Annotated in this window: 57 protein-coding genes and 1 pseudogene (2 of these 58 only partly in view); 25 read left to right on the top strand and 33 right to left on the bottom strand. The window is 62.8% G+C overall.

The features are described from left to right. From AACY42_RS16480 to AACY42_RS16460, 5 genes are all read left to right on the top strand, one after another. Positions 1-549, top strand: partial view of an ATP-NAD kinase family protein gene (locus AACY42_RS16480; protein ID WP_339480944.1) — the 3' portion only. Its footprint begins 525 nt before the window's first position; 549 of the gene's 1,074 nt are visible here — the last part of the coding sequence; its start codon lies off the left edge, out of view; it ends in the stop codon at positions 547-549. Between the two features lie 2 nt (positions 550-551). Next, positions 552-1,529, top strand: a complete 978-nt coding sequence (locus tag AACY42_RS16475) for a thiamine pyrophosphate-dependent dehydrogenase E1 component subunit alpha (protein ID WP_339480942.1) — start codon at positions 552-554, stop codon at positions 1,527-1,529. 36 nt (positions 1,530-1,565) lie between these two features. Continuing rightward, complete coding sequence (locus AACY42_RS16470; RefSeq protein ID WP_339480940.1) at positions 1,566-2,582, top strand: alpha-ketoacid dehydrogenase subunit beta; 1,017 nt, start codon at positions 1,566-1,568, stop codon at positions 2,580-2,582. After that, positions 2,582-3,694 (top strand): acetoin dehydrogenase dihydrolipoyllysine-residue acetyltransferase subunit, encoded by a 1,113-nt coding sequence (locus tag AACY42_RS16465; RefSeq protein ID WP_339480938.1) that lies wholly within the window; start codon positions 2,582-2,584, stop codon positions 3,692-3,694. Before AACY42_RS16470 ends, AACY42_RS16465 begins: the two co-directional genes overlap by 1 nt. An 84-nt stretch (positions 3,695-3,778) precedes the next feature. Next, complete coding sequence (locus AACY42_RS16460) at positions 3,779-4,843, top strand: 2,3-butanediol dehydrogenase (RefSeq protein ID WP_339480993.1); 1,065 nt, start codon at positions 3,779-3,781, stop codon at positions 4,841-4,843. 69 nt (positions 4,844-4,912) lie between these two features. Here the strand turns inward: AACY42_RS16460 and AACY42_RS16455 are convergent, their stop codons facing one another. The 14 genes from AACY42_RS16455 to AACY42_RS16390 all read right to left on the bottom strand — a co-directional run bounded on the left by AACY42_RS16455 (position 4,913) and on the right by AACY42_RS16390 (position 18,704). After that, complete coding sequence (locus AACY42_RS16455) at positions 4,913-5,467, bottom strand: DinB family protein (RefSeq protein WP_339480936.1); 555 nt, start codon at positions 5,465-5,467, stop codon at positions 4,913-4,915. Between the two features lie 193 nt (positions 5,468-5,660). Further along, positions 5,661-6,578 (bottom strand): dihydrodipicolinate synthase family protein, encoded by a 918-nt coding sequence (locus AACY42_RS16450; RefSeq protein WP_339480934.1) that lies wholly within the window; start codon positions 6,576-6,578, stop codon positions 5,661-5,663. A 281-nt stretch (positions 6,579-6,859) separates the two neighbouring features. Next, the gene (locus tag AACY42_RS16445) at positions 6,860-7,582 is read right to left on the bottom strand and encodes an amino acid ABC transporter ATP-binding protein (RefSeq protein ID WP_339480933.1); all 723 of its coding nucleotides are present in this window, start codon (positions 7,580-7,582) and stop codon (positions 6,860-6,862) included. Next, entirely contained in the window at positions 7,575-8,225 is a 651-nt protein-coding gene (locus AACY42_RS16440; RefSeq protein WP_339480931.1) for an amino acid ABC transporter permease, read from the bottom strand. The genes AACY42_RS16445 and AACY42_RS16440 overlap by 8 nt, the downstream gene beginning before the upstream one ends. 12 nt (positions 8,226-8,237) lie before the next feature. Beyond that, on the bottom strand, positions 8,238-8,903 hold the full coding sequence (locus tag AACY42_RS16435) for an amino acid ABC transporter permease (protein ID WP_339480929.1): 666 nt from the start codon (positions 8,901-8,903) through the stop codon (positions 8,238-8,240). Next, positions 8,896-10,674 carry a cis-3-hydroxy-L-proline dehydratase gene (gene lhpI, locus AACY42_RS16430; protein ID WP_339480927.1) on the bottom strand — a complete coding sequence of 593 codons (1,779 nt, stop codon included), beginning with the start codon at positions 10,672-10,674 and terminating at the stop codon, positions 8,896-8,898. The genes AACY42_RS16435 and lhpI overlap by 8 nt, the downstream gene beginning before the upstream one ends. 10 nt (positions 10,675-10,684) lie before the next feature. Further along, the gene (locus AACY42_RS16425; protein ID WP_339480925.1) at positions 10,685-11,503 is read right to left on the bottom strand and encodes an ABC transporter substrate-binding protein; all 819 of its coding nucleotides are present in this window, start codon (positions 11,501-11,503) and stop codon (positions 10,685-10,687) included. Positions 11,504-11,737: 234 nt separating this feature from the next. Next, positions 11,738-12,487, bottom strand: coding sequence for an AraC family transcriptional regulator (locus AACY42_RS16420; protein ID WP_339480923.1), 750 nt, complete (start codon positions 12,485-12,487; stop codon positions 11,738-11,740). 275 nt (positions 12,488-12,762) lie between these two features. After that, entirely contained in the window at positions 12,763-14,019 is a 1,257-nt protein-coding gene (locus AACY42_RS16415; protein WP_339480921.1) for an FAD/NAD(P)-binding oxidoreductase, read from the bottom strand. Beyond that, a complete protein-coding gene (locus tag AACY42_RS16410) occupies positions 14,016-14,252 on the bottom strand; it encodes a 2Fe-2S iron-sulfur cluster-binding protein (RefSeq protein WP_003202550.1) in 237 nt (78 codons plus the stop codon). Before AACY42_RS16410 ends, AACY42_RS16415 begins: the two co-directional genes overlap by 4 nt. A 227-nt stretch (positions 14,253-14,479) precedes the next feature. Then, positions 14,480-15,595, bottom strand: a complete 1,116-nt coding sequence (locus tag AACY42_RS16405; RefSeq protein WP_339480920.1) for an NAD(P)/FAD-dependent oxidoreductase — start codon at positions 15,593-15,595, stop codon at positions 14,480-14,482. Then, on the bottom strand, positions 15,592-16,524 hold the full coding sequence (locus tag AACY42_RS16400) for a 4-hydroxyproline epimerase (protein ID WP_339480918.1): 933 nt from the start codon (positions 16,522-16,524) through the stop codon (positions 15,592-15,594). Before AACY42_RS16400 ends, AACY42_RS16405 begins: the two co-directional genes overlap by 4 nt. A gap of 112 nt (positions 16,525-16,636) precedes the next feature. Continuing rightward, on the bottom strand, positions 16,637-17,308 hold the full coding sequence (locus AACY42_RS16395; RefSeq protein ID WP_339480917.1) for a GntR family transcriptional regulator: 672 nt from the start codon (positions 17,306-17,308) through the stop codon (positions 16,637-16,639). A gap of 229 nt (positions 17,309-17,537) precedes the next feature. Beyond that, positions 17,538-18,704, bottom strand: a complete 1,167-nt coding sequence (locus tag AACY42_RS16390) for an MFS transporter (RefSeq protein ID WP_339480915.1) — start codon at positions 18,702-18,704, stop codon at positions 17,538-17,540. A gap of 135 nt (positions 18,705-18,839) precedes the next feature. On the opposite strand from AACY42_RS16390, the gene AACY42_RS16385 reads away from it, so the two are divergent. Next, complete coding sequence (locus AACY42_RS16385) at positions 18,840-20,228, top strand: aminotransferase-like domain-containing protein (RefSeq protein ID WP_339480913.1); 1,389 nt, start codon at positions 18,840-18,842, stop codon at positions 20,226-20,228. Positions 20,229-20,761: 533 nt separating this feature from the next. Then, the gene (locus AACY42_RS16380) at positions 20,762-22,891 is read left to right on the top strand and encodes a TonB-dependent siderophore receptor (protein ID WP_339480911.1); all 2,130 of its coding nucleotides are present in this window, start codon (positions 20,762-20,764) and stop codon (positions 22,889-22,891) included. A 51-nt stretch (positions 22,892-22,942) separates the two neighbouring features. Here AACY42_RS16380 and AACY42_RS16375 read toward each other — a convergent pair whose 3' ends face one another. Next, positions 22,943-23,677, bottom strand: coding sequence for an SDR family NAD(P)-dependent oxidoreductase (locus tag AACY42_RS16375; RefSeq protein ID WP_339480909.1), 735 nt, complete (start codon positions 23,675-23,677; stop codon positions 22,943-22,945). A gap of 305 nt (positions 23,678-23,982) precedes the next feature. Beyond that, positions 23,983-24,189 carry a tautomerase family protein gene (locus tag AACY42_RS16370; protein ID WP_003202537.1) on the bottom strand — a complete coding sequence of 69 codons (207 nt, stop codon included), beginning with the start codon at positions 24,187-24,189 and terminating at the stop codon, positions 23,983-23,985. Between the two features lie 128 nt (positions 24,190-24,317). Here AACY42_RS16370 and AACY42_RS16365 point away from each other — a divergent pair, with 128 nt between their 5' ends. From AACY42_RS16365 to AACY42_RS16350, 4 genes are all read left to right on the top strand, one after another. After that, positions 24,318-25,247 (top strand): LysR family transcriptional regulator, encoded by a 930-nt coding sequence (locus AACY42_RS16365; RefSeq protein ID WP_339480904.1) that lies wholly within the window; start codon positions 24,318-24,320, stop codon positions 25,245-25,247. Positions 25,248-25,375: 128 nt separating this feature from the next. Next, positions 25,376-26,074, top strand: coding sequence for an AzlC family ABC transporter permease (locus tag AACY42_RS16360; protein ID WP_339480992.1), 699 nt, complete (start codon positions 25,376-25,378; stop codon positions 26,072-26,074). Continuing rightward, positions 26,071-26,382: an AzlD domain-containing protein gene (locus tag AACY42_RS16355; RefSeq protein ID WP_339480902.1), complete on the top strand. Its 312-nt coding sequence runs from the start codon at positions 26,071-26,073 to the stop codon at positions 26,380-26,382. The genes AACY42_RS16360 and AACY42_RS16355 overlap by 4 nt, the downstream gene beginning before the upstream one ends. Continuing rightward, positions 26,379-27,218: a helix-turn-helix transcriptional regulator gene (locus tag AACY42_RS16350; RefSeq protein ID WP_339480900.1), complete on the top strand. Its 840-nt coding sequence runs from the start codon at positions 26,379-26,381 to the stop codon at positions 27,216-27,218. Before AACY42_RS16355 ends, AACY42_RS16350 begins: the two co-directional genes overlap by 4 nt. An 80-nt stretch (positions 27,219-27,298) precedes the next feature. On the opposite strand, the gene AACY42_RS16345 is transcribed toward AACY42_RS16350, so the two are convergent. Both AACY42_RS16345 and AACY42_RS16340 read right to left on the bottom strand, forming a co-directional pair. Continuing rightward, positions 27,299-27,733 (bottom strand): nuclear transport factor 2 family protein, encoded by a 435-nt coding sequence (locus tag AACY42_RS16345; RefSeq protein ID WP_339480991.1) that lies wholly within the window; start codon positions 27,731-27,733, stop codon positions 27,299-27,301. A gap of 332 nt (positions 27,734-28,065) precedes the next feature. After that, positions 28,066-28,962, bottom strand: a complete 897-nt coding sequence (locus tag AACY42_RS16340; protein ID WP_339480898.1) for a LysR substrate-binding domain-containing protein — start codon at positions 28,960-28,962, stop codon at positions 28,066-28,068. Between the two features lie 178 nt (positions 28,963-29,140). On the opposite strand from AACY42_RS16340, the gene AACY42_RS16335 reads away from it, so the two are divergent. Both AACY42_RS16335 and AACY42_RS16330 read left to right on the top strand, forming a co-directional pair. Then, positions 29,141-30,415, top strand: a complete 1,275-nt coding sequence (locus AACY42_RS16335) for a glucarate dehydratase family protein (protein WP_339480896.1) — start codon at positions 29,141-29,143, stop codon at positions 30,413-30,415. A 279-nt stretch (positions 30,416-30,694) separates the two neighbouring features. Then, entirely contained in the window at positions 30,695-31,879 is a 1,185-nt protein-coding gene (locus tag AACY42_RS16330; RefSeq protein WP_339480894.1) for a porin, read from the top strand. 198 nt (positions 31,880-32,077) lie between these two features. On the opposite strand, the gene AACY42_RS16325 is transcribed toward AACY42_RS16330, so the two are convergent. The 12 genes and pseudogenes from AACY42_RS16325 to AACY42_RS16270 form a co-directional block, all read right to left on the bottom strand. After that, positions 32,078-33,574 carry a cytochrome D1 domain-containing protein gene (locus tag AACY42_RS16325; protein ID WP_339480892.1) on the bottom strand — a complete coding sequence of 499 codons (1,497 nt, stop codon included), beginning with the start codon at positions 33,572-33,574 and terminating at the stop codon, positions 32,078-32,080. Next, on the bottom strand, positions 33,571-34,413 hold the full coding sequence (gene cobA / locus AACY42_RS16320; RefSeq protein ID WP_339480889.1) for a uroporphyrinogen-III C-methyltransferase: 843 nt from the start codon (positions 34,411-34,413) through the stop codon (positions 33,571-33,573). The genes AACY42_RS16325 and cobA overlap by 4 nt, the downstream gene beginning before the upstream one ends. 40 nt (positions 34,414-34,453) lie before the next feature. Continuing rightward, the gene (gene nirJ, locus AACY42_RS16315) at positions 34,454-35,632 is read right to left on the bottom strand and encodes a heme d1 biosynthesis radical SAM protein NirJ (RefSeq protein WP_339480887.1); all 1,179 of its coding nucleotides are present in this window, start codon (positions 35,630-35,632) and stop codon (positions 34,454-34,456) included. Positions 35,633-35,784: 152 nt separating this feature from the next. After that, positions 35,785-36,309, bottom strand: a pseudogene (gene ahbB, locus AACY42_RS16310) (siroheme decarboxylase subunit beta); the annotation flags it as partial. Continuing rightward, positions 36,284-36,727: an Lrp/AsnC family transcriptional regulator gene (locus AACY42_RS16305; RefSeq protein ID WP_058546342.1), complete on the bottom strand. Its 444-nt coding sequence runs from the start codon at positions 36,725-36,727 to the stop codon at positions 36,284-36,286. The pseudogene ahbB (AACY42_RS16310) and the gene AACY42_RS16305, both read right to left, overlap by 26 nt. Continuing rightward, positions 36,720-37,232 (bottom strand): siroheme decarboxylase subunit beta, encoded by a 513-nt coding sequence (gene ahbB / locus AACY42_RS16300; protein ID WP_339480879.1) that lies wholly within the window; start codon positions 37,230-37,232, stop codon positions 36,720-36,722. The genes AACY42_RS16305 and ahbB (AACY42_RS16300) overlap by 8 nt, the downstream gene beginning before the upstream one ends. Then, a complete protein-coding gene (locus tag AACY42_RS16295; protein WP_339480878.1) occupies positions 37,229-37,687 on the bottom strand; it encodes an Lrp/AsnC family transcriptional regulator in 459 nt (152 codons plus the stop codon). The genes ahbB (AACY42_RS16300) and AACY42_RS16295 overlap by 4 nt, the downstream gene beginning before the upstream one ends. A 2-nt stretch (positions 37,688-37,689) precedes the next feature. Beyond that, positions 37,690-38,868, bottom strand: a complete 1,179-nt coding sequence (locus AACY42_RS16290) for a cytochrome D1 domain-containing protein (protein WP_339480876.1) — start codon at positions 38,866-38,868, stop codon at positions 37,690-37,692. Next, positions 38,865-39,194 (bottom strand): c-type cytochrome, encoded by a 330-nt coding sequence (locus AACY42_RS16285; RefSeq protein ID WP_339480874.1) that lies wholly within the window; start codon positions 39,192-39,194, stop codon positions 38,865-38,867. Before AACY42_RS16285 ends, AACY42_RS16290 begins: the two co-directional genes overlap by 4 nt. A 202-nt stretch (positions 39,195-39,396) precedes the next feature. After that, positions 39,397-39,705, bottom strand: a complete 309-nt coding sequence (locus tag AACY42_RS16280; RefSeq protein WP_339480872.1) for a c-type cytochrome — start codon at positions 39,703-39,705, stop codon at positions 39,397-39,399. 24 nt (positions 39,706-39,729) lie between these two features. After that, positions 39,730-41,409 (bottom strand): cytochrome D1 domain-containing protein, encoded by a 1,680-nt coding sequence (locus AACY42_RS16275; protein ID WP_339480870.1) that lies wholly within the window; start codon positions 41,407-41,409, stop codon positions 39,730-39,732. Between the two features lie 11 nt (positions 41,410-41,420). Then, positions 41,421-41,609, bottom strand: a complete 189-nt coding sequence (locus tag AACY42_RS16270) for a hypothetical protein (RefSeq protein WP_339480868.1) — start codon at positions 41,607-41,609, stop codon at positions 41,421-41,423. Between the two features lie 67 nt (positions 41,610-41,676). Between AACY42_RS16270 and AACY42_RS16265 the strand changes: the two genes are divergently transcribed. From AACY42_RS16265 to AACY42_RS16240, 6 genes are all read left to right on the top strand, one after another. Next, positions 41,677-42,411 (top strand): CbbQ/NirQ/NorQ/GpvN family protein, encoded by a 735-nt coding sequence (locus tag AACY42_RS16265; RefSeq protein WP_445261558.1) that lies wholly within the window; start codon positions 41,677-41,679, stop codon positions 42,409-42,411. Continuing rightward, complete coding sequence (locus tag AACY42_RS16260; RefSeq protein WP_339480864.1) at positions 42,395-42,979, top strand: cytochrome c oxidase subunit 3 family protein; 585 nt, start codon at positions 42,395-42,397, stop codon at positions 42,977-42,979. Before AACY42_RS16265 ends, AACY42_RS16260 begins: the two co-directional genes overlap by 17 nt. 12 nt (positions 42,980-42,991) lie before the next feature. Next, positions 42,992-43,249 (top strand): cytochrome C oxidase subunit IV family protein, encoded by a 258-nt coding sequence (locus tag AACY42_RS16255; protein WP_339480862.1) that lies wholly within the window; start codon positions 42,992-42,994, stop codon positions 43,247-43,249. Positions 43,250-43,477: 228 nt separating this feature from the next. Continuing rightward, the gene (locus AACY42_RS16250) at positions 43,478-43,918 is read left to right on the top strand and encodes a c-type cytochrome (RefSeq protein WP_339480860.1); all 441 of its coding nucleotides are present in this window, start codon (positions 43,478-43,480) and stop codon (positions 43,916-43,918) included. A gap of 3 nt (positions 43,919-43,921) precedes the next feature. Beyond that, a complete protein-coding gene (locus AACY42_RS16245) occupies positions 43,922-45,349 on the top strand; it encodes a cbb3-type cytochrome c oxidase subunit I (RefSeq protein WP_339480858.1) in 1,428 nt (475 codons plus the stop codon). 153 nt (positions 45,350-45,502) lie between these two features. After that, on the top strand, positions 45,503-47,341 hold the full coding sequence (locus tag AACY42_RS16240) for a nitric oxide reductase activation protein NorD (RefSeq protein WP_339480855.1): 1,839 nt from the start codon (positions 45,503-45,505) through the stop codon (positions 47,339-47,341). 4 nt (positions 47,342-47,345) lie between these two features. Here the strand turns inward: AACY42_RS16240 and AACY42_RS16235 are convergent, their stop codons facing one another. Both AACY42_RS16235 and AACY42_RS16230 read right to left on the bottom strand, forming a co-directional pair. Beyond that, entirely contained in the window at positions 47,346-47,546 is a 201-nt protein-coding gene (locus AACY42_RS16235; protein WP_339480854.1) for a protein DnrP, read from the bottom strand. After that, complete coding sequence (locus AACY42_RS16230; RefSeq protein WP_339480852.1) at positions 47,543-48,226, bottom strand: Crp/Fnr family transcriptional regulator; 684 nt, start codon at positions 48,224-48,226, stop codon at positions 47,543-47,545. The genes AACY42_RS16235 and AACY42_RS16230 overlap by 4 nt, the downstream gene beginning before the upstream one ends. 554 nt (positions 48,227-48,780) lie before the next feature. On the opposite strand from AACY42_RS16230, the gene AACY42_RS16225 reads away from it, so the two are divergent. Both AACY42_RS16225 and AACY42_RS16220 read left to right on the top strand, forming a co-directional pair. Then, positions 48,781-49,971 carry an NnrS family protein gene (locus AACY42_RS16225; protein WP_339480850.1) on the top strand — a complete coding sequence of 397 codons (1,191 nt, stop codon included), beginning with the start codon at positions 48,781-48,783 and terminating at the stop codon, positions 49,969-49,971. A 25-nt stretch (positions 49,972-49,996) separates the two neighbouring features. After that, positions 49,997-50,434 (top strand): hypothetical protein, encoded by a 438-nt coding sequence (locus tag AACY42_RS16220; RefSeq protein ID WP_339480848.1) that lies wholly within the window; start codon positions 49,997-49,999, stop codon positions 50,432-50,434. Positions 50,435-50,510: 76 nt separating this feature from the next. On the opposite strand, the gene ytfE is transcribed toward AACY42_RS16220, so the two are convergent. Further along, positions 50,511-51,185 carry an iron-sulfur cluster repair protein YtfE gene (ytfE, locus tag AACY42_RS16215; RefSeq protein WP_339480845.1) on the bottom strand — a complete coding sequence of 225 codons (675 nt, stop codon included), beginning with the start codon at positions 51,183-51,185 and terminating at the stop codon, positions 50,511-50,513. 166 nt (positions 51,186-51,351) lie between these two features. Between ytfE and norR the strand changes: the two genes are divergently transcribed. The 4 genes from norR to AACY42_RS16195 all read left to right on the top strand — a co-directional run. Beyond that, positions 51,352-52,884 carry a nitric oxide reductase transcriptional regulator NorR gene (norR, locus tag AACY42_RS16210; RefSeq protein WP_339480842.1) on the top strand — a complete coding sequence of 511 codons (1,533 nt, stop codon included), beginning with the start codon at positions 51,352-51,354 and terminating at the stop codon, positions 52,882-52,884. A 215-nt stretch (positions 52,885-53,099) separates the two neighbouring features. Continuing rightward, on the top strand, positions 53,100-53,747 hold the full coding sequence (gene pdxH / locus AACY42_RS16205) for a pyridoxamine 5'-phosphate oxidase (protein ID WP_339480840.1): 648 nt from the start codon (positions 53,100-53,102) through the stop codon (positions 53,745-53,747). Positions 53,748-53,835: 88 nt separating this feature from the next. Then, positions 53,836-54,390, top strand: a complete 555-nt coding sequence (gene moaB, locus AACY42_RS16200; protein ID WP_122566488.1) for a molybdenum cofactor biosynthesis protein B — start codon at positions 53,836-53,838, stop codon at positions 54,388-54,390. Then, positions 54,387-54,652, top strand: partial view of a molybdopterin molybdotransferase MoeA gene (locus AACY42_RS16195; RefSeq protein ID WP_339480989.1) — the 5' portion only. The gene runs 970 nt beyond the window's last position; the window shows 266 of its 1,236 coding nt (coding positions 1-266); the start codon lies at positions 54,387-54,389; the stop codon falls past the right edge of the window. Before moaB ends, AACY42_RS16195 begins: the two co-directional genes overlap by 4 nt.

The following is a 54,652-nucleotide window of genomic DNA, read 5'->3' as shown; positions in this document are numbered from 1 at the left end:
AAACGCTTGTTGGTCTGCGATGCCGGACGTGGCTTGCGCGAAGTCGCCCTGGTGGACGTCGCCGTGTCGCCGCTGCGGTTTGTCGGCGCCCGGGCGATCAGTCGCGCACAGGACCTGGCCGAAGTCTTCGTGACCTTCGCCGAACCGCAATCCATTGGCCTGTCGGCGCTGTGCGGCTTGTGGTTTGCGGTGTCACGCCAGGCACCGGGTGGCGCCTGGATGCGCCTGGACCCGCAATCACCCGAAGCGCTGCTGGTGCCGCTTGCGCCAGGGCTGCTGCAAGGCTGTGGCGTGCTCGCCGCCGGGCCCCTGGAACCTGGCATCGCCCACGGCCTGTCCCTTTCCTGCGGCACCCTGGCCCTGGATGGCGAACGGGAAATCGAATTCAACGCGCAGGACCGGCCCACGGTCACCCTTGATGCCGGGGGGCCGCTGAGCATCGACGTCAACGCGGTGCTGGCCTACGCCGCGCAACACCGTTTGCTGGCCATCGGCCGCGAACACCCGCAACACCCTCTGAATCTTCAAGAAGACACCCCAGGAGAATAAAAATGTCGACACCGCTCACCCACGATCAACTGCTGCACGCCTACCAGGTGATGCGCACCATCCGCGCCTTTGAAGAGCGCCTGCACGTGGAATTCGCCACCGGCGAAATTCCCGGTTTCGTCCACCTGTATGCCGGCGAAGAAGCCTCGGCCGCCGGCGTCATGGCCCACCTGGGCGATGACGATTGCATCGCGTCCAACCACCGTGGTCACGGCCATTGCATCGCCAAGGGCGTGGATGTCTACGGGATGATGGCCGAGATCTACGGCAAGAAAACCGGTGTCTGCCAAGGCAAGGGCGGTTCGATGCACATCGCCGACTTCGAGAAGGGCATGCTCGGCGCCAATGGCATTGTCGGTGCCGGCGCGCCGCTGGTGGTGGGCGCCGCGCTGGCGGCCCGGCTCAAGGGCACCGACAGCGTCGCCGTGGTGTTTTTCGGCGACGGCGGCTCCAACGAGGGCGCGGTGTTCGAGGCCATGAACATGGCGTCGGTGTGGAACCTGCCGTGCCTGTTCATCGCCGAAAACAATGGCTACGCCGAAGCCACCGCCTCCAATTGGTCGGTGGCCTGCGATCACATCGCCGACCGCGCGGCCGGGTTCGGCATGCCCGGGGTGACGGTGGATGGCTTTGACTTCTTTGCTGTGCATGAGGCCGCCGGAGCCGCCGTCGAACGCGCCCGTGCCGGGGAAGGGCCGTCGCTGATCGAGGTCAAGCTGACCCGCTACTACGGCCACTTCGAGGGCGACGCCCAAACCTATCGGGCGCCCGACGAGGTCAAGCATTTTCGCGAGAACCAGGATTGCCTGATGCAGTTCCGTGAGCGCACCACCCGGGCCGGTTTACTCACCGCCGAGCAGTTGGACCAGATCGACAAGGACGTGGACATGCTGATTGAAAACGCCGTGTACAAGGCCAAATCCGATCCCAAGCCCTCCGCGGCGGACCTGCTGACCGACGTCTACGTCAGCTATCCCTGAACGCCCCCCTGAATAACAACAATAGAGACTTCCATCATGGCGAGAAAAATCAGCTATCAGCAGGCAATCAACGAGGCCCTGGCCCAGGAAATGCGCCGCGACACCAGCGTCTTCATCATGGGTGAGGACGTGGCCGGTGGTGCCGGCGCGCCCGGTGAAAACGACGCCTGGGGCGGCGTGCTCGGCGTTACCAAGGGGCTTTACGACCAGTTCCCCGGACGCGTGCTGGACACGCCGCTGTCGGAAATCGGTTATGTCGGCGCGGCGGTCGGAGCCGCCACCTGCGGCGTGCGTCCGGTGTGCGAACTGATGTTCGTCGACTTTGCCGGGTGTTGCCTGGACCAGATCCTCAACCAGGCGGCGAAATTTCGCTACATGTTCGGCGGCAAGGCCTCCACGCCCCTGGTGATCCGCACCATGGTCGGCGCCGGCCTGCGCGCCGCCGCCCAGCATTCGCAGATGCTCACGTCCTTGTGGACGCACATTCCGGGGCTCAAAGTGGTGTGCCCGTCATCGCCTTACGACGCCAAGGGCCTGCTGATCCAGGCGATCCGCGACAACGACCCGGTGATCTTCTGCGAGCACAAGTTGCTTTACAGCATGCAGGGCGAGGTGCCGGAAGAGCTCTATACCATTCCCTTTGGCGAGGCCAACTTCCTGCGCGACGGCAAGGACGTGACCCTGGTCTCGTACGGGCGCATGGTCAACACCGCGATGGACGCGGCGCGCAACCTGGCTGGGCGGGGCATCGACTGCGAGGTCATCGACCTGCGCACCACCAGCCCGCTGGACGAGGACAGCATCCTGGAAAGTGTCGAGAAGACCGGACGCCTGGTGGTGATCGACGAGGCCAACCCACGCTGTTCCATGGCCACCGATATTTCCGCGCTGGTGGCGCAGAAAGCCTTTGGCGCACTCAAGGCGCCGATTGAAATGGTCACCGCGCCGCACACCCCGGTGCCGTTTTCCGATGCCCTGGAAGACCTGTACATCCCTGACGCGGCGAAGATCGAACAAGCCGTGCTCAACGTGATCGAGTGGAGCAAGCGCTGATGAGCCAGATTCATACCCTGACCATGCCCAAGTGGGGCTTGTCGATGACCGAGGGCCGGGTCGATGCCTGGCTCAAGGAGGAGGGCCAGGCCATCACCAAGGGCGATGAAGTGATGGATGTAGAGACCGACAAAATCTCCAGCAGCGTCGAAGCGCCGTTTTCCGGAATCCTGCGCCGCCAGATTGCCCGCCAGGACGAAACCCTGGCGGTCGGCGCCTTGCTCGGGATTGTCGTCGACGGTGAAGCCAGCGATGCCGAGATCGATGCGGTCATTGAGCAGTTTCAGTCGACGTTCGTGCCCGGCGATGCGGCCGATGAAGACAGCGGGCCGAAACCGCAGAAAGTCGAGTTGGACGGCCGGGTGATCCGCTATTTCGAGCGGGGTGAGGGCGGCACGCCACTGTTGCTGGTGCATGGTTTCGGCGGCGACCTGAACAACTGGCTCTTCAACCATGAGGCGTTGGCCGCCGGGCGTCGGGTGATTGCGCTGGATCTGCCGGGCCACGGCGAATCTTCGAAAAGCCTGCAACGCGGCGACCTGGAAGAACTGAGCGGCGTGGTGTTGGCCTTGCTCGATCATCTGGACATCAACGCTGTGCATCTGGTGGGGCATTCCATGGGGGGGGCGGTATCGCTGAATGTCGCACGCCTGATGCCGCAGCGGGTCCGGTCGCTGACCTTGATCGGCAGCGCTGGGCTGGGCGCGCAGATCAACGGCAGCTACCTGCAAGGTTTTGTCGAAGCGGCCAACCGCAACGCCCTCAAGCCGCAACTGGTGCAACTGTTTTCCAATGCCGAATTGGTCAACCGCCAGATGCTCGACGACATGCTCAAGTACAAGCGCCTGGAGGGCGTGGACGTGGCGCTGCTGCAACTGTCAGCGACGCTGTTCGCCGACGGCCGCCAACAGGTGGATTTGCGCGAGGTGGTGCAGACCGGCCACGTACCGACTCTGGTGATCTGGGGCAGCGATGACGCGATCATCCCGGCGGTCCACAGCGACGGGCTGAGTGCCCAGGTCGAGGTGCTGTCCGGCCAGGGCCACATGGTGCAGATGGAAGCGGCCGAGCAGGTCAACCGGCTGATCCTCGGGTTCATTGAGCAGCACTGATCAAGCGGACGGCGACATGCGTCGTCGTCCCTACAAACTTCTGGAGACAACGTTATGAACGTTTCAATCACGCCGACCCGCAGTATGCGCGCCGCCGTCTGGCATGGCCGCAACGATATCCGCGTCGAAGACGTGCCACTGCCGGTTTCGCCGCCCGCCGGTTGGGTGCAGATCCGCGTGCAATGGTGCGGCATCTGCGGCTCCGACCTGCATGAATACGTGGCCGGGCCGGTGTTCATCCCGGTGGACGCGCCACACCCGCTGACCGGGATCAAGGGCCAGTGCATCCTCGGCCATGAGTTCTGCGGCGAGATCGTCGAACTGGGCGCCGGCGTCGAAGGCTTCACTGTCGGTGAGCCAGTGGCGGCGGACGCCTGCCAGCACTGCGGCACCTGCTATTACTGCACCCACGGGCTCTACAACATTTGCGAGAACCTGGCCTTCACCGGGCTGATGAACAACGGTGCGTTCGCCGAACTGGTCAACGTCCCCGCCAACCTGCTTTACAAACTGCCCGCCGATTTCCCGGCCGAGGCCGGTGCGTTGATCGAGCCCTTGGCGGTGGGCATGCATGCGGTGAAAAAGGCCGGGAGCCTGCTGGGCCAGAACGTGGTGGTGGTCGGCGCCGGCACCATCGGCCTGTGCACCATCATGTGCGCCAAGGCCGCCGGAGCGGCCCAGGTGATTGCCTTGGAAATGTCCGGTGCGCGCAAGGCCAAGGCCCTGGAAGTCGGGGCCAGCCATGTGATCGACCCGAACGAATGCGACGCCCTGGCCGAAGTTCGGCGCCTGACCGCTGGCCTGGGGGCCGATGTCAGTTTCGAATGCATCGGTAACAAGCACACCGCGAAACTGGCCATCGACCTGATCCGCAAGGCGGGCAAGTGTGTGTTGGTGGGCATTTTCGAGGAACCGAGTGAGTTCAACTTCTTTGAGCTGGTCTCCACGGAGAAGCAAGTGCTGGGCGCGCTGGCCTACAACGGTGAGTTCGCCGATGTGATTGCCTTCATCGCCGACGGACGCCTGGACATCTCCCCACTGGTGACCGGACGCATCCAGCTGGAGCAGATTGTCGGCCAGGGCTTCGAGGAGTTGGTCAATAACAAGGAGCACAACGTGAAAATCATTGTGTCTCCCGCACGGATCTGAGAGCGCCTGATGTGGGCGATTGGCGATGGCCGGCAGCGGCCATCGCATTTTTTCGGCCAGGGGAGACGTTCAGTCCGGCCGATAGTCTTGCCAGACGGTCCTTTCGTTGAGTTGCAGTTGCTGCTCTTCTTCCTGCCGAAACGTACGGTCGCAGTCGAGGAAGAACTCATCGAGCTGCGGTGGCTTGATGCTGGCGCCACTGAGCATCGAGTGCACCTGGCCGCGGTGATGGACCTGATGTTCGAACAGGTGCAACAGCAGCCGGTCGATTCGTTCGCGCACCACACCGTCGACACGCACCAGCTCCACGGAGCGGGCGAGGTTTTTCTCCCGCAGGGCTTGGCAGAACGCCACCAGCCGTTGATCGGTTTGGGTTTGGCTTTGCTTCAGTTGGGCAAAGGCCAGGGTTTCAGAAAAGTCCTTTATCTGCCCGTCGCGGTCGCCTTCCAGGGCGCAGAGGTAATAGCGGTCCACTTCCAGGATGTGGCAAAGCGTGGCTTGTATGGACGGGAAGAACCCCGTACGCGGCGCGTCGTATTCGGCCTTGCTCAATTGCGCGCAGGCGCTGAGCAGCCTGTGGTTGGCCCATTGATTGTTCAGGGCCTGGGCCAGGAAATAGTTCATGGGAAGCCTCGTCAATACTCTGTGGGAGCGAGCCTGCTCGCGATTGAGTCGGCACATCCAGCATAGCCGGCTCAGGCAGACCGCTATCGCGAGCAGGCTCGCCACAGGTTGAGTCGCATGGGTTCACTCTTGTGTATTCACCACAAAACCCTTTGGGAGCGGACTTCATCTGCCTTGCGGGTTAGGTCGGACCTTAAAGCCCTACCTCCGGCAACACCGGCCGATTGGCCATGGCCTTGGCCATGATCTGCTCCACATACACCCGGTCCGCTTCCGGCAGCGCCAGACGGGGTGGGCGGGTGAGGGCGCTGCCACGGCCGGCGATGGCTTCGCACAGCTTGATGCATTGCACCAGGTCGGCGCGGGCGTCCAGGTGCAGGATCGGCATCAGCCATTCATAGATCGGCAGCGCTTCGGCGAAGCGTCCGGCGCGGGCCAGACGGAAAATGGTCTCACCTTCCTGCGGGAACACATTGGACATGCCCGAGACCCAACCTTCGGCCCCCACGGCGAGGCTTTCCAGCACTACGTCATCGAGGCCTGCGAACAACACAAAACGGTCGCCGACTTCGTTGCGCACGTCGATGAAGCGCCGGGTGTCACCGGAGGAATCCTTGAAACACACCACGTTGTCGCAATCGGCCAGGGAAATCAGGATGTCTGGTGTCACGTCATTCTTGTAGATCGGCGGGTTGTTGTAGACCATCAACGGCACGTCGGCATGCCGGGCCACGTAGCGGAAATGCTCGGCGGTCTCGAATGGCTTGGAGCCATAGACCAGCGCCGGCATCAACATCACCCCGTCGACGCCGACCTTGCGCACCGCGTTGGCCACCTTGGCGGCTTGCACGCTGGTGAATTCGGCCACGCCGCAGATCACCGGCACGCGGCCACGGGAAGCGTCTACCGCGACTTCGGTCACGGCGATCTTTTCCTCGGCGCTTAAGGAAGTGTTTTCCCCCACCGAGCCGCAGACCACCAGGCCGGAAACACCGTCACGAATGACGTTGGAAATCACTTGGTGGGTTTTTTCCAGGTTGATGGAAAAGTCATCGTTGAATTGGGTGGTGACGGCAGGGAAGACGCCGCTCCAGTTGATGCGTTTGCTCATGGGTTATCTCCGGTTTTGATAGTGCTTTTGTGGCGAGGAAGCCTGCTCCCGCTTTGCCTGTAGGAGCTGTGTAGAAGCTGTCGAGTGCAACGAGGCTGCGACCACTTGAGTCTCAAGCGAAAGATCAAAAGATCGTCCGAACGCGGCCCGAGCCTTCGCCAGCGCCTACAGAGCCCAGCGCGAGCAAGCTCGCTCCCACAGGGTTTTGTGGTGGACACATGGATTGGGCTGTGTACACAAAACCAATGTGGGAGTGAGCTTGCTCGCGATGAGGCCATCGGCTATTTCACCGACTTGAGGAACGCCGCCGTCTGCGGCTGCACCGGATTGCCAATCACCTGGTCCGGCGGCCCGATCTCATGGACTTGGCCATTGCAAAAAAACGCCACGCGGTCGGACACGTCTCGGGCGAAGCGGATTTCGTGGGTCACCAGCACCATGGTCATGCCGTCTTCGGCGAGCATGCGCATGGTGTCCAGCACTTCGCCCACCAGTTGCGGGTCGAGGGCCGAGGTGGCTTCGTCGAAGAGCATGTAGTCCGGCGACATCGCCAGCGCCCGGGCGATGGCCATGCGTTGCTGTTGGCCGCCGGAAAGTTTGCCGGGGAAGGCCTTGAGTTTGTCTCCCAGGCCCACATGCTCAAGCTGTTGCACCGCCAGCGCCTCGGCGTCCTGTTGGCTCTTGCCCAGCACCTTGCGCGGCGCCAGCATCACGTTTTCCAGCACGCTCAGGTGGGGGAAGGCGTTCCACTGCTGGAACACGATGCCGATCTTCTGCCGCAGGTGATTGAGGTCGGTGGCGCGGTCATGGACCTCGATGCCGTCCACGCGAATGCTGCCTTTCTGGATCGGTTCCAGGCCGTTGATGCACATCAGCAGGGTCGACTTGCCGGAGCCGGAACCGCCGATGATCGACACCACTTCGCCCTTGTCCACGGTCAGGCTCACACCCTTGACCACTTCCAGGTCACCGAAGGATTTGTGCACGTTTTCGATCTCAATCATTTTCCTGCCACCTTCTCTCCAGACGTGCGCCAAGGCGGGCGACCACCAGGCTCATGACGTAGTAAATGAGGCCCGCGATGCACAGCACCAGCAGGGGTTCCTGAATGCGCGTGACGATGGTTTGCGATGCCCGCAACAATTCGACGATGCCGATCCACATCACCAGCGCGGTGTCTTTCATCACGCCCAGCACCAGGTTCAGCCAGCCGGGAAAGGCCACCCGTGTGGCAACTGGCAGGACGATGAACCGCAGGTCCTGCACATAGCTCAGGCCCAGCGACCGACTGGCCCGGCGGGTGCTCAACGGCACCGCGAGCACACCACTGCGGACGATTTCGGTGAAGTAAGCGGCGGCATAGACGCCAAGGACGATGCAGCCGACGGCGAAGGCGCTGAGGTTCAGCCCGACGATGCTCTTGAGGGCGTTGAACAGCACGAACTGGATCAGCAGTGGCACGCTGCGAAAGGCATCTAATACCCAGGCCAGGGGCAGGCTGGCCCGCGGTAACAACGCCCGCAACAGGCCGAACAGCAGACCGGCCAGGGTGCCCAGCAGGATCGACCATACGGTCAGTTGCAGCGTGACCCAGGCCCCCTCGAGCAAATACAGCAGGTCGTTAACGCTGAGGCTTGTTGAAAACATGACGCACCCTCCTCAATAACGAAACAAGCGCCAGGAAAACAGCCGGGCCAACCCGACGATCAGCTTGGCGATCAGGTAATACAGCACCGCCGCGAGGGCGAAGTATTCGAAGGTGCGGAAGGTCTTGACGTTGTATTCCTGGGTGACACCGGTGAGGTCGTTGTTCAGACCGACGACCACCCCCAGGGACGTCATCAGCACCGCCCAGACCATCTGGTTGGTCAACGGGTAGAACACGATGCGCAACAGTTGCGGGACGATGATCATCCGGTACGCCTGGAAGGCGCTCATTCCCAAGGAGCGGGCGGCGCGCATTTGCGTACCGGGCACGGCCTTGAGGCCGCCACGAAAGTTTTCCGCCAGGTAGCCGGCGTTGTTGAAGGTGATTCCGGCCAGCAAGGCCAGCCAGGAACTGACGTGCAGCCCGAGGGAGCCGAGGCCGAAGTAGAGGATGTAGATCTGGAACAGCGAGGGCGTGTTGCGGGCGATGGACACCCAGCCATCGCCTACGCCCCGCAGCACGCGATTCGGGGTCTGGCGCATGACCGTCAGCACCAGGGCGATCAGCACACCGAAAATCATCGACAGCGCGGCGGTCTCGAACGTCACCCAGGCCCCGGCGAGCATGTCAGGCAGGGCGCGCAAGGCCGGGCGCCATTGGAAGCTGTAGTCAAACATAAGTCGGGCTCCCGGTGCGGGCGGTGGGTTGCAGCCATGTCGGCGGCCGGCCGCGAGTCGTGGCGGTGCACGCGGCCTCGACGCAATCGGCGAGGGCAGCAAAGTGCACCCCACGCCCGACCAGACCCGGTGCGTAGTGGGCGTATTTACCGGAGTTGGTCATCAGCGTGGTGGCGTGGGGCGGGATCACCGGTTCGCCCAACATGCACCAGCAAGTGTCGGTCACCAGCACCGCCCCGAAAGTCTCGATGGTAGCCAGATACCCGGCTTTACGGGCCTGCTCCAGCACTGTCCGGCCGCAGGTGATCGTCAGCACCACATACGGATGCTTGACCCGGCCCACGCACAAGGCCGCGAGGGCGGCGAATTCGCTGAGGGAGAAATGCGGGTTACCCAGGGACACCACGTCCACCCAGTTGTCCCGTGCACTGTTGAGCTCACGCCAACTGGCAAGCAGGCCGGCGGTATCGACGCTTTCCTGCGGCAAGGTGACGTCCTTCTCCAGGACATCGGCCGGGTCGAGGGCTTCCGGCGTTACCCCGGCGATGTGGAACAACGGCGCGGCGCTGGCGGTGGCGAACGCGGCACCAAAGGCTTTGAGGTCGTCCAGGGTGGGCGCGGCGTGTTCCAGCCCACGTATCAGCGGGATGCGCCGGCCCGCCAGGCTACCGATGTGATAGCCCAGCAGTGGATAGAAACTGTCATCCACCTGACCCAGCGCCGGCACGTCGACGATCAGCCGGGCCTTGCGCGGGTCGTCGAGATGGCAGCCGGTCAACGGTGCCCGTCCGCACAGGGCGATGCAGATGTCGAGGAAGTCCGGGTACTTCTGCGTGCGCGCGCCCAGCACGCTGTTGGCGTAGACCACCGCGTTGGACTCGGCCCAGACGATCTGTTCGCCGGCCTTGGGCGCGGTGTCCAGCAGGTAGGGGGCGCAGGTGAAGCTCAGTTGAGCGCCCATCGCCATGTAGGCATCGCCCAGGGCACTGGCCGGCTCGCCCAGGGCCGGATCGACGCCCAGTTCCCGCCAGCGACGCTGGTCCACGGAGATGGAATTGAGGGTGGTGGGCACACGTACCTTCGCCCCCCACTGCACCAGTTGTTCGGCAAAGCGCAGGCTGGCCGGGCCGGTGTAGATGCAGCCGTCGATGTGGGCCTGGGTCACGTCCAGCAGTTGCGTGGCGCCCTGGATATCGGCCATGCGCAGCACGATTTGCATTGCCACTTGGGCGGCCTTGCCGTGGCTGCCGTCGAGCAACGCCCGGTCCTGTTCGCTCAGTTCCAGGGTCGAGGATGTGGGCGGCTGAAGCGTCGTGTCAGCACCTTGCCAACCGTCGTTTGGGGGGTGGCCAAACAGTGTCAGGACGTCGCCTTCCAGGCGCACGAAACCCTGGCCGCGCAGCCCATTGAAGGCCTCGTGCCCCACGCACACCACCGGCAGCGAGCGCTGGAAAATCACCTGCGCCACCAGCACGCCGAGGGTCAGGATTTCATCGGCTTCGGCGAGCACCAGGGCCGCGGGTGCATGGCCGTTGCTGATCAGTTCCATCAAGACGCTGCTGCCGGTGCAGGAGCCGCGCCCGCTGGGAATGGCCAACACACGCCCGGCCAGGCGCTGGCCACTCAAGGGATGGTGGCGGTCGATGACCTCGCCGCTGGCCGGATCGACCCCGCCCCAGAAACTCAGCCCCACCTCGGCGAACAGCAGGGCGCCCTGGGCGGCACCTTCCACCAGGCTGCGGCCTTTCACACGGACAGGCGTGTTTGGCATGCGCCGATCCTCAGTAATAGACCTGGGGAACGGTCAGGTTGGCCGGCGCAATGTCGGTGCCGACCCATTTGACGAACAGTTCGTTGTAGCGGCCGGTGCGCACCTGCTGGTTGACGAACAGGTTGAGGTAGTTGAGCAGACCGTATTCGCTACGCTTGGCACCGAGGGACACGTAGTCGATGACGTAGGGCGCGTCACCGGCGATCTTCAGGCCCTTGTACTTGCCCGACTTGAGGGTCGCGGCGGCCACGGTGTTGGTCGCCACGGTGGCATCGATGTGCCCTTGGGCGACCGCCAGCAAGGTGTCGTTCTGCGATTGGTAGGCGCGGAAGCTGCCGCTACCCCAACGCTTCTGGTCCTTCTCCAGGGCGATGGCTTCGTAGGTGCTGCTGGTGTTGCCCAGGGCTTTGCCCTTGAGGTCGGCGTAGCTGTTGATGCCGGTGTTGTCGCGGGTCAGCACGACCATCTGGAAGGCGAAGTAGGGCACGGTCAAGCCCACGGTCTTGGCCCGCTCCAAGGTGTCAGACGTGGAGGCGACGATGACATCGGCGCGGCCGGACAGCAGCGCGGGGATTCGGTCGGAGAACGGGGTTTCCACCACTTGGGCATCTACACCGAGGACCTTCGCCAGATCGTTGCAATAGTCCACGTCGAAGCCCGCCGGTTTGTTGCTTTCGTCGCGAAAACCCATCGGGGGGAAGTCCAGCGTCACGGCGCAACGCAGCTTGCCCGAGCCGATGATCTCATCGAGCTTGTCGGCGTGGGCGTGGGCGATGAAAAGCGGGCTGAGGACAATGCTGAGGGCGACCGCCAATGCAGGGTTTTTCATAAATGCCTCGCTGTCGAATAAATGCGGTGAAATATCACATTAAGGATTTCGTATACGATATTAGATAAGCAATCGGCGTGCCTGTTTCTGGCAGAGCCGCAGCAATGCCACCGCAGGGCTGGCCTAGAGGCTTTCATGCCGGGCGCTAACAAGCAGGGCAAGGAGATGGTGCTGGGGCGGCGTGTTACAGATGGGAGCAACCACGGGGCCCGACGCCCCATCAGGGAACAAGGATCAGCGTCGTTTTACGCGATATTGGCTGGGAGACAGGCTGGTCAGGGCCCGGAACTGGCGGCTGAAGGCGCTGTGGTCGGTGTAACCGCAGCGCAGGGCGATCTCGGTGATTGGCAGGTCGTTGTCGAGTAACAGTCGCGAGGCTTCCTCCAGTCGTGCCTTGTGAATCATCTGCCGCGGCGTGAGTTGGAAGATGCGTTTGCAGTGCCGCTCCAATTGCGCCACCGACAATTCGGCAATGGCGGTCAGCTCGGCAAGGCTGATGGGGCGGGCGAAGTGGTGCTTGATGTGGGCCTCCACCGCCGCCAGTTTTTGGAACGCCGGATGGCTTGATTGCGGCAGTTGCAGGTCGCGGGAAATGCCGGCCAGGCCGACGATCTGGCCATTTGGATCGTGCAGGGCGAGCTTGTGAGTCAGGCACCATACGGGCTGGTTACCGTAATACAAATGCAGTTCGAGCTGGTCGGCCAACTCCCGCCCGCTGGCCAGCACCCGACGATCCTGTTCGGTGTACAGCGGGCCGAAGCGCTCGGGGAACACCTGGTCGGCGCTGAGGCCGAGCAGGTCGGCGCTGTGTTTGAAACCGCAGCGCCGGGCCAGGGTCTGGTTGACGAAGGCGTAGCGGGCCTGCTTGTCCTTGATGAAAAACACCACGTCCGCGAGGGTGTCCAGCAGCGGGGCGATGGGCTGCAGGCTGCGCAGCAGGGTGTCGAGGTCGCAGGGGGCTAAGGACGTGAGTGAGGGGTACATGGCCGGCGTTGTCTTTTTTGTGGGAGCGATGGCGCAGTGTCAGTCGAAAATGTAGTGCCTGTCACGCCGCCATCGCGAGCAGGCTCGCTCCCACAGGGTTCCGGCGTGTTCACAGATCTGGGGGTTATGGCAATCCCCTGTGGGAGCCGAGCTTGCTCGCGATGACGGCGGCACAGGCAGCATCTCTACCAACTGACCCACCGCTATCGCGAGCAAGCTCAGCTCCCACAGGGGATTTGTGGTGAGTACAGGTCAGAGTGGGATGTGTGTCGGGTTCAGGTGGGAGGGGTTTCTTCCAGGTTCAGCAAGGTTTCGATCCGCGCCGGGCTGAAGGGTGGGCGAGGTGTGGGCGGTGTCCAGCCGAACAGGTGTTCCAGGGCGGCGCCGCACACTCGGCCCTGGCAGGCGCCCATGCCGCAGCGGCTTGCCAGTTTTGCTTCGCGCCAGTTTTCGTGGCCGACCAGTTCGCCATACGGCACGTCTTCGCAGCGGCAGACCAAGGTGTCAGCCGTGGCCAGGGTCTTGAGCCGTGGATCGAGGGCAAAGGCCTTGTTCAATGCCCGGGCGAAACCCTGCCAGCGTGCCCGGCGCGGCCACAGTCGCTGGGCGGCTGCGCTATTGCCGACGGCGGCATGGCCGGCGATGGCGCCTTCCACCAGCGCCAGTTCGCTGCCACCAAAACCGGTGCATTCGCCTGCCGCGTAATGTTCATGGCGAGTGGTTGCTTGCCAGGCGTCAATCGCCAGCGCCTGGTCTTTAACCGCGCAGCCCAGGGCCTGGCCTAATTGGGTATTGGGAATGAGCCCAAAGCCGCAGGCGAGCCGGTCGCAGGCCAATTCAATCGTCTTGCCTTGCTGATGCAAGCGCACGCCCTCCAGCCGTTCCCGACCGAGCGCTTCCACCACATGGGTGTCGGTGCGGTACTGCCGGTCGAACAGACTGAACGATTGGAAAAGCTTCCCCGGCCAGCGCGGCAGTTGTGCGGCGAAGCCGGCGACAGCGGTGCGACTGGCCTGCTCGGCGATGCGCAACACCTGTGCGCCTTGATGCTTCGCGGTGGCGGCGCTGGCCAACAGCAAGGGGCCGCTGCCGGCGATGACCAGCCGTTCGCCGCGCACCGGCACGCCGCCCTTGATCAGCGCCTGCAAGCCGCCAGCACCGGTCACGCCGGGGAGTGTCCAGCCGGGAAACGGCAGCAGCCGTTCGCGGGCACCGGTGCAGAGAATCAAGCGCTCGTAGCTGATCTGCCAGCCGCGCTCGGCATCTTCGACCAGCAAGGTTTTATCCGCTGCGCAGGCGATCACGCGGGTGCCGGCATGGCAACGTACGTTGGCGCAGGTTTGCAGTTGCGCGCGCAGGTGTCGGGCGGCGCTCGGCAGGTTGGCCTGGGGGCCGTCGCGCCAGATCTGCCCGCCGGGCAGTGGGTTATCGTCCAGCAGCACGATGCGCGCGCCGCTGCCGGCTACGGCGAGGGCGGCGGCCATGCCAGCGGGGCCGGCGCCAATGATCAGCAGGTCGGTGGTTTCGTTCATGGTCGGGTCTGCACCTGCATGCCGTCATGGCACAGGGTCTGGCAGGCCAGGCGTCGACGGCCGTCGATCAGCACCCGGCATTCCTGGCAGATGCCCATGCCGCATAAGGGCGCACGGCGCTGGCCGCTGACCGAGGTGCGACTGCACCCATCCGCGCCCAACGCCAATGCTGCCGCGACGCTGGTGCCGTTGGCAACCGAGAGTGGGCGGCCGTCCAAAAACAAGTCAGGCATGGGGACAATCCTCCTTGGCTAAGCGGATGCCTTGAGCACACCCAGAACCTGTGGCGAGGGAGCAAGCTCGCGCCGGGCCTGTAGGCGCTGCCGAGCGGAGCGAGGCTGCGATCTTTTCCCTGATAGCTCGAATCTCAAGCGAAAGATCAAAAGAACGCAGCCTTCGGCAGCTCCTACGGTGCCCAGCGCGAGCTTGCTCCCTCGCCACAGGGGAAGTGTATCGGGCTTCAGGCATGGGCCGGTTCTCCCAAAAAACGCTGCGGCAGATAAGGCAGCGCGGCCAGAGGTGAGGTTTCGTCGAACAGCTGCGCGACCAGCAGGTCGGCCGTTGCCGGCGCTGTTGTCACGCCCAGGCCTTCGTGACCCACCGCCAGCCACAGTCCCTGGCGCTGTGGGTGTTGGCCCACCAGCGGCAAGCCGTCGGGGCTTGCTGCACGAAAACCGGTCCAGGCCCTGATGCCGTTCAGAGGCGCCAACCCTGGCACGTATTCGACGGCGCGCTTGAGCATCTTCGCCAGCATCCAGCCTTCCACCTGCGGATCGACGGTGCCGAACTGCCGCGAGGCGCCGATGAACAATTGCCCTGTCGGGCGCGGCTGGATATTGCACGCCACCGACGGTCCGCTGGCGTTATGGGCGCTGGTGACGTAGCCCAGTTCCACCAGGGTGTGGGTGACAGTGGCGGGGTAGCGATCGGTGATCAGCAGGTGGCCCTTCTTCGGCACGATCGGCAGTTCGGGGCACAATTCAGTGGCCTGGATGCCATTGGCGAGAATCACCGCTTCGGCGCTCAACCAGCGACCGTCGTCGAGGCGCACGCGATGACCGTCGACTTCGCTGACCTGCGCCCGTTGCTGGCGAATGTTGGGCGCGTCCAGCATCCAGCGAGCGGCCGCCGGGGCGTAGAGGATGCCATCGCCCTTGATCAGCAGCCCACCTTCCAGCCCCGGGCGCAGCTCGGGTTCTCGCTGACGCAGGGTGGCATGGCCGATCAATTCACAGGCTTCGCCATGGGCCAGCAGGTTCAGGTATTTGCTATGGGCCACCGCCATTTCTTCGGCATTGGCCGCCAACCACAAGGTGCCGTTGTTGCGCCAGGCGCAGCCGTCGGGCAGGGCTGGGGCCAGCTCGCGCCAGCGCTGCAGGGAATATTGACTCAGGGCCAGCTCCGCGGGGTTGTCATCGAGCACCAGCAGGTGCCCCATGCCGGCCGCCGTGGCGCCGTGCCAACCGGCGTCCAGCACCAACACGTTGACGTTGCGTCGGGCCAGCGCCTGGGCACAGGCGGCACCGATGATGCCCGCGCCAATGATGATCACATCGGCGACATGGCCCTCGCTCACGGACGAATGCCCCAGGAGAACGGGTCATCGGCTTCAATGATCAGTGTGGTTTCGGCACTGATGTAGGCTCGGCCGCGGATGGTCGGCACGATGCGCTCGCCCGAACGCTCGTAGGAACCCTCGAACTCGCTGCCAATGACACTGGCCTGGCGCCAGATCTGCCCGGGTTGCAGTTTTCCATCGGCCGCCAGGCACGCCAGTTTGGCGCTGGTGCCGGTGCCACACGGGGAGCGGTCATAGGCCTTGCCCGGGCAGAGCACGAAATTACGGCTGTCGGCTTGCGGGGCGTCGGCAAACAGTTCGATGTGGTCGATCAGGCCGCCGTCCTCGCCGCGAAAACCTTGCTGCTCCAAGGCTTGCTGCACGGCGTAGGTGTAGGCGGTCAACGCGTCGAGGTTATCGCCGGCCACGCGTTGGCCATGTTCGGCGACCAGGAAAAACCAATTGCCGCCCCAGGCCACGTCGCCCACCACCGGGCCGATGCCGGGCACCTCCAGGGCCAGGGCCTTGCGGTAACGGTAGGCCGGCACGTTGCGCACGCTGACCGAGCGGTCTTCGTGCAAGGTTGCTTGTACCGTGCCCACCGGGGTTTCGATGCTGTGCACGCCGGGGCCGATCCGGCCCAGGTGGGCCAGTGACGCCACCAGGCCGATGGTGCCGTGGCCGCACATGCCCAGGTAGCCGCTGTTATTGAAAAAGATCACGCCGGCACAGGCGCTGGGGTCCACCGGCTCACAGAGCAGCGCCCCCACCAGCACATCGCTGCCCCGGGGTTCGAGCACGCAGGCGCTGCGCCACGCGTCGTGTTCCGTGGCCAGGCGTTGCTTGCGCTCGGCCATGCTACCCGGGCCCAGGTCAGGAAAACCGTCGGTGACCAGTCGGGTCGGTTCGCCGCCGGTATGGGAATCGATCACGGTGATGCGTTTCATGGGAGGGCCACGTCCGTTCAGATGAGTGACGGCAAGCGTGGCCCGCGCCGGGGGGCGACGGCTTGATGGATTTATCTGCCGTCGATGACGAAATCAGCACAGTGCCAACCGATCAATGGCTTGAAGGCAGGAACTTGAACAAGGTTTCGCAGACGCCGGCGATGTGTTCGTCCAGCAGCTTCACCGCACGCTCGACGTCGCCGGTGCGACAGGCCTTGATGATTTCCCGGTGCTCGTGATCGGCGCGTTCCTTGCCCGCCGACAAGCTCATCTGCATGCGCAAGTAGCGCTCCAGCTTGTCGTGGACCGAGCGGATCAGACTCACCATGAAGGGCCGTTGCGCCGGTTCGTAGAGGCAGGCATGCAACTGCCAGTTCAGTTCGGCCCAGCGCCCTACGTCATCTTCACCGACGAACTCCTGGCAGATGCCTTCGGCGCGGGCGAAGGTGTCCTCGGTCATGTTGGGGATCGCCAAGCGCAGCACTTTGTCTTCCAGGAGCATGCGCACCTCGAACATCTGCGCCAGCTCCGCCTCGGAAATGCGCGTCACCATCGCCCCGCGATTGCGCTGGAACATCACCAGGCCCTCGGCCTCCAGGCGTTTGAGGGCTTCGCGCACGGGGATCTTGCTGACGTTGAACTGCCGGGCGATGTCATCCTGGCGAATGGGCTCGTCCTCGGCAAAGTGGCCGGCCACGATGGCGTCGCGCAGGTGGCGGGTGATGATTTCCGAGGTGGAAGGGGTGTTGCCCAGGTCAGGCAGGTTGAACTTGGATAAAGTCACGGCGGCGGGTCGTTCGGCTTAGGTGGGGATATGGTATACGACTTTACCGGGCGCGGTGTTCCGGGAAGGCGCTGCGTAGGAGCTGGCGAAGCCTGCGATCTTTTGATCTTTCGATCTTTCGCTTGAGATTCAAGTGTATTGGGAAAGATCGCAGCCTCGTTGCACTCGGCAGCTCCTACACAGCTCCTACACGCAGCTCTTACACAGCTTCTTGGCAAAGGGGTTGTGTTCAGCCGTGGGACAGGTGGCTCACATAAGCCTCGGTCCGGACGATGCGCCATCCGGTAACAGACGCCCCCGCCAGCAGCGCCAGGCCGAAGACGATCAATGCCACGTCAGCGCCGAAATGATCGGCCAATAACCCGGTCACCACCACCGGGATGCTGAACCCGACATAGGCGAACAGGAAGAACCCGGCGCTGACCCGGGCCTTTTCCGTGTCGGCCATGGCCGTGACGGCTGACAACCCGCCCAGGTACAGGAAACCGTAGCAAGCGCTGCTGGCGCCCAGTGCTCCGAGCAACACGGCGAGCAGGGAGCCGGCGCTCGCGCCCCAGGCCAGCAGCGCGTAGCTCGCGGGCAGGATCAACAACCCCAAGCCCGTTGCCCTGGCCGGTTGCATGCGCCGACCCCAGGGCTGGAAGAGCAAGCCGCAACTGATGACCGTGAAGGTCGACAGGCCAGACCAACGCTGCAAGTCGTGGGTCGCCAGCACCGACGGCAATATGGCGATGACCAGGCCCGAGGTCGCCCAGGCCAGCAGCATGGAAAAACTGTAGGGCAGGCTGCCCGTGGGAAACAACGGCAGGCGCAGCAAGGGCGCGCTTTTGATTTTCAGCGCTGGGTCCGGTAGCCGCCAGACTACGACGATCGCGATGGCAGCCAACATCAGCTGCAACCAGAAGCTGCCGGGTGTGGCGCTGTGATGGACGAACAGGAACAGACTGGTCAACGCCGCGCCCAGACCAAAGCCCAGGGAGGTGCTGGCGGTGACCCGGTTGGCCGGCGAGCGGGGATCGCGGGTTGCCATGAGCTCGGCCATGTAAGCGGTCGAGGTGGCTGAGGCCAGACCTGTGCCGACCCCCATCATCAGGCGCGCCACACCCAGTGCCTCCAGGCTTGGCCAGAGCAGCGTCACCAGCGTCGCCAGCATCGACAGCCCGAGGGCGACCAGGATCAACGGTTTGCGTCCCACCCGGTCGGCCAGCCCGCCGAACGCCAGCAGGACCGGCAGTACGCCCAGCACATAACCGGAAAACGCCACCGCCGTGGCGCCGGCCCCGTAGCCGGACAACTGCGCGTAGGTGGTGTACAGCGGCGCCTGCAGGTTGACCGCAAGGGTGATCAGGCAGAGGCCGAAAGCCAGCCCCCAGGAATGTCGATGCTGTGGGTTCAAGCGTGTTCCTTAAGGGGGGTATGAAGTCCCGGGGACTATCACTTGTGGGTACAACGCAAACAAGGAACAGACCCAGGCCATTTATGCTTAACTGTTCGCTCAAAATTCGAGAACACTTAGCCAAGAGTGCCAGCCGTGGACCTGAAGATTGATCGTAACGTTGCCGAGCCCGTGATCCGGCAGCTCGTGACGCACCTCATGGGCTGGATCAACGCTCATGGCATTCGCCCCGGCGCGCGCATGCCGTCGATTCGGCAACTGGCCCGGGACAACAGCCTGAGCTTGTCGAGCGTGATCAAGGCCTACGACCAACTGGTCGCCAGTGGGGTGCTGGAGTCCCGGCACGGCGCGGGCTTTTTTGTCGCGCAGCAGTTGGCCCAGCCGGTGGAACCTGCACCTGAAGCGGATAACGCACCGTGGCGGCTGTTCGACAATGAATCGACGCAGCTCAAGCTCGGTTGCGGCTGGCTGCCCGATGCCTGGCGCGACGACACCGAGCTGGGCCAGGCGATCCGCCAAGTGGTGCGCAGCGACAACCACGCGTTGTTCAACTACAGCACCCCGTTGGGCTCGCCTCATCTGCGCCTGCACCTTCAAAAACGCCTGGGCCTGATCGATATTCACGTCGACCCGGCGCAAATCATCACCACCCAAGGTGCCAGCCAGGGCCTCGATCTGCTGGTGCGAACCCTGCTCAAGCCCGGCGACCTGGTGCTGGTGGAAAGCCCTGGCTATTACAACCTGTTCAATCTGCTGAAACTGCATGGGGTCCAGACCGTGGCGGTGCCAAGAACCGCGCAAGGCCCGGACATCGCCCGCCTGGAACAGCTTCTCGGTGAGCATAAGCCCTCGTATTTCCTCATCAACAGCATGTACCACAACCCCACTGGCACCAGCCTGGCGCCGAGTGTGGCCTATCGTCTGCTGCAACTGGCAACCGCCCATGACGTTCGCCTCATCGAGGACGACATCTACGCCGATTTCCAGAACGGTTCGACCTCACGCCTGGCTTCTCTGGATGCCCTGGACCGGGTGATCTACCTGGCGAGTTTTTCCAAGACGTTGTCCAGTTCGCTGCGCATCGGTTACGTGGTTGCCCATCCCGAGATCATCCAGCGCCTGGCCGAAGTCAAGATGATTACCGGCATCGGTTGTTCGCTGCTGGCGGAAAACGTGGTGGCGACGTTGCTGGCCAACGGTGCTTATCGCAAGCTGATCCAGCGCTTGCGCCAGCGCCTGAACAAGCAGATGGCGAGCACGCTGCGCCAATTGAATCCGGCCCACTGGGAGGTATTTGCCGAGCCGATGGGGGGCCTGTTCGTCTGGGCCAGGCCGCGGTGGCTGGCGGCACAACGGGTGCAGCAGATCGCCCGGGAGCTGCAAATCCAACTGTCCCAAGGCTCGACGTTCCTGCCCCAGGGCGAGGCGTGCGACTGGTTGCGGTTGAACGTGGCTTATACCCAGGATCATCGTGCGCAGGTGTTCTTCCAGCGGGTGGAGCAGGAGTCGATTGTGGCGGCTTAGTCAGCTTTTGGGTGAATGCTTTAGTCCGCTATCGCGAGCAAGCTCGCTCCCACATTGGATCTTCAGCGGGTATAAACCTTGTGGTTGGCCCCGGCCCCCTGTGGGAGCGAGCTTGCTCGCGATAGCGGCCTGGCATTCAACATTGATGCAAACTGACCCGACGCCATCGCGAGCAGGCTCGCTCCCACATTGGATCTTCAGTGGGTATAAACCTTGTGGTTGGCCCCGGGCCCCTGTGGGAGCGAGCTTGCTCGCGCGATGGCGGCCTGGCATTCAACATTGATGCAAACTGACCCGACGCCATCGCGAGCAGACTCGCTCCCACATTGGATCTTCAGTGGGTATAAACCTTGTGGTTGGCCCCGGGCCCCTGTGGGAGCGAGCTTGCTCGCGATGGCGGACTGACCGGTCACAAAAAACATCGGTGCTAATGGGAATAGATATCAAACGACAATGAGTTACTGTATCTTTCACGACACATTTTTGTCAGCCTCCCGATGTGGGTGGCTTGTTTCCATTAGGATTGTGCATCGATGCGTCGGATTCTCGTTTCACTGTGTGTGCTCCAGGCTTATTCCATTCCCACCTGGGCCGAAGAGCCAATCCCTGCCAAGCCGGCCTCCCTTGAGTTGCAAGCCACGGATATCGTCGGCGCTGCCGATTATGAATCAGCACAGGGCCCGGTGAAGGGCTATCACGCCACCCGTTCGGCCAGTGCCACCCGTACCGACACGGCGATCCATGAAACCCCGCAATCCATTTCCGTGGTGTCTCGCGACGTGGTCGAAGACCTCGGCGCCACGCGCCTGCAGGACGCCCTCGATTACGCCGGCGGGGTCGGCCGGGGCAACAACTTCGGCGGCCAGGGCCTGACCACCTTCACCGTACGCGGTTTCACCACCGGAGAGTTCTACCGCAACGGCTTCCCGATCAACCGTGGTTACCCGAACATGCCGGACGCCAACACCATCGAGCGGCTGGAAGTCCTGCGCGGCCCGGCCACCATGCTTTATGGCCGTGGCGACCCGGGCGGTACCTTCAACGTGGTGTCCAAGCAGCCGTTGGCCGAGCGCACAGTGACCCTGGGCAGCCAGGTCAGCGACCAGGGGATGCGTCGCGGTACGCTGGACGCCTCCGGTCCATTGGACGAGGAAGGGCGTCTGGCTTATCGCCTGAACGTGATCGGCGAGGGCGGCGACACATTCCGCGACCACGTCGAGACCGAGCGTTACGGCATTGCGCCGGTGGTGACCTGGCAGGTCAACGACACCACGCGCCTGACCTTCGAAGGCGATTTCATGCGCAACAACGCGCCGCTGGACCGTGGCTTGACCCATTACGCCGGCCAGCGCGGCACCGCGTCGCGCGATACGTTCTTCGGCGAAAAAGACGTCGGTAAGCTGCACAACGACAATAACATGCTGCAGGTGCGTTTCGAGCACATGCTCAACGACGACTGGACCCTGGCCGGCGGTACCCAATGGCTCGACGGCACCCTGCAGGGCAACGCGGTGGAAGGCAACGGCATCGCCGCCGATGGGCGCACCCTGGGGCGTAACTTCAACTACCGCAAGCTGGAATGGACCGACCACGACACCCAACTCAACCTCACCGGGCATTTTTCCACTGGCGGGTTCGAGCACACGTTGTTGACGGGCATCGAGTATGAAGACTACGACTATAAGTCCATCATCCAGCGCTCCGCCCCGGGTACTGGTGTCTACCCGATCGATATCTTCGACCCGGTGTATGGCCAGCCACGCCCGGCCTTGACGCGCACGCCCACAAATGACGAGGAAAACCTCAAGACGTTTGGTGTGTTCGTGCAGGATCAGGTGGCGCTGACTGAGCGCTTGAAGTTGTTGGGCGGGGCGCGTTTCGAGCGGTTCGAGCATAAGTACAAGACGTTCGTCACCGACACTGGAAACTGGAACGTGAGCGACAGTGCCGTGACCCCGCGGCTGGGAATGATCTACGACTTGACCGACACCGTGGCGGTGTATGCCAATACCGCCCGTTCGTTCAAACCTAACACTGGTCGCAGCAGTGCAGGGGGTGGGTTCAAACCGGAAGAGGGCAAATCCTACGAAATAGGCGTCAAATGGGAAGCGCTGGATCGCCAGTTGAGTGTCGATGCTGCGGTGTACCAGATCGAAAAACGCAACGTACTGACCCCCGACCCATTGGACCAGGACTTCAAAGTGGCCGCCGGCGAAGTGCGCAGCCGTGGTTTTGACTTGAACGTGGCGGGCAACCTGACGCCACAATGGCGCGTGATCGGTGGCTACGCCTATGTGGATGCCGAAGTGACCAAGGACAACAGCATCCCGTCCGGCACCCGCCTGCTCAACGTGCCCAAGAACGCCTTCAGCCTGTTGAACGTGTACGAATTCCAGGACGGTGGCCTCAAGGGGCTCGGCCTGGGCTTAGGCGCCAAGTACGTCGATGAGCGGGCCGGTAATACCGCGGCCAGCACCTTTACCATGGACAGCTACACCGTCGTGGACCTGCTCGGTTACTACAAGGTCAACGAGCGGATCCGCCTCAACCTGGACCTGAAGAATCTGTTCGACGCCGACTACGAAGAAGGTGCATTCGGTGGCGTCTACGCCTACCCAGGCGCCCCGCGAACCGTGCAGGCCGGCATCTCCTACACGCTCTGAGTTCCGCGCTTCATGAAAACCCCGAAGGTTCTGCCTTCGGGGTTTTTCTTTTTACCACTTGCCTGTGCTCATCCCGCCGTCCACCGGCAGTATCGCACCCGTCGTGAAATCAGCACCCGCCAGGTACAACACGGCCTCGGCAATTTCCTCGACGGTGCCCACGCGACCGGCTGGGGCCAGGTTGTCGAGGAAGTCGCGGTGCGCGGGGTCATGCATGGGCGTGTCGATGATGCCGGGGGCAACGGCGTTGACCTTGATGTTGTGGGGCGACAGTTCCAGGGCCAGGGCGCGGGTCATCTGGTTGACGCCGCCCTTGATCAACACCGGCAGTGCTGCCGGCACCTGGATGTTCGGCTGCAGGGCCACGGCGGCCGAAATGTTGATGATGAAGCCTTGCTGGCGCCCGATCATGTGCGCGGCAGCGGCCTGGCTGGCGTAGACCAGACCCTTGAGGTTGGTGTCCAGCAGCGCGTCCAGGTCTTGGGGGCTGTATTCGACAAAGGGTTTTGGCAGGAAGAAACCGGCGTTGTTCACCAGCCCGTCAACGGCGCCAAACGCCTTGACGGCTTGAGTGATGAGGGCGGTTGAAGTGGCCGGGTCCGCGATGTCGCCGGCCACGCCGATGAAACCGGCCGGGTGGCCGAGCTGGGTGGCGGCAGCCTCCAGGCCGGACGGGGAGCGGGCATTGCCCACCACGTTATAACCCCGACCCAGGAACGCCTTGACCAAACCCAGGCCGATCCCGCTGGAAGCGCCGGTAATGATGACGGTTTTGTTGAGACTCATGATTGACTCCTGATCACATTGAGTTGAACCGGTGCGCCTGTGTTGGCGGTGGTTGAGCTCAGGGTATTGATGCGCCAGGGTTTGATAAATAAGGCTTCTGGTACTTGAGTTGATACGTCATGTAATCAATTTGAAAAGCCTAGAAATCCCTGTGGGAGCGAGCCTGCTCGCGATAGCGTCAGGCCAGTCAGTATTGATATTGACTGACACACCGCTATCGCGAGCAGGCTCGCTCCCACAGGGTTGGCGGGTTGGCAGGCAGAAAAAAGCCCAGTCAATCGGACCGGGCTCGCAAAGGTGGGGCCTTACTCCTTGGGAAGACTTCGATACTGCGTCGTCGTCATCCCCGCATATCCCCAATTATCCGTGTCGACTTCTTCGATCACGATATGGGTCAAATGCGGGTCCTTGCCCAGTACGCGCTGGAGGGTTTCGGTGATTTCGGAAATCACCTGGGCTTTCTGTTCACGGGTGACACCGTCACGGGTAATTCGCACGTTGACGAAAGGCATGTTGCACTCCTGTTGCTGGGAAAGTGCGCAGGAAGATTCCCGCGCCATGAAGGGGCCACTGTATTTATACGCCGCAGACTGATAAACAGGCCTTTGGAAACTTCAGTTGATACGCGGTGTAATGAATCATGAAGCGTCATTTCGAAGACCTGCAGTTGGGCAGCATAGAACTGTTCTGCCTGGCGGCAGAGGCGGGCAGCTTCACGGCGGCGGCGCAGTTGGCGGGGGTTACCCCGGCGGCGGTGAGCCGTTCGATCTTTCGCCTGGAAGAGCGCCTGGGCTCACGGCTTTTCGTGCGCACCACCCGCAGCATTCGCCTGACCGAAGCGGGCAAGACCTATTTCGAGCAATGCCGCCAGGCGTTAACGCAACTGGTCGAGGCGCAGCAGGAAATGATGGGCGCGCAATCGGTGCCGTCCGGGCGACTGCGCATCAGCCTGCCCACCACCTACGGCCATCACCGCATCCTGCCCTTGCTGCCGGTCTTCCGGGCGCTGTACCCGCAAGTGACTGTGGACCTGCACCTGAGCAATCGAAACATCGATTTCGTCGCCGAAGGGTATGACCTCGCCATCCGGGTGCGGGCCCAGCCGGACTCTTCGATGATCGCCCGGCTGCTGGAAGACGCCCCATTGGTAGTAGTCGCGTCTCCTGACTATCTGCGCAAGGCCGGCACGCCGCAGGTCCTTGAAGACCTGGACGACCACGAGTGCATCCAGTTCGAATTGCCCAGCAGCGGGCGGCGGATTTCCTGGTTGTTCAAGGTCGAGGGCAAAGAAAAGGAGGTGTTCGGCGAAGGGGGTTATTGCTGTTCGGACGATGTGCTTGGTGGCGTGACGTTGGCCAGGCATGGTGCTGGACTGTTTCAGACCTACAGCTTCATCGTCGAGCAAGAACTGGCCAACGGCAGTTTGGTGGAAGTACTCCAGCCTTATGCGGGGCGCTCGCGGCCGTTCACCTTGCTGTACCCCCATGGCCGCTACGTGCCGCAACGGGTACGTGCCTTCGTGGACTTTCTCTTGCAGTACCGGGCGCAATGGGCCGGGGATCAGTTATAGGCGCAAGGGCGTCTTGCTGACGAACAAGGCCAGGCACTCGTCGCGCCCTGATGAGCAAGATCGTTCAAGACAGTCTGGCTCGGTGTCTGAGACCTTTGCCTGCCCAGTCACTGAGTTGTGAAAACCAGATGATACGTTGTCCATCACCTTTGCAAGCATTCAGCCAGGGCGCCATTGCAGTGCTCCCTCTCTCGATTGCTTGCGCCCCTTGGGGGCTTCTCGTCGGGTCAATGGCCATTGATGCAGATCTGAGCCCCCTGCAGAGCCAGGGATTCTCAATCATCGTGTTCGCCGGTGCCGCGCAGTTGGTGGCGATCGGCATGTTGAAGAGCGGGGCGAGCCTGTTCTCTATCCTGATGACGACGTTGCTGCTCACCTCGCAGCACCTTTTGTACGGGATGCACATGCGTCCTACGCTGTCGGCCCTGTCGTCACGCTGGCGCCTGACCTTGGGGTTTTTATTGACGGATGAGTTTTTCGCCCTTAACAGCCAACGCGATCCTGGAGCCTTCGATCGCTGGTACGCATTGGGCGTCGGGCTGACGTTTTATCTCGCCTGGAACCTATTCACACTGGCGGGTATTGTCATGGGCCATAAGGTTCCTGGGTTAGAGGCTCTGGGACTGGAGTTTTCAATTGCTGCGACTTTCATCGCCCTGGTTACTCCGTTGGTGCGGACGGTTCCAATTGCAGTCTGTGTTGGCGTAGCGCTGTTTTGCTCGGTGTTTTTGAGTTACTGGCGGTATGAATCCGCCCTGGTTGTGTCGGGTATAGCCGGCATGGCTGCAGGTTTTTTCTGTAAACGTTGCAGGCAGGAAAAACGATGATTTTTGCAGTGATCGTCGGTATGGGGCTGATCGTGTTCCTCAATCGTTATGTTTTCCTGGAACCGCGGCTGCCTTTCAAGCTGGGCCCTGGCACCAGAGACTTTCTCGGTTTCGCCGTCCCGGGAATGCTGACCGCCATTTGTGGGCCGATTATCTTCTTGCCCGGGCATACCCTCGGGCTCAGTATCAGCAATCCTTATTTGCTGGGTGGTCTGTGTGCCGTTGGCTTGATGGTGTTGACTCGTAACGTACTGACTAGCGTGTTGCTCAGCATGGGTTGTTTCTATTTTTTCAGGTGGTGGCCATGAGTCAGGGGATCGCCAGTGCGGTGGAGAAAACGCGGTTTTGGCAAGCCTCAAGCCTGGGAGGCGTGGAGCTGCTTCGCGCGCAATATCTTCAGCAGCGTTTTACTCCGCATGTTCATGAAGGTTATGTATTTACGGTAATCGAATCCGGTGCCCAGCGTTTTCGTCATCGAGGCAGTGAGCATATCGCGCCCATCGGCAGCATGGTGCTGATCAATCCGGATGAGCTGCACACCGGCGCTACCGCGCATCGGCAAGGATGGCGCTACCGTGGGTTCTATCCGACCCTGGAACATCTCGCCGGAATTCTTGAAGAGCTAGAGCTGGTCCTGTGTGGTTCTCCCAGATTTTCCACCAGTGTGCTGTACGATCCGCAAGTGTCGTTCGCGTTCAGCCATGTCCACCGATTGGCCGAGCAGGGCGCCTGTGCATTACAGCAACAAACAGCCTGGCGCGAGGTTGCGTTGATGCTGTTCCAGCGCCACGCCCGCGTGGGCAGCGCGGTGATGCCGGGCAAGGAACCGCTGGTGGTGACCCAGGCTCAGGACCTGCTATTGAGTCGGCTGAGCAACCCTCCATCCCTGGTGGAGCTGGCGGCAAGTGTCAATCTTTCACCCTTTTATTTTGCCCGGGTGTTTCGTCAGGCGACCGGGGTCCCGCCCCATAGTTGGGTCATGCAAAAGCGTCTGGCCCAGGCCGCGATCCTGTTGCGACAAGGTTGGTTGCCTATCGATGTAGCATTGCAGTTGGGCTTTTCCGACCAGAGTCATCTGACGCGTCGGTTCAAGCAGGCTTATGGCATCGGACCGGGGGCGTATCGCTCGGCGTTTCTGGGGTAGTTGAAGGGGCGGGGTTAGCCAGGGAGTCCCTGCGGCGAGGGCCAGGCTCGCCACAGGGTACGTCTTAGGTCAGTCGACGATCAGAACCGAAACGCCTGACGACCGATCAGCAGCCACTTGCCATCCTTCTGTTTCTGCCAGATCTGGAAGTTTTCGATTTCTGTCGGCACCACTTCAGTGCCCTTGAGCGCCTGCGCCGAGAAGTGGTTGCGCACCAGCGCCACATCACCGGACAAGGTGATTTTCTGGTTCTGCATTTCCAGCGTCTTGAACGCGCTCTTGCCTGTTTCAATGTCGGCGATGAAAGCTTTCTTGTCCTGGATGTTGCCGCTGGAGTGACCATAGGTCAGGTTCTCGGCGGCCAGTGCCTGGAGCTGGGGAATGTCTTTGTGCAGCATGGCTTGGGTCAAGTGATCGACCGCCTGGGCCACCTCTTGCTCGGGCGATGTAGCGACTGCCGCTGCGTAGCCGCTGAACAGGCACAAGAAGCTGATGACCAATGTCGCTTTTTTCATGGGGATTTCCTTGTTGTTGTAGGTATCAGGAACGCGAGCCATTATTGTCTCGTCGGTCATCGTACAACTACTCGGAGAGAACTGGAATAGGTCGCTGGCAAGGGGGCGAGGGAGCCCGCTCCAGCTGGTGTGCAGGCGTTGTGCCGGAGCTGTGTAGGAGCTATGTAGGAGCTGTCGAGTGCAACGAGGCTGCGATCTTTCCCCAGACACTTGAGTCCCAGGCGAAAGATCAAGATCAAAAGATCGCAGCCTTCGGCAGCCCCTACACAAGTCCAGCGAGAACAGCGCCCTCGCCACAGGTTTCACATGCCGCAGCTTCGGCGAGAGTGCCTTCAGAATCCCTCCCGAACCGCCCCCCGAATCCCCTCCAGCAACATGGTAAACGCCGGGTTGTCGTTGTCCTCGCGCCACACCAGGTGCAACTCGCTCTGCACCCCTTCGCCCAGGTCGATCTCGCGAAACACCACCTGCTTGAACACCACGCTGGTGGCGCAACGCGGCACCAGCGCCAGGCCCATGCCGGCGTTGACCAGCGCCAGGATCGTCAGCGACGACCCCAGCCATTGCACGAATTGCGGCGCGACCTGCGCCGAGCGCAGCATGCCGGTGAGCAGTTCGTTGAAGGGCGGGTAGGCGGCGTGGGCGTACATGAGGAACGGTTGGCCGTCCAGATCCTGCACGCTCACGGTCTCGGCGCTGGCCAGCGGATGTCCGGCAGGCACCGCCAGTACGAAGGGCTCGCGCACCAGGCATTCGGTGGCGTAGCCGGGTTCCAGCAGGGGCGAGCGGACGATGCCCAGGTCGATACGCCGGGCGCGCAGGGCTTCGTGTTGTTGGTAAGTGTTCATCTCTGCCAGGACGATTTTGACCTGGGGCTGTTTCAGCCGGGCCTCGGCGATCACCTTTGGCAAGAATTCGTAGACCGCACTGCCGACGAAGCTGATGGTCACCGAACCGATGTCGCCCTGGGCAAAGCGCCGGGCCGCCACGGCAGCTTGTTGCGCCTGTTCCAACAGGTTCTGTGCTTCGATGAAAAACGCCCGGCCGGCGGCGGTGAGTGCCACGCTGCGGGTGCTGCGGGTGAACAGCTCGACGCCCAGGTGGTGCTCCAGCAATTGGATCTGCCGGCTCAGCGGTGGCTGGGTCATGTTCAGGCGTTCGGCGGCGCGACGGAAGTTGAGTTCGGTCGCCACGGTGGTGAAGCAGCGTAGCTGGGCCAGTTCAAACATTGATTCAATCCAGGTATCAATCAAGTGCCAAGTTAGATTAGACGGGAACAATCCGCCGTGTCCATCATCGTCCCGTTCCCTACAAAGACAATGATCGGGAGGCACCCTTGAAAAACCTATTGGACGCTATGCCTGACAGCCCCCTGGCGCTGAACCCTGGCCCATCGGGAGCCGCTGTATGAAGATCAAACGCGTCACCGTCACCCCCATTGCTTTTCGCGATCCACCTTTGCTCAACGCCAGCGGCATCCATGAGCCGTTCGCGTTGCGTTCGATCATCGAGATCGAGAGCGACAACGGTTACATCGGCCTGGGGGAGAGCTACGGCGATGCACCGGCCTTGGCAATCCAGCAGCAATTGCAGAGCCAGTTGATCGGCCTGGATCCGTTCAACCTCAATCAGTTGCGGGCCATCGTTCAGGCGACCGTCGCCGCGCAGAAACCGGCCAGCGTCGCCGGTGCCGAACTGGCGCCGGGTTCCCATGCGAGCAAGGCGGTGAGCAACGCCTATTCGGCGTTCGAAGTGGCCTGCCTGGATTTGCAGGCCCACTACCTGAACGTGCCGCTGGTGGACCTGCTGGGCGGCGCGATTCGCGACGAGATTCCGTTCAGCGCGTACCTGTTTTTCAAGTACGCCGAGCACATCGATTCGCCGTACCCGCCCGACAGTTGGGGCGAGGCGCTCGACGAACAACAGATCGTTGCCCAGGCCCGGCGGATGATCCAGGACTATGGCTTCAAAAGCATCAAACTCAAGGCCGGCACTCTCGATCCGGAGCATGAAGTCGCCTGCATCAAGGCTCTGAAGCAGGCGTTTCCCGGCTACCCGTTGCGCATCGATCCCAATGGCAATTGGTCCCTGGAAACCTCGATTCGCATGGCCGAGTTGCTGGGGGATGACCTGCAGTATTACGAAGACCCGACGCCAGGCCTGGAGGGCATGGCCGAGCTGCACCAACGCACGGGGTTGCCGCTGGCGACCAATATGGTGGTCACCGATTTCGATGAGTTCCGCCGCAGCGTGGCGCTGGACAGCGTGCAGATCGTGTTGGCCGACCATCATTACTGGGGCGGCCTGCGCGACACGCAGGCCTTGGCGAAAATGTGCAGCACCTTCGGCCTGGGCGTGTCGATGCATTCGAACTCGCACCTGGGCATCAGCCTCATGGCCATGGCCCACGTGGCGGCCGCAGTGCCGAACCTGGACTACGCCTGTGACACCCATTACCCGTGGCAGGAGCCGGATGAGGAGGTGATCAAGGGCGGCAAGCTGCCGATTGTCGACGGTTGCGTGAAGATCACCCGGGCGCCGGGCCTGGGCTTGGAGCTGGACCGGGATCAACTGGGCAAGCTGCATGAGCAGTTCCTCAGTTGCGGCATCCGCCAGCGCGACGATGTGCGGCAGATGCAGCGTTACCGGCCGGGCTGGAAGACTGTCAAACCGCGGTTCTGATACACCGCAGAGAGGCCTGCTGCGCAGGCCTTGCTACCACAGATAACCCTCTTAGCCACAAGTCGGTGGCACTCGGCACCAACCCTACATCCCCCAGGCCGCCCTGCGGCCCACACCCAAAGTACCGCCCCCGTCGGCATCGCAGTCTTACGCCCAAACTGCCGCGCCGGGCCGGCGCTTCCAAAGCAGCCGCCAATTGCCTCCAAGGCAGCGTATGACGCGCCCGGGCACCTTTCGATAATCGCCTCCGACATCCCGTCCCCTGTTGCGGAGCGCGCCATGCACAACAATAAAAATACCCGCCAACGTTTTTTGCCTGCGGTCATCGTAGGTGTTTCGAGCCTGGGCTTGATGCCTTGGGCCAGCGCCGAAATCATGCTGTACGACAAGGACCAGACCACCTTTTCCACCGACGGCTACATCAATGCCTTTTACGTCAACAGCGACGTTGACCGCGCGGGTGAGCAGTACGACCGTCGGCAGGCGCGGGTCAAGATGGGCTTCTTGCCCAACTACCTGGGCTTCAACATGGGCAAGCAGGTCGATGACCTCAAGCTCGGCGCCCGGGCCTCGTTCTGGGTGACCATCAACGACAGTGAAACCAATGGCACCGACACCGCCATCGACGTGCGCCAGTTCTACGGCACCGTGGCCAACCCGGAGTGGGGCGAGGTGCTGATCGGCAAGGACTTCGGCCTGTTTGCCCGCTCTAACATCCTGCTGGACGAACTGCTCGCCGGTTATGGCCAGGTCAGCGACACCCTGGGGTTGGTGGACGGTGGTGGCGTCTCGTTCGGCAACATCGGCAGCGGTTATCCGTACCCGTTCCCGACCTCGCAGATCACCTACCGCACGCCGGTGATGGAGGGCTTGCGCGTGGCGGTGGGGATCATGGACCCGGTGGACACCAACGACAACAGCGCCACGGGCAAGGCCTATCAGGAAAACCCGCGCACCGAGAGCGAGATCACCTACCAGTTCGACCTGGGCGGGGCGAAGATCTACAGTTGGCTCAACGGCAGTTACCAGACCTCGGACAACACCGATGCCACCGTCGAGTCGGTCACGTCCAAGGGCCTGGGGTATGGCGTGCAGGCCAAGATGGGCGGATTGTCGCTGACCGGCTCGGGGTTCCAGGCCAAGGGCATCAACCCGTTCTTCACCAACAACGCCGGTGAAGCCACCCTGCGCAATGTCGACAGCAAGGGCTACCTGTTGCAGGGCTCCTACAAGCTGGGCAAGAACCGCCTGGCGTTGTCCTACGGCAAGACCGATGACGACGGCAACGGCGTGGTGGGCAGTGGCGCCGATTACGAAACCCGTGGCATCGCGTTGTTCCACGACATCAACGACAACCTCAAGCTCGTGGCCGAGTACAACCAGTTCGAAATCAACGGCCACGATACCAGCGCCCAGAACGAAGACACCGACACCTTTGCGGTGGGGGCGGTGCTCACCTGGTAACGTCGCACCGCCCCGTTGGGCTCTGTAGGAGCTGGCGAAGCCTGCGATCTTTTGATCTTGATCTTTTCGCTCTCGACTCAATTGTCTGGGACAAGATCGCAGCCTCGTTGCACTCGACAGCTGCTACGGTACGGTACACCGTTGCAGTTTCTGGTGGCGGGAAAGCTTGCTTTCGGGGCTGCGCATCAGCCCCCTTTTTTAATGTGACGTCCCCTCGGCGAACTCGATCTTGTTGCCGACGTTGTACTTGCCCGAAGGCTTGTTCATGGGCAGGCGCTTGATTTCCTTGAGGGTGTTGCTGTCGTAGACGATCAGCGCGCCATCGGTATCCCAGATGCTCAGCAGCAGGTAGCGGCCGTCGCGCGTGAATTCGACGTGGGCGGCGGTTTTGCCGGGCATGGGCCGCAGGGTGTGGGCGATTTCCAGGGTCTGTTTGTCGATCAGGTGGATGGCATCGTTGTCCGGGCCGAAGAACACGTCGGTCCAGGCGTAGCGGGAGTTGGCGTGGCTGCGCAGGAAGAAACCCGGCCCGAGCGTGGGGATCTGCTTGATGACTTTCCAGGTGTCGAAGTCGATCACCGAAATCAGCCCCTTGCTGATGTTGGGCGTGGCGAACACCCAGTGCCCATTGCGTTTCCAATAGGTCCCCGAGCCCAGGTGCGGCATGCCCGGCAGCGCGATGTCGGTGACGATCCGCCCCGTGTCGAGGTCGATCACCTGGCCGCCCTGGGCCTTGCGCGAGGTGGCGAGCAATTGCCGGTAATCGGGCGAGAAGGAAAAATCATCAAGGTAATCCTCGGCCTTGATACGCCTGGGCACAAAGTCCGGATTCGGTCCGGTGGACAGCTCCCAGACCTCCTTCACATCTTTCAAGGCCACGATGAAACTGTTGCGCGGCGGCGCGGTATAGACCGCACTGACCCGCGACGCCTGGCCGTCCAGTCCCACCGTTGCCATAGTCTTGACCAATGACAGGTCGCGGGCATCCAGCACCACCAGACTGCCGGGCAGGGTGTTGCCCACCAGCACCCAGCGGCCATCCTTGCTCACCGCCAGGTTGCGGGTATTGAGCCCGGCCCGCACCTCGGCGATGAGTGTGAGGTTGTGCAGGTCATACAGGCTGATCCAGCCGTCCCGGGAGGCGAAATAGACGAAGCGTCCGTCCGGCGAAAACTTCGGTCCGCCATGCACCGCAAAGTGTGAGGCGAAGCGCGCCAGGACGTCGAAGCGATCCCCATCGACGATGTCGATGTGATGATCGCCAGCTTCCACTACCACGAACAGGTTCAGCGGGTCGGCGTTATGCTGGGGTTTATCAGGCAGGTTGGCGACATCCGCCAGCAGGCGATGGCTACGGCGCGTGTCGTCCTCGCTCCAGGTCGGTTCGACAGCGGGTGGACGCTGGAGATAGTGGGTCAAGCCATCGATCTGCGCAGGCTCCAGCACCGTATCGAACGCTGCCATCTGGCTGGCCGGGCGGCCATTTTCGATCACCTGGCGGATTTCGTCGGGCTTGATCCGACTCAGGCTCTGGGGTAACAGCGCCGGCCCGGCGCCGCCGATGCGATTCACCCCGTGGCATTGTTGGCAGTGTTGCTGGTAGTTCTGTTCGGCCAACGCCAGGTCCGGTTCAGGCGCCGTGGCGCCGTGGACGGCACCGATCCACAGCAATGGGGCCAGCCAACCGATTCTCATGAGGCCACCCTCGCGATAGCCGGCTGGAGCGGTGGGGCTGGGTGCAGGCGGGCCGGATGCTCCAGTACCTGATGGGCAAACAAACCGACTACCTTGCCGATCACCGTCAAGGTCGGCAGGCCTTCGGCGCATGCCAGCGCCATCTCCGGCAATTGCTGGAGGGTGCCGCGCAGGACCTGCTGGTCGGGGCGCGTGCCGTTGCTGATCAGCGCCGCCGGCGTATCCGCCGCCAGGCCTGCCGCGATCAGCCGCGTGGCGATGGTGCCGAGGTTCGACAAGCCCATGTAGAACACCAGGGTCTGGCTGTCATCCGCCAGGCTTTGCCAGGGCAGGTTCAAGTCGCCTTCGCGTTGCAAATGACCGGTGATGAAGCGACAGGAATTGACCAGATCGCGATGGGTCAGGGGAATGCCGGCATAGGTGCTGCAACCGGCCGCGGCGGTGATGCCTGGCACGACTTGGCAATCGATACCGCGGGCCAGCAGATACTCCAGCTCTTCGGCGCCGCGACCGAAGATGAACGGATCACCGCCCTTGAGCCGCACCACCCGTTGTCCCAGGTTGGCCAGGTCGGCCAGCAGTTCGTTGATCTGTGGCTGGGGCAGGCTGTGGCAACCGGCGGCCTTGCCGACGTAGTGCCGGGCGCAGGTCAGCGGGATCAGGCTGAGCAATTGGGGGCTGATCAAGCGGTCGTAGACCACCGCGTCGGCCTGCATCAACAGGCTCCAGGCACGCAATGTCAGCAGGCCCGGGTCACCAGGGCCAGCGCCGACCAGGGCGACTTCACCCGGTCTGAAGGGCGATTGCAGGGCAGCGGGCAAAACGATGGAGGCAGGCATGGGACTTCCTTGGTTCGGTATCAGGTTCGCCGTCGGTTGATCAGGCGCAAGGCATCGCAACGCTGGGGATCGCGTGCAAGCCGATTTCTTCGTCGTTGAGGTGGCAGCCGGGGTCCTGGCCCCACAGATCGCCGTCGGCCCAGGCCCGGGTGCGGGTATTGCCGTTGCAGATCGCCAGCCAGCGGCATTGCCCGCAGCGCCCGCCCACGGCCCGTGGGTGTTCGCGCAGCTTCAGCAGCAGGGCATCGGGGCGATCGAGCCAGAGTGTCTTGAATGGCGTCTGGCGGACATTGCCCACCGAGTGCTGCCACCAGTACGTATCGGGGTGGACCTCGCCGGTATTGTCGATGTTGGCGATGCCGCTGCCCGACGCGTTGCCGCCCCAGGCCCGCAGCATCTGCTCCAGTGCCGCGTAATGTTGGGGCAGGCGCCGGGATACCCATTGCAGCAACAGGATCGCGTCGGCGTCGTTGTTGCCACTGACGAAATCACTGTCGCGGCCCTGTTCGATGTCGCGCCAGGCCCGCTCGAAGATCAGGGTCATGGCCTCGCGGCTCATCTGCTGATGGGCATCGAGCTTGCGACTGCGCTTGCCCCGGCCGCTGTAGTTGAGGTGCGACAGGTAGAATTTCTGTACGTCGTACTCATTCATCAAGTCCAGCAAGCGCGGTAGCTGGGCATGGTTTTGCTGGGTGAGGGTGGTGCGCAATCCGACCCGGATGCCTTGCTCGCGGCAAAGCCGGATGGCCGCCATGGAGCTGGCGAAGCTGCCCTTGAGCTGACGGAATTCATCGTGGGTCGCTTCCAGGCCATCGATGCTGATGCCCACGTAATCGAAGTTCGCCGCCGCAATCTGTTGGATATTGGAAGCGTCGATCAGGGTGCCGTTGGTGGACAACGCGAGGAAAAACCCTTTGTCGCGAGCATAGGCACTGAGTTGGAACAGGTCCTCGCGCAGCAGCGGTTCGCCGCCGGACAGGATCAACACGCGCACGCCGGCATCGTGCAGGTTGTCGATGACCTGGAGCGCCGCCGGGGTGTCCAGCTCATCGCGAAACACGCTGTCGGCCGACGTTGCATAGCAGTGTTTGCAGGTCAGGTTGCAACGCCGGAGCAGGTTCCAGATCACCACTGGCGGACGGCTGCTGCCCGGTGGCGCGACACGTGGGGCGGGGCAATGCCCGGCCAGGGCTCGCAGGTAATGGCTGATCCTCAACATAAGGCGCTCCTTCGGTTGGCGTGCGGGTTCAGCGCGGCTTATCCCAACTTGGTGGGAGAAAGGCTTGGTGGGAGCAAGGCTTGCCCGCGATGACGCGGATGCGGTCCTTCAGGAACCGACGCACCTGTTTCGCGGCCAAGCTTTACCCCGACAGGCGTCAGGCGCAGGCCGGTTTTTTTCAGGATGCGGCTGCTCACCAGCATGTCGTCGTCGGCGCAGGCGGCCCCCAACAGATAGCGCAGGTGTTCGCGGTAGCTGTCGATTTCTTCGCGGCTGCGGCCATGGACCATGGCGAACAGGTTGTAGCGCCAGTCGGGCCGGCGCGGGCGCCGGTAGCAGTGGCTGACAAAGGGCTGCGCCCCCAGCAGGGCGCCGAGACGTGATATGTCGGCGTCGGCCACGTCCCACACCGTCATGCCGTTGTGGCGGTAGCCCAGGCGATAGTGATTGGGCACGGCGGCGATGCGGCGGATCGCCCCTTCGGCCTGCAGGCGCTTGAGCAGGTCGAGGGTGGATTCCACGCTCAGTTCCAGTTGTTCGGCCAGCCAGGCCCAGGGATCTTCGAGCAAGGGCAGGCCGGCCTGGGTCAGTTCCACCAGGCGCAGTGCCAAGGGTGTTTCATCCAGCCGTGGCGGCGCTTGCCACACAGACTCAGACGGGGAAATACAGGCCGACATGGTAGGTCTCCTCTTTGGGCAGGTTCAGCGGCACCAGGCCGGTCAGGTGTTCGATGCGCAGCAGGGTGTCGTTGATCGCCTGTTCGCTGGGGCAGGCGAGCACGAACCACATGTTCCAGGTGTGCTCGCGGCGGTAGTTGTGGGCGACCTCGGGCATGTCCGCGAGCAGCTCGGCGATGGGCTCGAAGCGCGGCTCGGGCACCGCCAGCGCCGCCAGGGTGAACGCACCGCCCAGGCGATCGATGTCGAACATCGGGCCGAAACGGGTGAGTACGCCGTCGTTGAGCAGCTCATGCAGGCGGTCGAGCAATTCGCTACTGCTGCTGTCCAGCTCCTGGGCCAGGGCTTGCCAAGGGTGACGCACCAGCGGCAGGCCCAGTTGCAGGCGATTGATCAGGCGGCGGTCCAGGTCATCCATCGACACGGGCTCCGGCCGGTGCGGCGAAACGTCCGCCGCATTGCTTGAACAGGTGTGTGCTGAACAGCAACTGGTGGGGCAGGTCGTCCAGCAGATGCTCTTCAAGCAGCGCCTGGACATGGGCTTCGACACGGTCACGCTGGCGACCGTGGATCATGCAGAACAGGTTGTATTGCCACTGGGGCAGGCGCCTGGGGCGTTGGTAGCAAAGGCTGATGCCCGGGGTTTGCCCGAGGCGACGCCCGACTTCATCGACCAAGGCGTCCGGCACGTCCAGCACCAGCATGGCGTTGGCGGCAAACCCCAAGGCACGATGGTTGACCACAAGGCCGACACGGCGGAACAGCCCCTGTTCATGCCAATGCTGTACCTGTTCGAGCACCTGTTGCTCGCTGGCCTCGATCTGCTCGGCCAGGGCCTGGAAGGGGCGCGATGTCAGCGGCAAGCCGGTTTCCAGCAAACGGCGCAGTGCCAGTGACTGTTGTTCGCTCAGGGTGCTTTTCATGGGGTGGCCTCCAGGGCAAAGCCAAGGTCGATGCGGTAGGCGGTCAGCATGGGCAGGTCCAGTGGCGTGAGACCGGTGTCGCTCTCCAGTTCCTGGAGGATGTTTTCCAGGTGGGCACGGTTGGGGCCGGTCAGCACGAACCACAGGTTGTAGCGATGTTCGCGGGCATAGTTGTGATTGACTTCCGGGTATTGGCTGATGCGTGCGGCCACCTGGTGCAAGCGATCTTCGGGCACGGCGAGGGCGGCCAGGGTGCTGGCCCCGGCCCGGGTGTGTTCGAACACCGGGCCGACCCGCGACAAGGTCCCGGCCACTTGCAGATGCTGCAAGCAGTCGATGACCTGGGCTTCGCTGCAGCCCAAGGTCTGGGCCATGGCCCGATAGGGCTCGGCGCACAACGGCAGGCCATGCTGAAATTGATCGATCAGGCGTCGCGCCAGTGAGCTGGAGGTCATGGTCAGTACCCCGGCTTGTGTGCGCGACTGCTGAAGAAAATGCCGCTGGGGCTCAGGGCCGGCAGGCTGCCCAGGGGTTCAAGCCGATACGGGTTCCAGACCTGTACTTCGCCACCGTCCCGGGCGGACAACCACAACTGGTCACCCCGTGCGGTGAACTCCATGTGCAGCACCGCCGGGCCTGGCCGCAGGTCGGCGACGATGGCGTGGGTCTGGGTGTCGATGACCTGGACGCGGTCGTTGTCCGGATAGGCGAAGTTGACCCACAACTGCCGGCCATCCGGTCGCGCCGTGACGAACACCGGTTGGCCGGCCACGGCGATGGCGTCGGTCTGCTGCCAATCCTGGGCGTTCATCACCAACACCTGGTGATGCCCGACGGCAGGCACGAAGGCTTGCTGGTCGGCCAGGGCCCAGCCCTCCAGATGCGGCATCTTGTACACCGGGAGCCGCGCCTGGCCGCGCCCGTAATGGCCCAGTACCCGTTTCACCCCGCGCTCGGGGTGCCAGAGATCGAGTTGGGCCATGCCGTCTTCACCGAACAGCCCAGCCATGTAATAACGCCCGTCCGGGGTGATCAGTGCGTCATAGGGTTGCTGGCCGATGGCGGTGAAGCGTTCGATGCGCGGGGTGAGGCCGAGGCTGAAGTCGGCGGTCCAGATCTCGCCGGTGTCGAACAGGCTGAACACGAAGCGCTGTCCCGGCGCGTCCACCAAGCCGACCACCCGTGAGCGCTTTTGGCTACCGGGCAACGGCGTGGCCGGGATGTCGGCGACCTGTTCCAGGGTCTGGGCATCGAACACCTTGACGCCGCCGGGCTCGTAGTTGGAGACGGCAATCAGCTTGCCGTCCTGGCTGATCGCACCGCCGATGCTGTTGCCGCCCTGGATGATGCGCCGCTCGATGCGCGTGCTCAGCAGGTCGACTTTGCTCAGGCCACCATCGCGGCCGAACACATAGGCGTAGCGCTGGTCGCGGGAGAACACCACCGAGGCGTGGGACAAGTCGCCCAGGCCTTCGACGCGGCCCAGGGCGGTGCGGGTGTCGCTTTCAATGATTTGCAGGCTGCCGGTGGCGCGTTCCACCACCACGCCCAAATCGCCGGTGCCGCGCAACGGTGTCTGGGCGCAACCGCAGAGCAGCAGGGCGATGGTGGTGGACGAGAGGAAAGAACGGATCATGAGGCGGGTTTTCCTTGAAGGAGCCGGTCCACCAGCCAGCGAATGTCGTCGGGTGCAAGCAACGGTGCCCAACCGGGCATGGCGCTGCCGGGCCGTCCGAGGGTGACGGTGGCGATGAGGCTGTCGCGGGATTTTCCGGCCAGGGCTTCGTGGGTCAGGGGTGGGCCGAGGCCGCCGGTCATGTACAGGCCGTGGCAGGCACCACAATCCTGGTCCAGCAGGTGTTGCAGTTGGGCCTGGCGCTGGCTGTCGGGAGCGGCCAGCACGCAGGAGGAGAAAACAAAGAGGAGGGTGGCTATCGCGGTGCTAAAGCGGTGTCGTTCCATGACGTCCTCCTGAATGAAAGGGTGCTGCCTTTGTGGCGAGGCGCTATGTAGGCGCTATGTAGAGCTGCGTAGGAGCTGTCGAGTGCAACGAGGCTGCGATCTTGTCCCTGACAGTTGAATCTCAAGCGAAAGATCAAGATCAAAAGATCGCAGGCTTCGCCAGCTCCTACAGTGCCCAGCGGGAGCAAGCTCCCTTGGGTGGTTATTTAAGGGTCAAGACCCACGCAGCCAGGATCTTGGCTTCCTCTTCCGTCACGGGGTTGGCCGGCATCGGCATCGGTCCCCAGTTGCCTTGCGTTCCTTCCTTGATGTGCTTGGCGAGTAAATCCTCTGCTCCGGCGACGCCGGCGTTTTTCGCCGCGACCTCCTTGAGCGCCGGGCCCACCAGCTTGGTATCGATGGAATGGCAGGCCGCGCAGGGCTTGCTCTTGAACAGCGTCGGGCCGTCCTGGGCCAACGCCGGCAGGCTGTAGGCGGCAGTCAAGGCCAAGGCAATCAGAATAGGCTTCATGGTTTTTCCTCTTATTGATGGGGCTCAATAGATGTCGTGTTGGGTGTTGTAGACGTTGAATTTTCCGGTGGGGGTGATCAGGCGTTTGTCCTTGATCACGTTCTTGACCTTGAGGGTCTTGTCGTCGATCACCACCAGCGCCGACTCATCTTCCTGGCCACTCCAGACCGAGAACCAGACCTCGTCGCCGGCCTTGTTGTATTCCGGTTGCACCACACGCATCGCGCCTTTCTTGATACCGGCGTACTCGGCAATCGGCAGCACGGTGTAGCCGGCGTCAAGCTTGTCGATGTTGAACACCGCCACCGACTGGCTGAGCTTGGCGTCGGGGCTGAGGGTGGTGTCGACATACAGGTGACGAGACGCAGGGTGCGTCTTGATGAACAGCGAGCCGCCACCCTGGCCCTGGAGCGAAGCGACCTGCTTCCAGGCGTATTGCGGGTGCTTGACCGGGTCGGTGCCGATCAGCGAAACCCCGGCATCTCCCAAGTGGCTGGTGGCCCAGACCGGTCCGTAGAGTGGATGGTTGAAGTTGGCGCCGCGTCCCGGGTGCGGAGTCTTGCCGACGTCGACAAGGGCGGTGAGCTTGCGTTCCTTGGAATCGATTACCGCGACCTTGTTGGAGTTGTTGGCGGCCGTCATGAAGTAGCGATGGCTGCTGTCCCAACCGCCGTCATGCAGGAACGGCGCGGCGTCGATGCTGGTGATGGTGAGGTTCTTGATGTCCTGGTAGTTGACCAGCATCACCTTGCCGGTTTCCTTGACGTTGACGATGAACTCCGGCCATTCGTGGGAGGCGATGATGGCCGCGACGCGAGGCTCGGGATGGTATTGCTGGGTGTCGACGGTCATGCCCCGGGTCGAGACGATCTGCTTGGGCTCCAGGGTCTCGCCGTCCATGATGGTGAACTGTGGCGGCCAGTACGAGCCGGCGATGGTGTATTTGTCTTCGTAGCCTTTGAACTTGGAGGTTTCCACCGAGCGGGCTTCGATGCCCACCTTGATTTCCGCGACTTTGGTCGGCTCTTTCGGCCACAGGTCGATCATGTCGATCTTGGCGTCCCGGCCGATCACCAGCAGGTAGCGCCCCGACGCCGAGATGCGTGAGATGTGTACCGCATAACCGGTGTCGATCAACTTGACGATCTTCTTGCTGTCGCCGTCGATCAGGGCAATCTTGCCGTCGTCGCGCAGGGTCACCGAGAACAGGTTCTGCAGGTTGAGGGTACTGATCTGCTTGGTGGGCCGGTCTTCAGGCTTGACCAGCAGTTTCCAGGTCTTGCGGGTTTCTGCCATGCCCCATTCCGGTGGCGTCGGTGGGGTGTGCTGGATGAACTTGGCCATCACCGTGATCTGGTCTTTGGTCAGGGCATTGGACGTGCCCCAGTTCGGCATGCCGGCGGCCGAGCCGTAGGTGATCAGCGCCTCCAGGTAGGCCTGGCCGCGCGATTGGGTGATGTCGGGTGTCAGTGGCTTGCCGGTGGCGCCTTTGCGAAGCACGCCGTGGCAGCCGGCGCAGCGCTGGAAATAGATTTCCTTGGCCGCGTCGAAGTCAGCCTGGCTCAGGTCAGGCGCGCCTTCGGTCTTGACCACGCGGGATTGCTCCGGCGCAGCGGTTTGGTCGGCGAAGACGTGGGGGGCGGCCAGCGCTGTACACAGCGCCGTGACCCGCAGGGCCCACGATTTTTTGTGGCTGATCAGCATTCCATTTCTCCTCAGGCGTGACCCGCGCTGCGCTGTAATTGACGTTCGGCGCGCAGGTTCTTGGTGCGGTACAAGGCTATGCCCAGGCCGGTGGTTGGTCGCTTGACGGCGATCAAGTTTGCCGGCCGCAGGCCTTGCCAGGTTGTCGCAGGGCACCGTAGCGTGGCCTGCAATCGTGTTGTCTGATCAGGCCTTGCCATGAACGCTATCCACACTGTGCCGCACCCCGATGAACCCTTTTATCAACCCCAGGACAACGAGCAGGCGATGTTCGAACAGGCCTGGCGTCACGGCATGCCGGTGCTGATCAAAGGCCCGACCGGCTGCGGCAAGACCCGTTTCGTCCAGCACATGGCCCACCGCCTGAAGCTGGCGCTGTACACCGTGGCCTGCCACGATGACTTGAGCGCGGCCGACCTGGTGGGCCGTCACCTGATCGGTGCCCAGGGCACCTGGTGGCAGGACGGGCCGTTGACCCGGGCCGTGCGCGAGGGCGGCATCTGCTATCTGGATGAGGTGGTCGAAGCGCGCCAGGACACGGCCGTGGTGTTGCACCCGTTGGCCGATGATCGCCGGCAGTTGTACCTGGAGCGCACTGGCGAAGTACTGCAGGCGCCGCCGTCCTTCATGCTCGTGGTGTCGTACAACCCCGGTTACCAGAACCTGCTCAAAGGCATGAAGCCCAGCACTCGCCAGCGTTTCGTGGCGATGCGCTTTGGCTATCCGGCGGTGGCCGATGAAGAGCGCATCGTCGTCCGCGAGGCTGGGGTTGATCTGGCCCTGGCGGTCCAAGTGGTGCGATTGGGGCAGGCGCTGCGCCGGCTCGATCAGCATGACCTGGAGGAAGTCGCCTCGACGCGCCTGCTGATCTTCGCCGCGCGCATGATCGGCTCCGGCATGGACCCACGCCAAGCCTGCCTGGCGTGCCTGGCCGAGCCGTTGAGTGACGATCCGCAGACCGTCGCTGCGTTGATGGATGTGGTCGATGTCCACTTTGGCTGAAACCGTTGCCGTGCCCCGGCGTTTGCCCGGGGACTTGGCGATGTGGTTTTTTATCCTCGCCGAGTTGTCGGTGTTCGCGCTGTTGATCCTGGCGTTCACCGCCGCCCAGGCGTTGTACCCGCAGACCTTCAGCGAAGGCCGGCAATTGCTGGACCGCTCCACCGGCCTGGCAATGACCCTCAGCTTGCTGACCGCCGGCCTGTTCGCCGCATTGGCCCAAGAGCAAGTCAGGCAGGACCGGCCGCGTCGAGGCGCGCTGTTGTTGTGTGTGGCGTTGTTGCTCGCCTGTGGCTATGTGGGGATCAAGCTTGCGGAGTACGCCCATCTGTTGGCGAGTGGCCTGGGGATGGAGCACAACACGTTCTTCACCTTGTACTGGATCCTCACCGCGTTTCATTTCCTCCATGTGCTGTTGGGTATGGTGATCCTCGCTTGGTTGGCCGAAGGGTGCCGGCGACGTCGCTATGGGGCGCAACGCAACAGTGGGCTGGAATCCGGCGTGCTGTATTGGCATATGGTCGATCTGGTCTGGGTGCTGCTGTTCCCGGTTGTCTACATCCTTGATTGAGCGGAGGTGCTCATGTCAGCTTCCCGTGTCTTGATCGCCTGCTGGATGACGCTGGCCGTGCTGAGCACCGGCACCGTTGCCCTCGGCCAGATCGCGGCTACCGGGCTGGTGTCCATCGCCATCCTGGTGGTTGCGGTAACCAAGGCCTGGCTGATCGTCGACGGCTTCATGGAACTGCGCCACGCGCCGCGATTGTGGCGGCGGTTGGTGTTGAGCTGGGCGGCGTTGCTGGCGACGGTGATCGGGCTGGTCATCTCGTTCTTGATCTGATCGTTCCCACGCTCTGCGTGGGAATGCATCCCGTGACGCTCTGCGTCATCTTCCTGAAGCGGAACGCGGAGCGTCCCTGGCGGCGTTCCCACGCAGGAGCGTGGGAACGATCGAAACTCATCTGCCCGGAACAACCCACCAAAACCATCGGAGATTCTTGATCGCCATCAAGCGGTTTCCGACCCCTCGCTTCCTAGAATGAACACGCCAAGCAATGAGGAAGCGACCATGTCAGATACCTTCACCAAAGGCATGGCCAGGAATATTTATTTCGGGGGAAGCATCTTCTTTTTCCTGATATTCCTGGCCTTGACCTACCACACGGAACAGACCTTTCCAGAACGCAGCAACCAGGCGCAATTGACGGAATCGGTGATACGCGGCAAGGGCGTCTGGGAGCGCAACAACTGCATCGGCTGCCATACCCTGCTGGGCGAGGGCGCGTACTTTGCGCCGGAGCTGGGCAATGTGGTCAACCGGCGCGGCGGCGAGGAAGCCTTCACACCGTTCCTGCAGGCCTGGATGAAAATGCAGCCGCTGAACGTTCCGGGTCGTCGGGCCATGCCGCAGTTCAACCTGAGCGAGCAGGAGGTCGACGACATCGCCGAATTCCTCAAGTGGAGCTCGAAGATCAATACCAATGGCTGGCCGCCAAACAAGGAGGGCTGAGAGATGAGCATGGCTAATCCGCATCTGAAATTCGCCTCGCAGGCCGTCGCCAAACCCTACTTCGTGTTTGCCCTGATGCTGTTCCTGGGGCAGGTGTTGTTCGGTTTGATCATGGGTTTGCAATACGTGGTCGGCGACTTCCTGTTCCCGCTGATCCCTTTCAACGTGGCCCGCATGGTCCACACCAACCTGCTGATCGTCTGGCTGCTGTTCGGCTTCATGGGCGCGGCGTATTACCTGATACCGGAGGAGGCCGACCGCGAACTGCACAGCCCGAAACTGGCGATCGTGCTGTTCTGGGTGTTCGCCGCTGCGGGTGTGGCGACGATCCTGGGTTACCTCGCGGTGCCTTATGCGACGCTGGCGAAGTTCACCGGCAACGACTTGCTACCGACCATGGGCCGCGAGTTCCTCGAGCAGCCGACCATCACCAAGATGGGGATCGTGGTGGTGTGCCTGGGGTTCCTCTACAACATCGGCATGACCCTGCTCAAAGGTCGCAAGACCACGGTCAGCATGGTGATGATGACCGGGCTGATCGGCCTGGCGGTGTTCTTCCTGTTCTCCTTCTACAACCCGGAAAACCTCGCTCGCGACAAGTACTACTGGTGGTGGGTGGTGCATCTTTGGGTGGAAGGCGTCTGGGAACTGATCATGGGTTCGATGCTCGCTTTCGTCCTGATCAAGATCACCGGTGTGGACCGCGAAGTGGTTGAAAAATGGCTCTACGTGATTATCGCCATGGCGCTGATCACCGGGATCATCGGCACCGGCCACCACTTCTTCTGGATCGGTGCGCCTGAGGTCTGGCTGTGGGTAGGCTCGATCTTCTCGGCGCTGGAACCGCTGCCGTTCCTGGCGATGGTGGTCTTCGCCTTCAGCATGGTGAAAAACCGTCGTCGGCAACACCCGAACCGCGCCGCCACGTTGTGGGCCAAGGGCACCACGGTCACCGCGTTCTTCGGCGCGGGCGTCTGGGGTTTCCTGCACACCCTGGCACCGGTCAACTACTACACCCACGGTTCGCAATTGACCGCGGCCCACGGCCACCTGGCTTTCTACGGTGCCTACGCGATGATCGTGATGACGCTGATCAGCTACGCCATGCCACGCTTGCGCGGCTTAGGTGAAGCGTCGGACGAACGTTCGCAGCGCCTGGAGATCTGGGGCTTCTGGTTGATGACCTTGTCGATGGTGATGATCACCTTGTTCCTCACCGCAGCCGGTGTTGTCCAGGTCTGGTTGCAACGCTGGATGACGGATGGCAGTGCCTTGCCGTTCATGGCCACGGTGGATCATTTGGAGCCGCTGTTCTGGGCACGACTGGTCAGCGGCGTCGGGTTCCTGGCCGGGTTGCTCTGCTACCTGTTCAGCTTCCGTCAACGTGGCCGTGCGGCCCTGCGTGCACCGGCGGCGGTGGTGCCTTCGTAGGCGCTGCCGAAGGCTGCGATCTTTTTCCGTAATGCTTGAGACTCAAGTGCCATGGGAAAGATCGCAGCCTCGCTTCGCTCGACGGCTCCTACGGGTGCAGCCCAGCGGAGCGGTGTGAGGTTTAGTGGATCGGGGTTGAAGAGGAAGATAACCATGGCATTCACGCTAGAGCTGGAAGAATGGGTCGGCAGTGTCTGGCACCGTTTTATCACCCGCCGGGCCAGTGCCGATTTTCCTGAGGCTCGGGTCGAGTTGGTTCCCCGGCAACGCTCGTTGCAGGTGCTGTTTCGCGCCACCGGGGGAGCGCCTCACCTGGGGGTGGAAGCGGTCAGCGATCGCGATCTGCTGTTGCGCCGCAACCTGTTGCAGCAGATCGCCGGCACCTGCAAGCAAGTGCCTCTGGCCTGTTGCGATGGCGATAACCTGCGGTTGCCGGCGAGCCTGGCGGCGTTTCCCGATGTCGGGCTCAACGAAGAGTTGTATCGTTGGCTCGCGTTGCTGGCCGCGCAGTCGGGGCCGATGAAACACTGGGGGCGGGATAATCAGCGCTGGACCCTGGCGGTGTTGAAACGCTACCCGGCGCTGCGCCCTCGCTACCGGCGACTGGTGGACGCGCACCTGTCCCTGCGCCCCGATCCGGCCACGCTCAACCCGGCCGAAGCCGCCTTGGAACGGGCGTTGTGCCAAGCCTTGCGCGAACCGGGCAGTGTTGAGCATTTTCCACGCAGCGAGCGGGCGGCCTGGCCGTTGCCGCTGTGGCTATACCCACCTCAACATTTGGCCAATCCCCAGGCCGCCAACCTTGAGGAGTCCGAGCAATACCTGGCGACACCTCCCGGTGAACAGCAGGGCGGACGCAAGCGCGCCGAGCGAATCGACGATGCCACCCGTGACGGTGGGTTGTTGATCGTGCGCCTGGAAAACCTCTTCAGTTGGACCGAGCACGTGGACCTGGATCGCTGGGCGGATGACAGCGAAGACCCGGACGCCGCTCGCGTCGCCGAGGACCTGGACCAATTGACCCTGTCGCGCACCCGCTTGCGCAAGGGCGGTGGCTTGAAACTGCACTTGGACCTGCCGCCGGCCGATGTGGATGACATCCCGTTGGGCGCAGGCATCCTGTTGCCGGAGTGGGACTACCGCAAGCAACGCTTGCAAGACGACTTCGTCAGCCTGCAAACCTTCATCCCTCGCGATTGCCAGCCCCAGCCGTTGCCCGCACGCCTGCGAAGCTCGGCCCAGCGCTTGCGTCGCCAGTTCGAACACTTGCGTAACGATCGTCAATGGTTGCGCCAGCAAACCCAAGGCTCGGAACTGGACCTGCAAGCCTGGCTGGACTTTCATGTCGAGCGCCAGCACGGGCAGTGCAGCGAACGCGGGCTGTTCATGGACCAGCGCCAGACTCGTCGCGACCTGGCTTGCCTGCTGCTGGCCGACCTGTCGATGTCCACCGATGCCCACCTCAATGACGAGCACCGGGTGATCGATGTGATTCGCGACAGCCTGTTGCTGTTCGGCGAAACCCTGTCGGTGCTGGGGGACGATTTTGCCTTGTACGGGTTCTCTTCCTTACGCCGCCAGCAGGTGCGCATGCATGAACTCAAGGCGTTCAACCAGCGTTATGACGACCACACTCGGGGACGGATCCAGGGACTCAAGCCCGGTTACTACACGCGCATGGGCGCGGCGATTCGCCAAGCTACACAGCGATTGGCGGGCTGCAAGCGCCGGCGCAAGTTGTTGCTGCTGCTCAGTGACGGCAAGCCCAATGACCTGGACCTCTACGAGGGGCGCTACGGTGTGGAAGACACTCGCCAGGCGGTACTGGAAGCCCGGCGCCAAGGGCTGACGCCGTTCTGCATCACCATCGATCGCGAAGCGGGGGACTACCTGCCGTACATGTTCGGGGCCAACGGCTACACCTTGATTCGCCAGCCCGAGCAACTGCCGCTGCGTTTACCGCAGTTGTACCGGCAATTGACTCAGGACTGAGGGTTCAGGTGATGCTGCGAGGCAACCAGAAGAACATGACGATGCAGAAGATCGTCAAGCCGACACAAAACCAGGTGAAGCGCCGCAGCCGGCGCTCGCCGGCCATCGCCGCTTCGGCGGGCAGGGGCATGCCGCACTGGCGACACTCGGTCTCATTGGCAGGGTTGGCCTGTTGGCAATACAGGCAAGTGGGCTGCGCACTCATTCGAATTGCTCCAGGCGCAGGCGATCGAGAATGGCGATCTGGCGACCGTCCTGGGTGATGATTTTTTCATCGATTAGGCGGCGGATGATCCGCGAGAAAGTTTCCGGCTGGATCGACAAGTGCCCGGCGATCAACTGCTTGGCCATCGGCAGTTCGAACTGACTGTCCACGGTTTGCAGGCGCACCAGTTGCGTCAACAGGTAGCGCACCACCCGGTGAGTGGCGTTCTTCAGCGACAGGGTTTCAATCTCGTTGACCCGTTGGTGCAGGCGCACGCAGAGCTTGCCGAGCAGGGCGAAGGTCAGCCGGCTGTTGCTTTGCAGCAGACGCATGTAGGTGGCGTTGGACAGCCGATACACCTGGGTCGGGGCGACGGCTTCGGCGGACGCGACGTAGTTGGGTGTGTCCATCAGCATCATGGCTTCGGCGAAGGTCTGGCGCTCGCCGATCACCTCGAAGACTTTTTCCTGGCCATCCGGGGTCAGCCGGTAGATTTTCACGGCACCGGAAATCACGTAGTAAAACGCCTGCGCCGGCTCTCCCTGGCGGAACAACGGATCACCCCTGTCGATGTTCAGCAGTTGGCTGTTGCTCATCAATTCGTCGAGCTGTTCTTCGTTCAACGGCTCGAACAGGTGATGGCTGCGCAGAATCTGGTGATGGACGCGGTGGAGCACCATGGCATGGAATCCTTGTAATGGCGAAAGAGGTGTTCGGGGTCAGACCAGGCTCAGGGACAGGCCGCTGGCCAGCGCCACGACGCAGGAGAGCAAGACGAACCAGGTAAGCGGCAGAACGACGGATTTCATGGAAGACCCCGACAAGAAAGGTGATGCCGTGCCTGAGCAAGAGACGGGCCATGCCGGCGGGCGTTGAATTGCGGCGCGCTGGCGCTGATATGGGTATAAATGACCCTGGTCTGGTAGGGTTAAAACAACCATGAAAGGGTAATAAATACCCCATTCAGCTACAGTCGTTATGCGCGGGAGGCGTTGTGGAAGCAAAGCTTGCTCGCGATGAACGAGAACGCGGGCCTGCTGTAGACCGCGGTGTCTTCATCGCGAGCAAGCTTTGCCCTCACAACGGCAAGCCCCTTGCAAGTGCCTGTTCGAGGCGGGAGGTTACCGATGAGCTGGCTTGATCTGAGACAAGGCCGGCCGGCGTCGATAGCCGATCATTCGAACCCTGATTTGTCGTACCTCGCTGGCGGTTCAGTGAGGCAAAGGAGTGGTGTATGCAAGTGCTTGACCGTCGCAAGGCCATGGCTATTTTGCCGTTGTGGCGCCTAGCGTTTCGGCCGTTCTTTTTGGCCGGGTGTGTATTGGCGCTGTTGGCTGTTCCCCTTTGGCTCGCGGCGTTCACCGGACGCTTGTCGGCCTGGCAGCCGGCCGGCGGCTGGTTGGCCTGGCACCGGCATGAACTGTTGTTCGGTTTTGGCCTGGCGATCATCGCCGGGTTCCTGCTGACGGCGGTGCAAACCTGGACCGGAGCTCCGGGCCTCAGCGGCAAGCGCTTGGCAACACTGGCACTGTTGTGGCTGGGCGCGCGGCTGGCCTGGCTGATGGATGCGCCCTGGCCGTTACTGACGCTGCTGGAGCTGGGTTTTGCCCTGGCGGTCGCGGCGTTGATGGGCGTGATGTTGTGGCGCGTGCGGCAGAAGCGCAATTACCCGATTGTGCTGGTATTGCTGCTGTTGGCCGCCGCCGATGCGTTATCCGTATACGGTCTGGTGCAGCACAACGAAGGCCTGCAGCGCCAGAGCGTGCTCACCGGCCTGTGGCTGGTGGCGGCGATGATGGGGTTGATCGGCGGTCGCGTGATTCCATTTTTTACCCAGCGCGGTCTCGGTCGGGTCGAGGGCGTTGCGCCTTGGCCGTGGCTTGATCGTCTGTTGCTGGCCGGGTCGGCGCTGGTGGCGTTGTTGTATGCCTTCGGTCCGGCGCTGACGGCCAGCGTCTGGGTCGGCCTGTTGTTCGCCGCGTTGGCGGTGGGCCACGGGATTCGACTGGTGCGCTGGCATGATCGGGATGTGTGGCGGGTGCCGCTGCTGTGGTCGTTGCACCTGGCCTACGCCTGGTTGGCGGTGGCCTGCCTGGGCATGGCGCTGTGGCACTTCGGCGTGCCGGTGAACCCGAGCCTGGCGGTGCACAGCCTGACCATCGGCGCCATGGCCGGGTTGATCCTGGCGATGATTGCCCGTGTCAGCCTGGGCCATACCGGGCGCGCCCTCGAGCCGCCAGCGGGCATGACCCTGGCGTTCATCCTGTTGAACCTAGCGTGCCTGAGCCGCGTGCTGTTGGTGCTGCTGTTGCCGTTGGCTGGGCTGTGGCTGGCGGCGCTGTGCTGGACGCTGGCGTTCGGTTTATACGCCTGGCGCTATGGGCCGATGCTGCTCAAGGCGCGGGTGGATGGGCATCCGGGATGAGCCGATTGGGCGGAGGGCGTCGATAATGTACGGAGTCTTGCTGGTTACGCATCTGTTGGCGGCCATTGCTTTCATTGGCACGCTGTTTTTCGAGGTCTTCATCTGGCACAGCGCCCGCCGGCCCTTGACCCAAGGCGTCAAGGACGCTGCCGACCAGGCCATCGCCCAGCGCTCGCGGCACGTGCTGCACAGCGTCGTGCTGGTGCTGTACGGCGCCGGCCTGGCCCTGGCCTGGCAGCATCGTGGGGCATTGAGCCAGCCGTTGAGCAACAGCTTTGGCCTGCTGCTGAGCCTGAAGATCCTGCTGGCGCTGAGCATCATCGGTCACTATTTGTGGCTGGCGTACTGGCTCAAGAGCGGTCGCCTGACGCCTTGCCGCGCTTGTGGGTTGCGCCGCAGTATCCTGGGGCACATGGTGCTGATCGTGGTGTTGGCCAAGGCGATGTTCTATTGGCAGTTTTGAGCCGCAGAGAACAACGCTGAACCCCTGTGGGAGCGAGCAAGCCCACTCCCACAGGGGTAATGGGCAATGTTTGAGATTAGTGGGCAGGTTTCATCGCATTGACGAACAACACATTGTTTTCCAGGTGGATGTGCTGCATCAGATCATCACGAAACTCCACCAGCCCCCGATACAGGGCGCGCCAGGTGTTGCAGGCGTCGGCGGGTGGGGTGATCTGGTCGGTCAGGGCGAGCATGGTTTCCAGGGCTTCACCGTGCTGGTCGTGTTCGTAGCGCAGCACCTGGATCGGCGCCGAGGCCCGTTCGCCAAGGCCTTGTTGCAGCATCGGGAACAGCACCTGTTCTTCCTTGAGCATGTGGCCTTCGAGTTCCTGGTACATGTCCTGCAGGTGATCGGCCAGTCCGTTGGGGCAACTGGGTCGCGCACCATGGACCTGCTCGACGCGCCGGGCCAGGCGGATCAGTTCCGGCAGCTGTTCGCGATGGCGCGCGTGGTAGCGCTCCAGGATGTGGGCAAGCAAGGTCGCCTGGGGTTCGTCGCGCCAGTCATGGCCCAGTTCCCCGGCGGCTTGCAGGGTGCGCAGGGCGTCGGCGATCAGCAGCGGGTTAAGGCCTTTGCCCAGCGCCGCTTCACGCAAGGACTTTTGCCCGCCGCAGCAGAAGTCGAGGTTGTAATGATGGAAGGTACGGGTCGCACCGGGAATGTCGCAGGCCAGTTGGCCGAGGCTTTGTTCCAGCAGATCGAGGCTCATTGGGTTTCCTTAGGGTTGAATGCCGGGAGGGACAGATAAGCGCTCTCTTTTTTTGCAGCCGGCGTGCCATATTCAACTGATTGAAAACAAAGCATTAAATTTTTGCCAGGGTGATTGTCACCCTGATTGTGAAGGGTCAAACGAACCCTGGAGGGTCATCACTACCATGCTGCGTGAAAGCCTGGCCGCCGACCTGATCGTCGAGCTGCCCAATGCGGTGCGATTGCAGCGCCTGGTGCAGACCCTGCGCGAATACTTCAACAGTGGCGCCGTGGGGCTGCTGCGCCTGGACGATGACAGTCTCAGGCCCGTGGCCACCGTGGGCCTGGTCCACGAAGCACTGGGACGGCGCTTCGTGATTGCCCAGCACCCGCGTCTGGCGGCGATCATGGCCTCGCGCGAACCCACCTGGTTCGAGCCGGACAGCCGTCTGCCGGACCCTTACGACGGTTTGCTCGACAACCACGTCGGTGAACCGCTGCCGGTGCATGACTGCATGGGCGTGAGCCTGTACGTGGAAGGACGGCTCTGGGGTGCGATCACCCTGGATGCGTTGCACGCCGGCACCTTCGACAGCCGCGCCCGCGAGGAACTCAAGCGCTGTACGTTGCAGATCGAGGCCGCCGTGCGGGTCACCCGGCTCGAGCAGGAAAACCGTAGCCTGCGAGCATCGCGCAGCGACCAGACCGACCTGCGGCTACCCGCCGAAGAGGGCGAGATCCTCGGGCGCAGCGAGGGGTTGCAGCAGTTGCTCAACGAACTGGATGTGCTGGCGGACTCCGAACTGCCGGTGCTGTTGCTGGGCGAAACCGGAGTCGGCAAGGAGTTGTTCGCCCGGCGGCTGCATCGGCTGTCCCGACGAGGCCACAAGCCGTTGGTTCAGGTCAACTGCGCGGCGTTGCCGGAGTCCCTGGCCGAAAGCGAGTTGTTCGGCCACGTCAAAGGCGCATTCTCCGGGGCGACCACCGACCGTGCCGGGCGCTTCGACGCGGCCAATGGTGGCACGCTGTTCCTCGATGAGGTCGGTGAATTGCCGTTGAGCGTGCAGGCCAAGTTGCTGCGCACCCTGCAGAACGGCGAGATCCAGCGCCTGGGGGCGGACAAGCCGCTGCACGTTGATGTGCGGATCATCGCCGCCACCAACCGGCACCTGCCCGACAGCATTCGCGACGGGTTGTTTCGCGCCGACCTGTATCACCGGCTTTCGGTCTACCCGGTGCCGATCCCGCCGCTGCGCGAGCGTGGTCATGATGTATTGATGCTGGCCGGGCACTTTCTCGAACTGAACCGCACGCGGCTGGGCTTGCGTGGGTTGCGCCTGTCCCCGGCGGCTGAACAGGCGCTGCTGGCGTACAGCTGGCCGGGCAATGTGCGGGAACTGGAACACGTGATCAGCCGCGCGGCGTTGAAGCAACTGAGTCGTGGCGCCAGTCGCAGCCTGATCATGACCCTGGAACCGCAGGTGCTCGACCTCGACGTCAACGCCAGCACAGCCTCGACGCAAGCGCTGCCCGAACAGGCCCTGCAAGCGTTGGATGCGCGTGTGCAGCCCTTGAGCGAGGCTGTCGATGGTTGCCAGCGCCAGGCGATCCTCAAGGCCCTGGAACGCTGCGGGCAGAACTGGGCGGGGGCCGCGCGGCTGTTGGAGGTTGACCCGAGCAATCTGCATAAGCTGGCGCGGCGGTTGGGGCTTAAGTGAATCTTTGGCCACCTGTTCCTGAGTCATGCGCTGACTGTTGGAGCTGCCGAAGGCTGCGATCTTTTGATCTGTCGCTTGAGATTCAAGTGTCTGGGGAAAGATCGCAGCCTCGCTGCGCTCGGCAGCTCCTACAGGGGGGCACATTTGATGGGGGTCAAGGTGGACCCGCAGGGCCAGGCGCAGACTGGGGCAAACCCACAGTGGAGATCTCTCTCATGCCCCTTTCCCTGGCCAAAATGCGCCGCCAGTACACCCTCGATGGCCTGGATGAAGCCCTGGCACCCGACGCCCCCATGGCGCTGTTCGCGCTCTGGATGCAACAGGCCCGCGACACCGAAAGCCCACCGGTGGAAGCCAACAGCATGGCCCTGGCGACGGTGGACGAGCAGGGCCGGCCTCACTGTCGGGTGTTGTTGCTCAAGGGCTTCGACGCCCAGGGGTTTTCTTTTTTTGGCAACTACGACAGCGCAAAGGGCCAGAACCTGGCGGCCAACCCCTGGGCGGCCATGACGTTTTTCTGGCCGGGGCTGGAGCGGCAAGTACGCATCGAAGGGCCGGTCCACAAACTCGATCCGGCGTTGTCGGATGCCTATTTTGAATCCCGTTCCGTCGCCAGTCGCCTGGGCGCCTGGGCGTCGCCACAAAGCCGGCCACTGGAGGACAGGGCCGCGCTGGAGACCTTGCTGGCGCAAACCGAAAAACGCTTTGCCGATCAACCCGTGCGGCGCCCCGGCCATTGGGGCGGTTATTGCCTGCGGCCCGAACGGATGGAGTTCTGGCAGGGCCGCGCCGACCGTTTGCACGATCGCCTCGACTACCGCCTGCAGGATGGCGCCTGGCAGCGTTGCCGCCTGGCACCTTGAGTGCCAAGGGAGGTACCTCCAACGAGGAATAGGCCCGGCAACGATTGCGGTTCAGGCTGGGCCATCTTTTCTGACAGGACGGCTGATCATGGCCCATCTGACGCAACGCCTCTTTCAACCGCTGAACATCGCGGTCCTTACCATCAGCGATACCCGCACCTTCGACACCGACACCTCGGGCCAAACCCTGGCGGACCTGTTGCAAACGGCCGGACACGTGCTCATCGACCGTGGGTTGGTGAAAGACGATATCTACCAGATCCGCGCCCAGGTCTCCCAATGGATCGCCGACCCCAAGGTGCAGGTGGTGTTGATGACCGGCGGCACCGGGTTCACCCCGCGCGACAACACTCCTCAGGCGGTGGCGCCACTGCTGGACAAGCAGGTGGACGGTTTCGGCGAGTTGTTCCGCCAGGTGTCGCTGGCGCAGATCGGCATGTCCACCCTGCAATCGCGCGCCTTGGCGGGCATGAGCAACGGGGTGCTGGTGTGCTGCTTGCCGGGTTCGCCGGGGGCGTGCCGGACCGGATGGGAGCAGATCCTGGCCGGGCAATTGGACAGCCGCACCGGCCCGTGCAATTTCACCCCGCACCTCAAACCCCAGGACGGCATCGCCCCAACGGCTTGCGAGACACGCTCGTGAACGGCCGGGTGTGCGACAGCGGCGTGTTGATGCCGGTGGATGAGGCGATCCGTCATCTGCTCGACCAGGCACCGCCGCCACCGCCCGTGCAACGGGTTGGCCTGGACCAGGCCCTGGCGCGTGTGCTGGCCACTGACATTGTGTGCCCGATGAACCTGCCGGCCTGGGACAACAGCGCGATGGATGGCTATGCCCTGCGGGCCGCTGACCTGCCGGGTGACGGCGGCGACCTGTTGTTGGGCGGGCGGATCGCCGCGGGTGA

The organism is Pseudomonas sp. RL_5y_Pfl2_73 (genome assembly GCF_963970515.1).
GTDB lineage: Bacteria > Pseudomonadota > Gammaproteobacteria > Pseudomonadales > Pseudomonadaceae > Aquipseudomonas.
The sequence above is the reverse complement of the archived record's forward strand: the minus strand, read 5'-3'. Positions and strand labels throughout refer to the sequence as shown.

What these genes read in the sequence shown, in the direction of transcription:
- AACY42_RS16340 (WP_339480898.1), bottom strand. Translation starts at nt 28,962, where the DNA reads ATGTTTGAACTGGCCCAGCTACGCTGCTTCACCACCGTGGCGACCGAA.
- AACY42_RS16420 (WP_339480923.1), bottom strand. Translation starts at nt 12,487, where the DNA reads ATGTACCCCTCACTCACGTCCTTAGCCCCCTGCGACCTCGACACCCTG.
- AACY42_RS16275 (WP_339480870.1), bottom strand. Translation starts at nt 41,409, where the DNA reads ATGCTGATCAGCCACAAAAAATCGTGGGCCCTGCGGGTCACGGCGCTG.
- AACY42_RS16455 (WP_339480936.1), bottom strand. Translation starts at nt 5,467, where the DNA reads ATGAACTATTTCCTGGCCCAGGCCCTGAACAATCAATGGGCCAACCAC.
- moaB (WP_122566488.1), top strand. Translation starts at nt 53,836, where the DNA reads ATGGCCCATCTGACGCAACGCCTCTTTCAACCGCTGAACATCGCGGTC.
- AACY42_RS16240 (WP_339480855.1), top strand. Translation starts at nt 45,503, where the DNA reads ATGGCATTCACGCTAGAGCTGGAAGAATGGGTCGGCAGTGTCTGGCAC.
- AACY42_RS16380 (WP_339480911.1), top strand. Translation starts at nt 20,762, where the DNA reads ATGCGTCGGATTCTCGTTTCACTGTGTGTGCTCCAGGCTTATTCCATT.
- nirJ (WP_339480887.1), bottom strand. Translation starts at nt 35,632, where the DNA reads ATGTTGAGGATCAGCCATTACCTGCGAGCCCTGGCCGGGCATTGCCCC.
- AACY42_RS16265 (WP_445261558.1), top strand. Translation starts at nt 41,677, where the DNA reads ATGTTCGAACAGGCCTGGCGTCACGGCATGCCGGTGCTGATCAAAGGC.
- AACY42_RS16470 (WP_339480940.1), top strand. Translation starts at nt 1,566, where the DNA reads ATGGCGAGAAAAATCAGCTATCAGCAGGCAATCAACGAGGCCCTGGCC.
- AACY42_RS16350 (WP_339480900.1), top strand. Translation starts at nt 26,379, where the DNA reads ATGAGTCAGGGGATCGCCAGTGCGGTGGAGAAAACGCGGTTTTGGCAA.
- AACY42_RS16425 (WP_339480925.1), bottom strand. Translation starts at nt 11,503, where the DNA reads ATGAAAAACCCTGCATTGGCGGTCGCCCTCAGCATTGTCCTCAGCCCG.
- AACY42_RS16360 (WP_339480992.1), top strand. Translation starts at nt 25,376, where the DNA reads ATGATACGTTGTCCATCACCTTTGCAAGCATTCAGCCAGGGCGCCATT.
- AACY42_RS16345 (WP_339480991.1), bottom strand. Translation starts at nt 27,733, where the DNA reads ATGAAAAAAGCGACATTGGTCATCAGCTTCTTGTGCCTGTTCAGCGGC.
- AACY42_RS16435 (WP_339480929.1), bottom strand. Translation starts at nt 8,903, where the DNA reads ATGTTTGACTACAGCTTCCAATGGCGCCCGGCCTTGCGCGCCCTGCCT.
- cobA (WP_339480889.1), bottom strand. Translation starts at nt 34,413, where the DNA reads ATGCCTGCCTCCATCGTTTTGCCCGCTGCCCTGCAATCGCCCTTCAGA.
- norR (WP_339480842.1), top strand. Translation starts at nt 51,352, where the DNA reads ATGCTGCGTGAAAGCCTGGCCGCCGACCTGATCGTCGAGCTGCCCAAT.
- AACY42_RS16415 (WP_339480921.1), bottom strand. Translation starts at nt 14,019, where the DNA reads ATGAACGAAACCACCGACCTGCTGATCATTGGCGCCGGCCCCGCTGGC.
- AACY42_RS16225 (WP_339480850.1), top strand. Translation starts at nt 48,781, where the DNA reads ATGCAAGTGCTTGACCGTCGCAAGGCCATGGCTATTTTGCCGTTGTGG.
- AACY42_RS16400 (WP_339480918.1), bottom strand. Translation starts at nt 16,524, where the DNA reads ATGAAACGCATCACCGTGATCGATTCCCATACCGGCGGCGAACCGACC.
- AACY42_RS16325 (WP_339480892.1), bottom strand. Translation starts at nt 33,574, where the DNA reads ATGAGAATCGGTTGGCTGGCCCCATTGCTGTGGATCGGTGCCGTCCAC.
- AACY42_RS16370 (WP_003202537.1), bottom strand. Translation starts at nt 24,189, where the DNA reads ATGCCTTTCGTCAACGTGCGAATTACCCGTGACGGTGTCACCCGTGAA.
- AACY42_RS16375 (WP_339480909.1), bottom strand. Translation starts at nt 23,677, where the DNA reads ATGAGTCTCAACAAAACCGTCATCATTACCGGCGCTTCCAGCGGGATC.
- lhpI (WP_339480927.1), bottom strand. Translation starts at nt 10,674, where the DNA reads ATGCCAAACACGCCTGTCCGTGTGAAAGGCCGCAGCCTGGTGGAAGGT.
- ahbB (WP_339480879.1), bottom strand. Translation starts at nt 37,232, where the DNA reads ATGAAAAGCACCCTGAGCGAACAACAGTCACTGGCACTGCGCCGTTTG.
- ytfE (WP_339480845.1), bottom strand. Translation starts at nt 51,185, where the DNA reads ATGAGCCTCGATCTGCTGGAACAAAGCCTCGGCCAACTGGCCTGCGAC.
- AACY42_RS16260 (WP_339480864.1), top strand. Translation starts at nt 42,395, where the DNA reads ATGTCCACTTTGGCTGAAACCGTTGCCGTGCCCCGGCGTTTGCCCGGG.
- AACY42_RS16220 (WP_339480848.1), top strand. Translation starts at nt 49,997, where the DNA reads ATGTACGGAGTCTTGCTGGTTACGCATCTGTTGGCGGCCATTGCTTTC.
- AACY42_RS16305 (WP_058546342.1), bottom strand. Translation starts at nt 36,727, where the DNA reads ATGGATGACCTGGACCGCCGCCTGATCAATCGCCTGCAACTGGGCCTG.
- AACY42_RS16475 (WP_339480942.1), top strand. Translation starts at nt 552, where the DNA reads ATGTCGACACCGCTCACCCACGATCAACTGCTGCACGCCTACCAGGTG.
- AACY42_RS16270 (WP_339480868.1), bottom strand. Translation starts at nt 41,609, where the DNA reads ATGGCAAGGCCTGATCAGACAACACGATTGCAGGCCACGCTACGGTGC.
- AACY42_RS16440 (WP_339480931.1), bottom strand. Translation starts at nt 8,225, where the DNA reads ATGTTTTCAACAAGCCTCAGCGTTAACGACCTGCTGTATTTGCTCGAG.
- AACY42_RS16230 (WP_339480852.1), bottom strand. Translation starts at nt 48,226, where the DNA reads ATGGTGCTCCACCGCGTCCATCACCAGATTCTGCGCAGCCATCACCTG.
- AACY42_RS16245 (WP_339480858.1), top strand. Translation starts at nt 43,922, where the DNA reads ATGAGCATGGCTAATCCGCATCTGAAATTCGCCTCGCAGGCCGTCGCC.
- AACY42_RS16445 (WP_339480933.1), bottom strand. Translation starts at nt 7,582, where the DNA reads ATGATTGAGATCGAAAACGTGCACAAATCCTTCGGTGACCTGGAAGTG.
- AACY42_RS16255 (WP_339480862.1), top strand. Translation starts at nt 42,992, where the DNA reads ATGTCAGCTTCCCGTGTCTTGATCGCCTGCTGGATGACGCTGGCCGTG.
- AACY42_RS16450 (WP_339480934.1), bottom strand. Translation starts at nt 6,578, where the DNA reads ATGAGCAAACGCATCAACTGGAGCGGCGTCTTCCCTGCCGTCACCACC.
- AACY42_RS16365 (WP_339480904.1), top strand. Translation starts at nt 24,318, where the DNA reads ATGAAGCGTCATTTCGAAGACCTGCAGTTGGGCAGCATAGAACTGTTC.
- AACY42_RS16460 (WP_339480993.1), top strand. Translation starts at nt 3,779, where the DNA reads ATGCGCGCCGCCGTCTGGCATGGCCGCAACGATATCCGCGTCGAAGAC.
- AACY42_RS16290 (WP_339480876.1), bottom strand. Translation starts at nt 38,868, where the DNA reads ATGATCCGTTCTTTCCTCTCGTCCACCACCATCGCCCTGCTGCTCTGC.
- AACY42_RS16250 (WP_339480860.1), top strand. Translation starts at nt 43,478, where the DNA reads ATGTCAGATACCTTCACCAAAGGCATGGCCAGGAATATTTATTTCGGG.
- AACY42_RS16355 (WP_339480902.1), top strand. Translation starts at nt 26,071, where the DNA reads ATGATTTTTGCAGTGATCGTCGGTATGGGGCTGATCGTGTTCCTCAAT.
- AACY42_RS16280 (WP_339480872.1), bottom strand. Translation starts at nt 39,705, where the DNA reads ATGAAGCCTATTCTGATTGCCTTGGCCTTGACTGCCGCCTACAGCCTG.
- AACY42_RS16235 (WP_339480854.1), bottom strand. Translation starts at nt 47,546, where the DNA reads ATGAGTGCGCAGCCCACTTGCCTGTATTGCCAACAGGCCAACCCTGCC.
- AACY42_RS16410 (WP_003202550.1), bottom strand. Translation starts at nt 14,252, where the DNA reads ATGCCTGACTTGTTTTTGGACGGCCGCCCACTCTCGGTTGCCAACGGC.
- AACY42_RS16330 (WP_339480894.1), top strand. Translation starts at nt 30,695, where the DNA reads ATGCACAACAATAAAAATACCCGCCAACGTTTTTTGCCTGCGGTCATC.
- AACY42_RS16295 (WP_339480878.1), bottom strand. Translation starts at nt 37,687, where the DNA reads ATGACCTCCAGCTCACTGGCGCGACGCCTGATCGATCAATTTCAGCAT.
- pdxH (WP_339480840.1), top strand. Translation starts at nt 53,100, where the DNA reads ATGCCCCTTTCCCTGGCCAAAATGCGCCGCCAGTACACCCTCGATGGC.
- AACY42_RS16285 (WP_339480874.1), bottom strand. Translation starts at nt 39,194, where the DNA reads ATGGAACGACACCGCTTTAGCACCGCGATAGCCACCCTCCTCTTTGTT.
- AACY42_RS16335 (WP_339480896.1), top strand. Translation starts at nt 29,141, where the DNA reads ATGAAGATCAAACGCGTCACCGTCACCCCCATTGCTTTTCGCGATCCA.
- AACY42_RS16465 (WP_339480938.1), top strand. Translation starts at nt 2,582, where the DNA reads ATGAGCCAGATTCATACCCTGACCATGCCCAAGTGGGGCTTGTCGATG.